Origin of the sequence: Litorimonas sp. WD9-15 (genome assembly GCF_050271975.1) — a bacterium.
Taxonomy (GTDB): domain Bacteria; phylum Pseudomonadota; class Alphaproteobacteria; order Caulobacterales; family Maricaulaceae; genus Litorimonas.
In genome coordinates this window covers 2346984-2404167 of the sequence record NZ_CP189850.1, presented here as the reverse complement: position 1 = coordinate 2404167, position 57184 = coordinate 2346984, and the positions used below count along the sequence as shown (strand labels likewise).

General features: G+C 52.4%; 56 protein-coding genes and 3 tRNA genes (2 of these 59 only partly in view). 36 read left to right on the top strand and 23 right to left on the bottom strand.

The window, feature by feature from the left end; all coding sequences use genetic code 11:
* A protein-coding gene (gene topA / locus ACP9M6_RS11260) for a type I DNA topoisomerase (protein WP_427451150.1) crosses the window boundary here: on the bottom strand, positions 1 to 649 show its 5' portion. The gene continues 1949 nt to the left of window position 1, outside the view; 649 of the gene's 2598 nt are visible here — the first part of the coding sequence; it begins with the start codon at positions 647 to 649; its stop codon lies beyond the left edge, outside the window.
* 172 nt (positions 650 to 821) lie between these two features.
* On the opposite strand from topA, the gene ACP9M6_RS11255 reads away from it, so the two are divergent.
* Together ACP9M6_RS11255 and ACP9M6_RS11250 are read left to right on the top strand one after the other, a co-directional pair.
* Entirely contained in the window at positions 822 to 1019 is a 198-nt protein-coding gene (locus ACP9M6_RS11255; protein ID WP_427451148.1) for a hypothetical protein, read from the top strand.
* 105 nt (positions 1020 to 1124) lie between these two features.
* Positions 1125 to 1517, top strand: a complete 393-nt coding sequence (locus ACP9M6_RS11250) for a DCC1-like thiol-disulfide oxidoreductase family protein (protein WP_427451146.1) — start codon at positions 1125 to 1127, stop codon at positions 1515 to 1517.
* Here the strand turns inward: ACP9M6_RS11250 and dprA are convergent.
* From dprA to ACP9M6_RS11230, 4 genes are all read right to left on the bottom strand, one after another.
* Positions 1514 to 2611 carry a DNA-processing protein DprA gene (dprA, locus tag ACP9M6_RS11245; RefSeq protein ID WP_427451144.1) on the bottom strand — a complete coding sequence of 366 codons (1098 nt, stop codon included), beginning with the start codon at positions 2609 to 2611 and terminating at the stop codon, positions 1514 to 1516. The two genes, ACP9M6_RS11250 and dprA, sit on opposite strands and share 4 nt — an antisense overlap.
* A 3-nt stretch (positions 2612 to 2614) precedes the next feature.
* Positions 2615 to 3214, bottom strand: coding sequence for a glycerol-3-phosphate 1-O-acyltransferase PlsY (gene plsY / locus ACP9M6_RS11240; protein WP_427451142.1), 600 nt, complete (start codon positions 3212 to 3214; stop codon positions 2615 to 2617).
* A 383-nt stretch (positions 3215 to 3597) separates the two neighbouring features.
* The gene (locus tag ACP9M6_RS11235) at positions 3598 to 4554 is read right to left on the bottom strand and encodes a hypothetical protein (RefSeq protein WP_427451141.1); all 957 of its coding nucleotides are present in this window, start codon (positions 4552 to 4554) and stop codon (positions 3598 to 3600) included.
* Positions 4555 to 4881: 327 nt separating this feature from the next.
* Positions 4882 to 4955: transfer RNA gene (locus ACP9M6_RS11230), tRNA-Cys, on the bottom strand.
* 119 nt (positions 4956 to 5074) lie between these two features.
* Between ACP9M6_RS11230 and ACP9M6_RS11225 the strand changes: the two genes are divergently transcribed.
* From ACP9M6_RS11225 to ACP9M6_RS11205, 5 genes are all read left to right on the top strand, one after another.
* Entirely contained in the window at positions 5075 to 5740 is a 666-nt protein-coding gene (locus ACP9M6_RS11225) for a protein-L-isoaspartate O-methyltransferase family protein (protein ID WP_427451139.1), read from the top strand.
* Between the two features lie 110 nt (positions 5741 to 5850).
* Positions 5851 to 7566 (top strand): TolC family outer membrane protein, encoded by a 1716-nt coding sequence (locus tag ACP9M6_RS11220; RefSeq protein WP_427451137.1) that lies wholly within the window; start codon positions 5851 to 5853, stop codon positions 7564 to 7566.
* A gap of 151 nt (positions 7567 to 7717) precedes the next feature.
* Complete coding sequence (locus tag ACP9M6_RS11215; RefSeq protein ID WP_427451136.1) at positions 7718 to 9142, top strand: DUF2497 domain-containing protein; 1425 nt, start codon at positions 7718 to 7720, stop codon at positions 9140 to 9142.
* 99 nt (positions 9143 to 9241) lie between these two features.
* Positions 9242 to 12334 (top strand): valine--tRNA ligase, encoded by a 3093-nt coding sequence (locus ACP9M6_RS11210; RefSeq protein WP_427451134.1) that lies wholly within the window; start codon positions 9242 to 9244, stop codon positions 12332 to 12334.
* Between the two features lie 235 nt (positions 12335 to 12569).
* Entirely contained in the window at positions 12570 to 13283 is a 714-nt protein-coding gene (locus ACP9M6_RS11205; protein ID WP_427451132.1) for a DUF3137 domain-containing protein, read from the top strand.
* On the opposite strand, the gene ACP9M6_RS11200 is transcribed toward ACP9M6_RS11205, so the two are convergent.
* From ACP9M6_RS11200 to ACP9M6_RS11180, 5 genes are all read right to left on the bottom strand, one after another.
* Complete coding sequence (locus tag ACP9M6_RS11200) at positions 13280 to 14080, bottom strand: DUF2145 domain-containing protein (RefSeq protein ID WP_427451131.1); 801 nt, start codon at positions 14078 to 14080, stop codon at positions 13280 to 13282. The two genes, ACP9M6_RS11205 and ACP9M6_RS11200, sit on opposite strands and share 4 nt — an antisense overlap.
* On the bottom strand, positions 14077 to 14889 hold the full coding sequence (gene xth / locus ACP9M6_RS11195) for an exodeoxyribonuclease III (RefSeq protein WP_427451129.1): 813 nt from the start codon (positions 14887 to 14889) through the stop codon (positions 14077 to 14079). Before xth ends, ACP9M6_RS11200 begins: the two co-directional genes overlap by 4 nt.
* Positions 14890 to 14898: 9 nt before the next feature.
* A complete protein-coding gene (locus tag ACP9M6_RS11190; protein WP_427451127.1) occupies positions 14899 to 15789 on the bottom strand; it encodes a hypothetical protein in 891 nt (296 codons plus the stop codon).
* Position 15790: 1 nt separating this feature from the next.
* The gene (locus ACP9M6_RS11185; protein ID WP_427451125.1) at positions 15791 to 17491 is read right to left on the bottom strand and encodes an Hsp70 family protein; all 1701 of its coding nucleotides are present in this window, start codon (positions 17489 to 17491) and stop codon (positions 15791 to 15793) included.
* 65 nt (positions 17492 to 17556) lie between these two features.
* On the bottom strand, positions 17557 to 18090 hold the full coding sequence (locus tag ACP9M6_RS11180; RefSeq protein WP_427451123.1) for a TetR/AcrR family transcriptional regulator: 534 nt from the start codon (positions 18088 to 18090) through the stop codon (positions 17557 to 17559).
* A gap of 99 nt (positions 18091 to 18189) precedes the next feature.
* Here ACP9M6_RS11180 and ACP9M6_RS11175 point away from each other — a divergent pair, with 99 nt between their 5' ends.
* Together ACP9M6_RS11175 and ACP9M6_RS11170 are read left to right on the top strand one after the other, a co-directional pair.
* Positions 18190 to 18810, top strand: a complete 621-nt coding sequence (locus tag ACP9M6_RS11175) for a glutathione S-transferase (RefSeq protein ID WP_427454785.1) — start codon at positions 18190 to 18192, stop codon at positions 18808 to 18810.
* Positions 18811 to 18819: 9 nt separating this feature from the next.
* Positions 18820 to 19476 (top strand): cupin domain-containing protein, encoded by a 657-nt coding sequence (locus tag ACP9M6_RS11170; protein WP_427451122.1) that lies wholly within the window; start codon positions 18820 to 18822, stop codon positions 19474 to 19476.
* A gap of 34 nt (positions 19477 to 19510) precedes the next feature.
* Here the strand turns inward: ACP9M6_RS11170 and ACP9M6_RS11165 are convergent, their stop codons facing one another.
* Positions 19511 to 20059 carry a hypothetical protein gene (locus ACP9M6_RS11165; protein ID WP_427451120.1) on the bottom strand — a complete coding sequence of 183 codons (549 nt, stop codon included), beginning with the start codon at positions 20057 to 20059 and terminating at the stop codon, positions 19511 to 19513.
* Positions 20060 to 20210: 151 nt separating this feature from the next.
* Between ACP9M6_RS11165 and ACP9M6_RS11160 the strand changes: the two genes are divergently transcribed.
* The 3 genes from ACP9M6_RS11160 (at position 20211) to ettA (ending at position 22805) form a co-directional block, all read left to right on the top strand.
* Complete coding sequence (locus tag ACP9M6_RS11160; RefSeq protein WP_427451119.1) at positions 20211 to 20453, top strand: helix-turn-helix transcriptional regulator; 243 nt, start codon at positions 20211 to 20213, stop codon at positions 20451 to 20453.
* Positions 20454 to 20552: 99 nt separating this feature from the next.
* On the top strand, positions 20553 to 21059 hold the full coding sequence (locus ACP9M6_RS11155; protein ID WP_427451117.1) for a hypothetical protein: 507 nt from the start codon (positions 20553 to 20555) through the stop codon (positions 21057 to 21059).
* 87 nt (positions 21060 to 21146) lie between these two features.
* Entirely contained in the window at positions 21147 to 22805 is a 1659-nt protein-coding gene (gene ettA / locus ACP9M6_RS11150; protein ID WP_427451116.1) for an energy-dependent translational throttle protein EttA, read from the top strand.
* Between the two features lie 115 nt (positions 22806 to 22920).
* Here the strand turns inward: ettA and ACP9M6_RS11145 are convergent, their stop codons facing one another.
* Positions 22921 to 23604, bottom strand: coding sequence for a hypothetical protein (locus ACP9M6_RS11145; protein WP_427451114.1), 684 nt, complete (start codon positions 23602 to 23604; stop codon positions 22921 to 22923).
* Positions 23605 to 23779: 175 nt separating this feature from the next.
* On the opposite strand from ACP9M6_RS11145, the gene ACP9M6_RS11140 reads away from it, so the two are divergent.
* The 6 genes from ACP9M6_RS11140 to ACP9M6_RS11115 all read left to right on the top strand — a co-directional run bounded on the left by ACP9M6_RS11140 (position 23780) and on the right by ACP9M6_RS11115 (position 30629).
* Positions 23780 to 25618, top strand: a complete 1839-nt coding sequence (locus tag ACP9M6_RS11140) for a glycoside hydrolase family 9 protein (protein WP_427451112.1) — start codon at positions 23780 to 23782, stop codon at positions 25616 to 25618.
* A 54-nt stretch (positions 25619 to 25672) separates the two neighbouring features.
* Positions 25673 to 26632, top strand: a complete 960-nt coding sequence (locus ACP9M6_RS11135; protein ID WP_427451110.1) for an ArsR/SmtB family transcription factor — start codon at positions 25673 to 25675, stop codon at positions 26630 to 26632.
* A 3-nt stretch (positions 26633 to 26635) separates the two neighbouring features.
* On the top strand, positions 26636 to 27577 hold the full coding sequence (gene metF, locus ACP9M6_RS11130) for a methylenetetrahydrofolate reductase [NAD(P)H] (RefSeq protein ID WP_427451108.1): 942 nt from the start codon (positions 26636 to 26638) through the stop codon (positions 27575 to 27577).
* Positions 27574 to 28053, top strand: a complete 480-nt coding sequence (locus ACP9M6_RS11125; RefSeq protein ID WP_427451107.1) for a YybH family protein — start codon at positions 27574 to 27576, stop codon at positions 28051 to 28053. The genes metF and ACP9M6_RS11125 overlap by 4 nt, the downstream gene beginning before the upstream one ends.
* A complete protein-coding gene (locus ACP9M6_RS11120; protein ID WP_427451105.1) occupies positions 28050 to 28778 on the top strand; it encodes a competence/damage-inducible protein A in 729 nt (242 codons plus the stop codon). The genes ACP9M6_RS11125 and ACP9M6_RS11120 overlap by 4 nt, the downstream gene beginning before the upstream one ends.
* Before the next feature lie 99 nt (positions 28779 to 28877).
* Complete coding sequence (locus ACP9M6_RS11115; RefSeq protein WP_427451103.1) at positions 28878 to 30629, top strand: vWA domain-containing protein; 1752 nt, start codon at positions 28878 to 28880, stop codon at positions 30627 to 30629.
* A 45-nt stretch (positions 30630 to 30674) separates the two neighbouring features.
* Here the strand turns inward: ACP9M6_RS11115 and ACP9M6_RS11110 are convergent.
* Positions 30675 to 30761: transfer RNA gene (locus ACP9M6_RS11110), tRNA-Leu, on the bottom strand.
* Positions 30762 to 31092: 331 nt separating this feature from the next.
* Between ACP9M6_RS11110 and cysD the strand changes: the two genes are divergently transcribed.
* The 9 genes from cysD to ACP9M6_RS11065 all read left to right on the top strand — a co-directional run bounded on the left by cysD (position 31093) and on the right by ACP9M6_RS11065 (position 39033).
* Entirely contained in the window at positions 31093 to 32040 is a 948-nt protein-coding gene (gene cysD / locus ACP9M6_RS11105; protein ID WP_427454784.1) for a sulfate adenylyltransferase subunit CysD, read from the top strand.
* Positions 32040 to 33950 carry a sulfate adenylyltransferase subunit CysN gene (cysN, locus tag ACP9M6_RS11100; protein WP_427451101.1) on the top strand — a complete coding sequence of 637 codons (1911 nt, stop codon included), beginning with the start codon at positions 32040 to 32042 and terminating at the stop codon, positions 33948 to 33950. Before cysD ends, cysN begins: the two co-directional genes overlap by 1 nt.
* A gap of 4 nt (positions 33951 to 33954) precedes the next feature.
* Entirely contained in the window at positions 33955 to 34899 is a 945-nt protein-coding gene (locus ACP9M6_RS11095; protein ID WP_427451100.1) for a DHH family phosphoesterase, read from the top strand.
* A gap of 17 nt (positions 34900 to 34916) precedes the next feature.
* Positions 34917 to 35678, top strand: coding sequence for an alpha/beta hydrolase family protein (locus ACP9M6_RS11090; RefSeq protein ID WP_427451098.1), 762 nt, complete (start codon positions 34917 to 34919; stop codon positions 35676 to 35678).
* 60 nt (positions 35679 to 35738) lie between these two features.
* A complete protein-coding gene (locus tag ACP9M6_RS11085) occupies positions 35739 to 36905 on the top strand; it encodes an acyltransferase family protein (protein ID WP_427451096.1) in 1167 nt (388 codons plus the stop codon).
* Between the two features lie 10 nt (positions 36906 to 36915).
* Complete coding sequence (queF, locus tag ACP9M6_RS11080; RefSeq protein ID WP_427451094.1) at positions 36916 to 37374, top strand: preQ(1) synthase; 459 nt, start codon at positions 36916 to 36918, stop codon at positions 37372 to 37374.
* A 92-nt stretch (positions 37375 to 37466) separates the two neighbouring features.
* The gene (gene cysE / locus ACP9M6_RS11075) at positions 37467 to 38291 is read left to right on the top strand and encodes a serine O-acetyltransferase (protein WP_427451092.1); all 825 of its coding nucleotides are present in this window, start codon (positions 37467 to 37469) and stop codon (positions 38289 to 38291) included.
* Positions 38292 to 38293: 2 nt separating this feature from the next.
* Positions 38294 to 38509, top strand: a complete 216-nt coding sequence (locus ACP9M6_RS11070; RefSeq protein WP_427451090.1) for a DUF3126 family protein — start codon at positions 38294 to 38296, stop codon at positions 38507 to 38509.
* Positions 38509 to 39033: a gamma carbonic anhydrase family protein gene (locus ACP9M6_RS11065; protein WP_427451089.1), complete on the top strand. Its 525-nt coding sequence runs from the start codon at positions 38509 to 38511 to the stop codon at positions 39031 to 39033. Before ACP9M6_RS11070 ends, ACP9M6_RS11065 begins: the two co-directional genes overlap by 1 nt.
* Here the strand turns inward: ACP9M6_RS11065 and ACP9M6_RS11060 are convergent.
* The 3 genes from ACP9M6_RS11060 to ACP9M6_RS11050 all read right to left on the bottom strand — a co-directional run bounded on the left by ACP9M6_RS11060 (position 39030) and on the right by ACP9M6_RS11050 (position 42098).
* Positions 39030 to 39581 carry a hypothetical protein gene (locus tag ACP9M6_RS11060; protein WP_427451087.1) on the bottom strand — a complete coding sequence of 184 codons (552 nt, stop codon included), beginning with the start codon at positions 39579 to 39581 and terminating at the stop codon, positions 39030 to 39032. The two genes, ACP9M6_RS11065 and ACP9M6_RS11060, sit on opposite strands and share 4 nt — an antisense overlap.
* A 49-nt stretch (positions 39582 to 39630) precedes the next feature.
* Entirely contained in the window at positions 39631 to 40980 is a 1350-nt protein-coding gene (locus ACP9M6_RS11055) for a hypothetical protein (RefSeq protein ID WP_427451085.1), read from the bottom strand.
* A gap of 101 nt (positions 40981 to 41081) precedes the next feature.
* The gene (locus tag ACP9M6_RS11050) at positions 41082 to 42098 is read right to left on the bottom strand and encodes a patatin-like phospholipase family protein (RefSeq protein WP_427451083.1); all 1017 of its coding nucleotides are present in this window, start codon (positions 42096 to 42098) and stop codon (positions 41082 to 41084) included.
* Positions 42099 to 42221: 123 nt separating this feature from the next.
* Here ACP9M6_RS11050 and ACP9M6_RS11045 point away from each other — a divergent pair, with 123 nt between their 5' ends.
* The gene (locus tag ACP9M6_RS11045; protein WP_427451081.1) at positions 42222 to 42818 is read left to right on the top strand and encodes a DUF2799 domain-containing protein; all 597 of its coding nucleotides are present in this window, start codon (positions 42222 to 42224) and stop codon (positions 42816 to 42818) included.
* Here the strand turns inward: ACP9M6_RS11045 and ACP9M6_RS11040 are convergent.
* The gene (locus ACP9M6_RS11040) at positions 42815 to 43276 is read right to left on the bottom strand and encodes a hypothetical protein (RefSeq protein WP_427451079.1); all 462 of its coding nucleotides are present in this window, start codon (positions 43274 to 43276) and stop codon (positions 42815 to 42817) included. The two genes, ACP9M6_RS11045 and ACP9M6_RS11040, sit on opposite strands and share 4 nt — an antisense overlap.
* Positions 43269 to 43733, bottom strand: a complete 465-nt coding sequence (locus ACP9M6_RS11035; RefSeq protein ID WP_427451078.1) for a hypothetical protein — start codon at positions 43731 to 43733, stop codon at positions 43269 to 43271. Before ACP9M6_RS11035 ends, ACP9M6_RS11040 begins: the two co-directional genes overlap by 8 nt.
* A gap of 49 nt (positions 43734 to 43782) precedes the next feature.
* On the opposite strand from ACP9M6_RS11035, the gene ACP9M6_RS11030 reads away from it, so the two are divergent.
* From ACP9M6_RS11030 to lon, 5 genes are all read left to right on the top strand, one after another.
* Entirely contained in the window at positions 43783 to 44109 is a 327-nt protein-coding gene (locus ACP9M6_RS11030; RefSeq protein ID WP_427451077.1) for a hypothetical protein, read from the top strand.
* Positions 44110 to 44178: 69 nt separating this feature from the next.
* Positions 44179 to 45207 (top strand): aspartate-semialdehyde dehydrogenase, encoded by a 1029-nt coding sequence (locus tag ACP9M6_RS11025; RefSeq protein ID WP_427451076.1) that lies wholly within the window; start codon positions 44179 to 44181, stop codon positions 45205 to 45207.
* Between the two features lie 943 nt (positions 45208 to 46150).
* Positions 46151 to 46768 (top strand): ATP-dependent Clp protease proteolytic subunit, encoded by a 618-nt coding sequence (locus ACP9M6_RS11020; RefSeq protein ID WP_427451075.1) that lies wholly within the window; start codon positions 46151 to 46153, stop codon positions 46766 to 46768.
* 183 nt (positions 46769 to 46951) lie between these two features.
* Positions 46952 to 48217: an ATP-dependent Clp protease ATP-binding subunit ClpX gene (clpX, locus tag ACP9M6_RS11015; protein ID WP_427451073.1), complete on the top strand. Its 1266-nt coding sequence runs from the start codon at positions 46952 to 46954 to the stop codon at positions 48215 to 48217.
* 139 nt (positions 48218 to 48356) lie between these two features.
* A complete protein-coding gene (gene lon / locus ACP9M6_RS11010) occupies positions 48357 to 50759 on the top strand; it encodes an endopeptidase La (protein WP_427451071.1) in 2403 nt (800 codons plus the stop codon).
* On the opposite strand, the gene ACP9M6_RS11005 is transcribed toward lon, so the two are convergent.
* The 3 genes from ACP9M6_RS11005 to ACP9M6_RS10995 all read right to left on the bottom strand — a co-directional run bounded on the left by ACP9M6_RS11005 (position 50756) and on the right by ACP9M6_RS10995 (position 53559).
* Complete coding sequence (locus ACP9M6_RS11005) at positions 50756 to 51130, bottom strand: hypothetical protein (protein ID WP_427451069.1); 375 nt, start codon at positions 51128 to 51130, stop codon at positions 50756 to 50758. The two genes, lon and ACP9M6_RS11005, sit on opposite strands and share 4 nt — an antisense overlap.
* A gap of 83 nt (positions 51131 to 51213) precedes the next feature.
* Complete coding sequence (locus ACP9M6_RS11000; RefSeq protein ID WP_427451068.1) at positions 51214 to 53337, bottom strand: TonB-dependent receptor; 2124 nt, start codon at positions 53335 to 53337, stop codon at positions 51214 to 51216.
* Positions 53338 to 53376: 39 nt separating this feature from the next.
* A complete protein-coding gene (locus ACP9M6_RS10995; protein WP_427451066.1) occupies positions 53377 to 53559 on the bottom strand; it encodes a hypothetical protein in 183 nt (60 codons plus the stop codon).
* Between ACP9M6_RS10995 and ACP9M6_RS10990 the strand changes: the two genes are divergently transcribed.
* Positions 53558 to 54412 carry a Crp/Fnr family transcriptional regulator gene (locus ACP9M6_RS10990; RefSeq protein WP_427451064.1) on the top strand — a complete coding sequence of 285 codons (855 nt, stop codon included), beginning with the start codon at positions 53558 to 53560 and terminating at the stop codon, positions 54410 to 54412. The two genes, ACP9M6_RS10995 and ACP9M6_RS10990, sit on opposite strands and share 2 nt — an antisense overlap.
* Before the next feature lie 56 nt (positions 54413 to 54468).
* Positions 54469 to 56307, top strand: a complete 1839-nt coding sequence (locus ACP9M6_RS10985; protein ID WP_427451062.1) for an adenylate/guanylate cyclase domain-containing protein — start codon at positions 54469 to 54471, stop codon at positions 56305 to 56307.
* A gap of 2 nt (positions 56308 to 56309) precedes the next feature.
* On the opposite strand, the gene ACP9M6_RS10980 is transcribed toward ACP9M6_RS10985, so the two are convergent.
* Together ACP9M6_RS10980 and ACP9M6_RS10975 are read right to left on the bottom strand one after the other, a co-directional pair.
* Complete coding sequence (locus tag ACP9M6_RS10980) at positions 56310 to 56780, bottom strand: hypothetical protein (protein ID WP_427451061.1); 471 nt, start codon at positions 56778 to 56780, stop codon at positions 56310 to 56312.
* 220 nt (positions 56781 to 57000) lie between these two features.
* A tRNA-Val gene (locus ACP9M6_RS10975) sits at positions 57001 to 57076 on the bottom strand.
* A gap of 83 nt (positions 57077 to 57159) precedes the next feature.
* Here ACP9M6_RS10975 and ACP9M6_RS10970 point away from each other — a divergent pair.
* Positions 57160 to 57184 carry the 5' end (the start) of an MmcQ/YjbR family DNA-binding protein gene (locus ACP9M6_RS10970; RefSeq protein ID WP_427451059.1) on the top strand. Its footprint extends 341 nt past the window's final position, so 25 of the gene's 366 nt are visible here — the first part of the coding sequence; the start codon lies at positions 57160 to 57162; its stop codon lies off the right edge, out of view.

Below are 57184 nucleotides of genomic sequence, written 5' to 3'. Positions count from 1 at the left end.
TGTCACCGTTCAGTGTGACGAGCCGTGCGGGGAAGTTCCCGCCCTTCGCTGTCATCAAGCCCTGCACAGTCCAATATTCGCGCGGGTCGAACCGCTCAATCTCGGTCTCGCGTTCCGTGATGAGCTTCAGCGCAACGGACTGCACCCGTCCGGCAGACCGTGCGCCCGGCAATTTGCGCCAAAGCACGGGTGAGAGCGTAAAGCCCACGAGATAATCCAGCGCCCGACGTGCGAGATAGGCATCGACGAGTTCCTGATCCAACTGACGCGGGTTCGCGATAGCATTGGTGACGGAAGTTTTCGTGATAGCGTTGAACACGACGCGTTCGACAGGCTTGCCTTTAAACGCTTTCTTCTTGGACAGCACTTCCAGCAAATGCCACGAAATCGCTTCACCTTCCCTATCCGGGTCGGTCGCGAGGATGAGTTTGTCGGCATTGCCGAGCGCAACTTCAATATCCTTGATGCGCTTCTTGGACTGCGTATCGACGGACCAGCTCATCGCGAAATCGTTTTCGGGGTCCACGGATCCATTTTTGGACGGCAGGTCGCGGACATGGCCGAAACTGGCGAGGACTTTGTAATCCTTGCCGAGATATTTTTCGATGGTCTTGGCCTTGGCGGGCGACTCGACGATGACGAGATTCATAACAGTCTTCTTGATTTAGGAGCGTCGCGGCATTTGGGGGAGGGACAATATAATGTCAACCGACGCGAAAATGGGAGATGTCGTGACCCCCTACATTCGTACAGTTCTCGCTTGCATAGATGCAATCCTCATTTATACAACTTTTGAACGTGATTAAGTTGAGGGGAAGACCATGGTCGGACAGGACAATACTCAGACAACCCATGCCGCAGAGCCGGCGGCCGCTGCGGGTAAGACCAGCAAGGAAGTGGCCGAATATGTGCTGAACCTGCTCTCGGGTCTCGCCACAATGTCGGACATGGCCGGACATACGCAATTGGCCAGCGATATTGAAGACGTTCTGTCCGGTCACAGTGTCGAGGATTACTGATATCTGATATGCATCTATGTGGCTGCCCGTTAAGTCTGCTGTGTGTATGTATTCCGTCAAGACGTTACGCGGGGTATCTGCGTCACAAATGACGACACGGAAAATATGTCAAACAAAACGCCCATCCAGATCGTTTATGACGGAGAATGCCCGTTCTGTACCCGCTATGCGAAGATGCTTCGTCTCAGGGAATCCTATGATGTCGACCTGATAGACGCGCGCGGCGATCATCCGATTATTGCCGAGATAACGGCGCGGAAACTCGACTTGGACGAAGGCATGGTCGTGAAATTGGACGGACAGTATTTCTATGGCGGTGACGCGGTGAACCGTCTGGCGATCCTGACGGATGAACGTGGGGCGTTTCGCACATTGGGGAAATGGGTGTTTGAGAGTCCGACGAGGAGCAAGTTCCTCTATCCGTTTTTGCGATTTGGTCGGAATACGACGCTGAAGCTTATGGGCTCCAAAAAGATTAATAATATCGCTGAGGATTAACCCAGCGCGACGCGACCATCCGGCTCCACAACAATCTCGCCGTTCAAGTCCATTTCCAAGAGCACGGCATTGACGATGGGTGTCGGCAATCCTGACGCCCTGACAATATCATCTCGCGGCGTCGGTGTGGGTGAGAGCAGGGCGCGAATGACCGGACCGGCTTTGCGAATATCGGCTGCGGCGGCTTGCACATCAAAGCGCGGCGCATCGAATCCGTTGCGCGGCTCCTCCATCTCCAATGTTCTTAGTCCACTAAGAATATTGAGCACATCCTCCGCGCTCTCAATCAAATGCGCGCCCTGCCGGATGAGGCGGTTACAGCCCTTTGTGCGCGGGTCTAGCGGGGAGCCGGGGGCCGCCATGACTTCGCGGTTTTGTTCCAGCGCATAGCGCGCCGTGATGAGTGTGCCCGACCGTTCCGCCGCTTCAATCACCACGACCCCGCGTGAGAGGCCGGAGATAATTCTGTTGCGACGCGGGAAATCGCGGGCTGTCGCGCGGTAGCCGAGCGGACTTTCACTGACGATCGCGCCGTTTTCGCGAATGGCGTGGTAGAGGTCCGTATTGTCGCGGGGATAGATGTGGTCGACGCCCCCACCCAGAACGGCGGCGGTCCCCGTTTCAATCGACGCGGCATGTGCCGCCGCATCAATACCGCGCGCGAGGCCGGAAACGACCGTCTGTCCCGCGCGGCCTAACTCCCCCGCCAGTGTACCTGCAAAGCGTTGTCCAATCGCGGAGGCATTTCGAGACCCGATGATAGCAACGCAAGGTTTGTTGAGGAGGGATGCATCGCCCAAGACAGAAATTACGGGCGGCGGCGGGTCGAGCGCGCGTAAATATCGCGGAAAATCCGGCTCCACGGCGCAAATCAGGCGCACGCCCATTTGATCGGAATACATCATTTCCCGCTCAACCTGCTCATTTGTCGGCACGGAAAGTGGTTTCTTACGGATGAGTGAGGGCAGGGCGTCAATCGCTGTCGCCGCATCGCCATAGCGGTTGATGAGGTCCCGAAACGCGACGGGGCCGACATTGCGAGTCCGGATCAGGCGCAGCCAGTCACGGCGTTCGGTAAAGGAAAGCTCAGGCACGACTTAACTTTGCTCTTTTGTCTTCTTCTGGCCAATCTTGCTTTCCTCACCGCGGATGAGACGTCCCATATTTTCGCGGTGCCGCCAGAGAATAACGACCGCCATAAAACTGGACATGATTGCGGCCGCATTTGGCACGAGGAACCAAGCAGCCGCACTTGCAATCACACAGGCCAGTAAAGCACCGAGTGAGGAGAGACGCGTGATGACAGCCGTGCCCAACCAGACAATCGCGGCGACAATGGCTACGGGCCAAGCCAGCGCAAAGAGACCGCCGAAGAATGTCGCAACACCCTTACCGCCTTTGAACTTCAACCAGACGGGATAGCAGTGTCCAACTAACGCTGCCGCCGCCGCGATATAGCCCAGCGGTGCACCCATATAATGCTGAACCAGCCATCCTGTCAGTCCGGCCTTCGCCGCGTCCAGCAAGAGCGTAATCGCCGCAATATCTTTACGCCCCGTCCGCAAAACATTCGTCGCACCGATATTTCCGGACCCAATCTTACGAATATCGCCCTGACCGGATGCCATAGCGAGGAGGAGGCCGAAGGGGATAGAACCTGCGAGATAGCCGATGACAATTGCGATGAGAGTTTCCATGGGAGTGAAGTGCTATCCGACGGGAAGGGAGTCAACTTTTGTGTTCAAGGTGAGCTTAGGCTTATTTTCCAGGTTCCCATTGTATAGTAAAAGCAGATCTAAGCTGAGTGTCTTAAAACACCCAAAATACGCCGCTGGTAAGGTTTGCTGCTACCCTTGATTCTCTCAGAATTGACTATTCAATACACCTCCAACGCGCTGACGCCAGACACAGAGCGCTGTGGCAATTACCTGCGGGGAAGTAATTCGTCGAGTTATGGATGCAGAACATTGACATTCTCCAATCGGGATATCTACGAAGGCATTCTTCAGCATAGGAAGCCAAAATAATCCACCTCCGCTCCCTAACGAAACGCATCCGTGATCAACTAGGAATATAGGATTTAAGGTGTTGGGCATGGATCGGTAATTTGTATGAAGCTTCCCTGCGTCTTACGGCAAGTCATGGCTATCTCATAGCGCGTTAAAAAACGCTCAAATTGTAACAATTGCAACTCCGTATGGGACTGAATGTCGTCAATATCGGTAATCGTCCCGTCATCTGGCAAAGCCAATTGAGCCTGCATATAAGGCTTGGCCCGCTCTACGCTGGCGGCGGCCTTTTCAAAGATCGGCATACTCGCCAGGTCTCCTCGATACTTTTGGGCATCATTGCCCGCTGAGATCAGTTGCGTGGCGGCTTTTTTGTATAGCTCTCCAAGCGCAGATGTCAGACGCGCATTTTGCTCGGTACAGACTTTTTTAAGGGCCTTAATCCTATCCGCGACGGCTGTGATCTCCTTAGGTTTCATACCATCTGCGGAATCTTCTAGGAAATCGGCCTCATTTGCTGCGCGCTCTTGCTGATCTTGGGCATAGGGACAGCTTGTCATATCCGGCGCGATTAAAGCTGACATGTCCTCGCCAGAGGCGGCCAATTTAACAAAAGCCGGCGCGATAACATCCTCTAAATATCCGGTCACCCTGAAATGGGTATAAAGAGGTTTTGTGCTGCCATCCGGTTGTTTAATCAGTGTTTCCTTTGATTTATCATAGTTGAGATCGTTCAAGGACACGGCCCTCATGACATATTGCAAGATGTCTTTTTTCTGTTTTGGGGTTTGCGCAGCGGCATAGACCCGCAAGAGTAATCCTGCCGCCAGCCCCTGCGCATTGTAACGGTCAGGGCAATACACGCTCGCATCGCGCCCGACTGCAAAGACTTGGTTTGGATCGAGCTGCTGGCCCGCATCAATTTGTAAGGTCATGTTATAGGCGATTTGCTCGACGGTGACCGGACAATTATCGGTGACTTGCGCAGGCGCTCTAACAGGCGAAATAGCCACCGCCATGATGGCCAAGCCCGACAGAATAGAGATTTTACGAAACATGTTAGCCCCTAAATTTTAACCGTTTCACCTTCCTCGACATAGTTCCAAGGCATCAGATTGTCGAGGTCTGAGTGTTTGAAGTCTTGAATATTGGCCAAAGTATGTGTCCGCCAGTTTTGTGAGTTAACTGCGCAAAGTTGAGCGGCTTAAAATCGCTTAAATAAGGACGCTGATCAAATATCAGCTTTTTTAAAACCCCATATAAGAAAACCGCGAATTATTCGGGTGCTTATGCCCAACCTCACGTGGCATCGCACGGCCTTTGGGGCTCGCGATCAATTATGTCATTAAGAAAATTGGAGGTACCACCCGGAATCGAACCGGGGTACACGGATTTGCAATCCGGTGCGTCACCACTCCGCCATGGTACCTCGCGTGGTGGGAGGCCAGCCTATAATCAAACCGCCCGTCGTCCGCAATAGCTGATTGCGGCCTTTGACGGTGGGGGCTATAGCGCTGTCAAATATTGACCCAAGCGAGTCCCTTTAACATGACTGATGCCGTTCTTCCCAGAAACCCGATGCGGGACGCCATGATTGAATCTCAGATTCGCGTGGCCGATGTGACAGATCTGGATATCTTGCGCGCGTTTCGCCAGACGCCGCGGGAGCTGTTTGTGCCGACCTCCAAAAAAGCGCTCGCCTATGCTGACCGCAATATTGAAACGGATGAGGGGCGTATCATGTTGGCCCCGCGTGATCTGGCGAAATTGGTACAGGCTGCGGATATTGAGGCCACAGATGTCGTTCTCGATATCGCCTGCGGGCGTGGATATTCGACGGCCATCCTGGCACAGCTGGCCGATACAGTTGTTGGCCTAGAATCCACGGATGAAGCGGTTGACCGCGCGACAGAGCTTCTTGTGGATATTGATATTTCTAATGCCGCCATTGTTAAAGGTGATTTGAAATCCGGTGCCACCGAACATGGGCCTTTCAACGTTATTTTCGTAAATGGCGCCCTGCCAGTTGTTCATCAACCGTGGTTCTCGCAACTCGCGGATGGGGGACGATTGGTTTGTATCATACAGAACGGGCCAGTTGGTCATGCAACAGTTTTCCGCAAGTCAGGTGAAGCCGTTGGCGAGCGCGTTGTGTTCGACTCCAACGCCTCTTTCCTGCCAGGTTTTGAGCCTAAGCCCGCCTTTACGTTTTGATTTGACCCCTTCAGGACTGCATAGGTGTATTGCTGCAGTCATTAGGTACAATTTAACCGTGATACGATTATAGAGGCTTTAAATCCCGTCTGTGTGTCGAAAGCTCTCTCGTGTCCTTAAAAATCTGTCTTTCTACTCTTCTTATCAGCACTTGCGCTTTGGTTGCTATCCCTGAGACGGCCTCTGCCGAAGATCTGCAATCCGCATTGGTCTCGGTATATAATAAAAACCCGCGACTTCTGGCCGAACGGGCACGCCTGCGCGAGGTCGATGAAAATTATATTCAGGCCCGCGCGCAGGGGCGTTTTACGATTTCTGGAAGTGGCTCTTATTCTAAGGCCTGGATCGAAACTCCGGCGCAGGACAGTTTTTTCGGTCCGCCAGCGGAGGGGACAAATACTGAATATGGCGCGCCAAAACAGGGGGCCGTTCAGGTCGTTCAACCGCTTTATCAAGGCGGGCGGGTTAAAGCCCTGAAGCGTCAGGCGAAACTGGGTATTTTATCCGCCCGCGAAGGTTTGCGGGCACAGGAAAATAATATTTTTACCGCTGCCGCCAATGCCTATGTGGATGTTTTGCGGGACGAAGAGGCCGCCCGTATCCGTCGAAACAATGTCCGCGTTTTGTCCCGCCAGTTACAGGCCGCCACGGATCGTTTCGATGTGGGTGAGGGAACGCGGACCGATATTGCGCAATCCGAATCACGACTCGCGCTGTCCGAAGCAGGCCTTGCGCAGGCCGATGCACAACTCGCCGCATCACGTGCCTCTTATTTTCGGATTGTCGGACGTTTGCCGCGTGATTTGTCTCAACCTCCAGAGTTTATTATACCGCCTACCTTGCAGGACGCCATAACAGCCGCCCGCGATAATAACCCGCAGCTGATGGCCGCTTATTACAATGAAGCGTCGTCCCGGGCAGCGATTGACGTCGCCAAAGCAGCGGGTCGTCCAGTGGTCTCTTTGAATGGTAGCTTATCACGCAGCCGTGATCAGCTTTTAGGATTTAATGAGTCGGATAATGCAGCCCTTACAGCGAATATAACGATTCCGATTTATTCCGGCGGGCAGAACCAGTCTCGCGTCAGACAGGCCAAACACGCCAAGACACGGCTGGCATTTGAGACGCGTGATACGGAACTCGCGGTGGATCAAACTATCACGCAAATTTGGGCGCAATTGGAAGCCGCGCGTATCGTTCTTGACACGTCAGAGCGTCAACAGCGCGCTGCCGAAGTTGCTTTTGAGGGTGTGACACTAGAACAAACGGTCGGGACGCGGACACAACTGGATGTTTTGGATGCGGAGCAGGAAGTGCTGAATGCGCGGCTTTCTGTTGTGAATGCACAGCGTGAACTGAATTCCGCGACTTACAGCCTGCTTTCCACAATTGGCGTATTCGATGCTGAGGGCATTCGCTTGGACGTTGACCGTTATCAGCCGGAACAGAATTTAGATGCCATTTCCTATGACGGTTTGGCCGAAGCGGCTGATGCTTATGTGCCGGAATTCGTTCAAAAGATCGGACGCCAGGTCCCGAATATTGTGAATGATGCGGTTGGTGTGCCGGTGACTTTGATTGGAAAATCGGACCTCGGTGAATCTCTGGATAATTTGGGTGATAGGCTTGGCGGTATTGGTACGGATGCCAAGGAAGCGCTGGATTATATCAGTAATCAGGATCCCGAATATGACCCGCGCCTGCGCACGGATAATCCTGAGATCATCATTGAACCGATTAAGCCGGCATCGGCACCGCCTTACGATCCGCTCTTAGACGGGGATGCGGACGGCGTCGTGGATCCTGAGTTTAAAGTTAAAGACTGATTTTTAAACTTTTCAAAATTCTCCACTGAATTAAGTCGAGGCCCGTCTGGACAAGTCAGACGTGTTGTCTTAACCATTTAGAGATAAATGAGGTTGTCGGGGGACTGCCTTGACGGGCAAATCAGCCTAAAATGCAGGAATATGAGGGTTTATGTCTGAACAGACGCCAAGTTCACCGGATAATCTTCAGGATAACGGCGTGTCTTCGGGTGAGCCGAGCATGGAAGATATTCTGGCCTCTATTCGGAAAATTATATCTGAGGACGAACCCGTTGCCATGGAGTCGCCGGAAGATGTATTTGTGGACCTGAAATCCGATGCGGAAATTGAGACCGTGGAGGTGGATTTTGAAGATCTGAATACAGTCGATGATCCGCTTGCCGTGGCCGAGACTGTTGACGCAGAACAAACGCTTGTTGATTTAGATGTAGAAGCGGTTCTCTCAGATATGAATCTTGCCGACGCGTCAGAGGATGTGAAACCTGACGAAAACATCCTCGATATGCTTGGTATGGAAATTCCGCTGGAAGCCGATGCACCGGAGGCGGAGATCGAAACTTACACAGCCCGGTCCGAAGACTTAGCGCCACCTATGTCAGATAAGTCTGATACGGATGAGATGGATGCCTTACTCGACGGTATCCTCCTCGCGCCGGATGAAGATCTGGGCGATGTTGAAGAGACAGCGCCACAGGCCGCAACTGTTGACAATGATCCAGATCTTGAATTGGTCAAAACGCTGATGGCGGATCTATCCGATGATCAAGGGCTCGGTCTCGAGACAGATGATGACCTCGATTCGCTTCTCGCTATTCCGGAAATCGAAGCTGAAGCTGTGCAAGAGCCTGTAGAGTCAGATGAACCTGAGGTCGCAGAGGAAATTGAAGAAGATATTCTCAGCGATATTCTGAATATGACGCTGGATGACGAGATAAAGTCCCATCCCGAAGATCTGGACATTGCCACTGATCTCGTGACGCCCGACACTGTTGCGGCGGATGAATTGGCTAATCTTGAAGCCAATGATATTGCTGAGCAAATTGAAACAGCCGAGACGGCGGACGAGCTTCCATCTCTTGCTGATATTGCCGCGGCGGCCCAAGCCGATGCGGTTGAAGCTGAAACAGCTGCCGTATCTGCGCCTAACCCCTTGGCTGCGACCGCTGGTCTGGCGGCCGCAGGGGCAGGTCTTGCAGCTTTGGGTGCAACGTCGTTGGGCAATGAGCCCGTTTCCGAAGATGCCGCTGACCCTCAAGATATTACGCCAACCCTTTCGACTCAAACTGAAACACCAGAACCCGTGCCGCCCTCAAAGGAGCCTTCCATGCCCGTTCAAGCCGTAAATACTGATACTATCCTCGACGACGTAACTGAATCCGCCGCCGCTGGCGCTTTCGCGGAACTCAATTCCGTCGTCGAAGAAAAGGCCGTCTTTAACGAGCGCGGCCCGCGCATCGGCGACCTCGTACAGGAAGCCCTTCGCCCTATGCTCAAAGATTGGCTCGACGCTAATCTGAAAGGCATTGTCGAGCGCGCGGTGGCCAAAGAGGTCAAACGCATCTCGTCGGGGAAGTAGGGGAAAGCCACCCCTTCAATTTTCTGCTGAGGTGGGCTAAGCCCGCCGAAATACTACCCGTTCCTATTACAGGGGCGGGTTTTGCTTTGGAATTATATCATGCTCGACAAGAACTTCGATCCTCAATCGGCGGAACAACGTCTCTATGAGATGTGGGAGAGCAACGGCTATTTCAAACCGCGTGCCGCCAAGCCGGGTGACACAAAAGATGATAATTACTCCATCGTGATTCCGCCGCCCAATGTGACGGGCAGCCTGCATATGGGTCATGCGCTCAACAACACGATCATGGATATCCTGATCCGCTATAACCGGATGAAGGGGAAGGCGACGCTCTGGCAGCCGGGCATGGACCATGCCGGAATCGCGACGCAGATGGTGGTCGAGCGCAAATTGGCCGCTGAAGGGAATCGCGCCCGCAAGGATATGAGCCGTGAGGAGTTTCTGAACCATGTCTGGTCGTGGAAAGAGGAATCCGGTGGCATGATCGAGAAACAACTCCGCCGTCTTGGCTCCTCCTGTGACTGGTCCCGCTCCAAATTCACGCTGGGCGAGCGCGAGGGCGGGCAGATGGCCGATGCCGTGACCAAGGCCTTTGTCGAGATGTATGAGGCAGGCCTGATCTATCGCGACAAACGGCTCGTGAATTGGGACCCGCATTTCCAGACCGCGATTTCCGATCTGGAAGTCGAGAATATCGAGAAGGACGGCCATTTTTGGCACTTCAAATATCCACTCGCGGGCGGGGAAACCTATACCTATGTCGAGAAGGATGAGGACGGGAATATCACGCTGTCGGAAGAACGCGACTATATTTCCATCGCGACGACGCGTCCCGAAACCATGCTGGGTGACGGCGCGGTGGCGGTCCATCCCGATGATGAACGCTATGCCCCGATTGTCGGGAAAATGGTGCGTTTGCCACTCGCCGACCGCCTGATCCCGATCATCACGGATGAATATCCGGATATGGATTTTGGCTCTGGCGCGGTGAAGATCACGGGCGCGCATGACTTTAATGATTATGAAGTCGCGAAAAGGAATGACATCCCGATGTATTCCCTGATGGGACCGCGCGGTGAGATGATCGAGTCAGAGATCATGCCCGCGAAATATGTAGGCATGGACCGATTCAAGGCACGTAAGGAAGTCGTCGCGGATATTGACGCCGAAGGGCTACTCATTCGCGTGGAAGACAAGAAAATCATGCAGCCCTATGGCGATCGCTCCGGTGTCGTGATTGAACCGATGCTGACGGATCAGTGGTTTGTCGATGCGGAGAAACTGGCGGGTGAGGCGATGGGGGCGATATCTCGTTCTTCTCCTAATGTCATCCCGCACAAGGGCGATAGCCCGCAGATGCGGGACCTATCGGAACGCGAAAACGCTGACGAAGGCACGCAGATGTCAGGCCCCGCATCTCCACTGAGTTCCGTGCGGGGTGACAGCGGAGAGGAGGGAACAAAAACCCGCTTCATCCCCGAAAACTGGACAAAAACCTATGACCACTGGATGGAGAATATCCAGCCCTGGTGCATCTCGCGGCAATTGTGGTGGGGTCACCAAGTACCTGCTTGGTATGGACCAAAAAGAGTTGAAGGCGATGATACAGGAGGAAAAATTCTTCCTGACGAAAGGCATTTTATATGTGCTGAAAATGCGAATGAAGCTGAGCTAAAATTCAATGACTACTATCATGGGATGAATACATATTTCGTTGACAGCGAAAGCGAATTTATCTCTGCGATGGATAATCTTAATTCTGATTTTAAAGGTTATCCTATTTATCGAGACCCCGACGTCCTTGACACCTGGTTCTCCTCCGGTCTCTGGCCCTTCTCCACGCTCGGTTGGCCGGAGAACACGGAGGAACTCTCCCGCTTCTACCCGACCTCCACCCTCGTAACCGCCTTCGATATCATCTTCTTCTGGGTCGCGCGGATGATGATGCAGGGCTTGCATTTCATGGATGAGGTGCCGTTTGAGGATGTCTATATCCATGCGCTGGTTTTGGATGAGAACGGCAAGAAAATGTCCAAATCCATTGGCAACACGCTCGACCCGCTCGATCTCATCGATGGCGTGTCGATTGATGAACTCGTCGAGAAACGCACACGTGGCCTGAAAAATCCGGAGAAAGCGCCGCAAGTCGCCAAGGCGACGAAGAAAGCCTATCCCGACGGATTTGAAGCCTTTGGCGCGGATGCGCTGCGCTTCTCCCTCGCGAGTCAGGCCGGGCAGGGGCGCAATATTCGCTTGTCGGTCGACCGTATCGCGGGCTACCGGAATTTCGGAACAAAGCTCTGGTCTGCCGCGAATTTCGGTCAGATGAATGGCTGTGTTCCAACGGATTTCGCGCCAGAAAGTGCAACTCTGAACCTCAATCAATGGATCATTTCCGAGACGGCGAAAACGGCGGCGGAGATTTCCCGTTGCATCGACTCCTATCGTTTCAACGACGCGGCGGATGCTGCCTATAAATTCACATGGGACACATTCTGTAGCTGGTATCTGGAGCTGTCCAAACCGCTGCTCTCCGGCGAAGACGGGGCTGAGAAAGACGAGACAAAAGCGACCTTTGCCTGGGTGCTCGACCAAATCCTGAAACTCCTCCACCCGTTCATGCCGTTCATCACAGAAGAGTTGTGGGGCAAGATTGGAGGCACGCGCGAAACACATTTGATCGTGGCCGATTGGCCGACCTATGGCGACGACCTCGTGGATGCGGATGCCGTCGCTGAACTCACATGGCTGCAAACGCTCATCACAAATATCCGCTCGGTCCGCGCCGATATGAACATCCCGCCTAGCAAAAAGGCGCCGCTCCTCATGTGTGCCAAGGCGCTCGACCCTCGTCTCGCGACCTACGCCCCGCAACTGTCGCCCATGGCGCGGGTGGAGCGTGTCGAACTCGCCGACACAGCACCGGAAGCGTCGCTGCAAACCGTCGTGGACGGCGTGCAATTCGCCATCCCGCTGGCGGGCCTGATCGATATGGAGGCCGAACGCAAACGCCTCTCCAAGGAGATCGAGAAAGCCCAAAGCGAGATCGAGAAAATCGACCGCAAGCTCGGCAATGAAGCCTTTGTCGCGAAAGCGCCGGAAAAGGTTGTGAACCTGCAAAAGGAACGCCGCGCGGGTTACGTCGCCGAGGTTGAAACCTTGCAAGCCGCGCTTGACGGGTTGGCGTAGATTGCATCAATTCAACGAACATCATGCGGAGCTAAAAGGCTTCAGCGAATATTTCAATCGCAACATTCTGCCTGCCTTGGAAGAGGGCGAAACTATACGTCTGGCCGCCGTTAAAAAGACATTTTGGGTATGTATACTGATAGCCATAGTAGTTGTATTGGTGACGTGCCTCACATGGTATGCGGAAGAGAACTTCATATATTCTTTTACATTATTTGGTTTTGGAATGGCCGCCATGGCCGGAATTGCAAACCGGATTTTGTCTAGCATTAAAGCTGATACAAAGATTAATATCGTCGGTGGTATTTGCAGGTATTTAGGATGGTCGTTTTCGCAAACGATGGGGTTTTCCAGACCGCATGCAGGATTCGATGATTTAGGTTTGCTGCCAAGATATCATCGTGGAGATTACGAGGATAAAATTGAGGGCCGCGCCCACGGCGCGAACTTTGCCTCCTATGAAGCTCATTTAGAGAAGCGCCATGGGCGAGAAAATGGTAAAGAGACTTGGACGACAGCCTTCAGAGGCCAGCTTCTTGTCATCGTTTTTGATCAAAAGTTTATGGGCCGCACGGTGGTCCTGCGCGACAAGGGATTGTTCAATCGCAAGAAAAAAGGCGATATGAAACGTGTCGGCCTCGTCGATCCGGTCTTTGAGAAAATCTTTGAAGCTTACAGCACGGATCAGGTCGAGGCGCGATACCTCCTCACGCCGACATTCATGCAGCGATTGGTGGATTTGGAAACATCTGTCGATGGTAAGAAAATCCGGTTTGGCTTTACGGGCGGGCAACTCCTCATCGCGGTGGAAACGGTCAATCGCTATGAGGCGGGGTCGATGTTCAAGCCGTTGATAGAGACCGCGCGGACGCAGAAAATTCTGGATGAAATCGGCGCGATTTACGATGTGATTGACGGCGTGATGAAACCGGCGGAACGGCGGGTCTAGTTTTCAAACGCCAGAACGTAACTCTCATCCAGCCGCTCTGTTGTCTCGAATAATTGCGTCAGCGTCCCGAATGTTGTCGTGAGCACTTTCTCTCCATGGTCATCCAAAATCAGGCGCTCATCAATCATCGGGCCGTAATGACGGCGGAGGGGCGAAACTTTTAATTCCGTCGGTGTGATGGTTGTCATCAATTTCTCCAGCAGAACCTGCCGATCTGTCGTTTCCCAAATCGCGGCGGCAATCGCGTAGAGCATCAATTCGTTACAATTCTGCCAGCGTAGATCGAACGGGTTGGAAATCAGGGAATAGTCCGGCTGATGCACGGCGTCATATTCCGGACTTTCCAGAAATGCATAGAGCAGGTCCTGCGTCGCCGTATCGGGAATAAGAATGCCTGCATCGCGTTCCTGTAAGAGCCGCAGGAAATCCGCGGGCGTATCGGTGACGAGGGTGGAGCGCAGGCGGTTCTCCTCGCCGTGATAGAGATTATAGACATCGTATCCGCCAGCCGCATTGCGCCGGAAAAAGGCGCTATGGGTGAACATGACGCCTTCGGGCAGTTTCTCGCGGGCTTGGCCTGAGCGGGAAATGACCGCGAGTTTCACGTTTTTTTGGTCTAGTTCATCCAGAATTTGCTGCCCGTAATCCTCCAGCGTTTCGCGCGGGAAGAGCGGGTCTCCGGAATCTGTTGACGCAACGTAGCCGAGATAGACCGTCCGGATATGCCAGCCATAACCGAAGACTGCGATAAGAAGCAGGACGAGTGCCCCAATCGCAATTTTCCAGCCTAAACTCAAAAGTCGAATGTCCCGATGACGGGCACATGATCTGATGGCTTCTCGCCCTCCCGCACGTGTTTGTCGATTTGAATGCCCGTCGCGCGGTCAATGGCTTGCGGGGAGCAGAGCAGGTGGTCGATGCGAATGCCAAGATTATTCTGCCACGCGCCGCCCTGATAGTCCCAGAATGTGTATTGCCCGTCGCGTCCATCAAACTGATCGAACATATCATAGAGCCCGATATTGCGGAGCGCTTGAAAGGCATCCAGCGTTTCCTGCCGGAACAGCGCATCGCCCCACCACCCCTTTGGGTCATGGGTGTCGCCGGGGCGAGGGATGACATTGTAATCCCCTGCAAGGATGAGGCGTTCTTCTAGCGGCAGCAGCGTTTCCGCATGGGCCTTGAGCCGTTTCATCCAGTCGAGTTTATAAGTATATTTCGGGCTCTCCATCGGATTTTCACCGACCGGATTACCGTTGGGAAGATAGATGGACGCAACTCGCACAGCGCCGCGCTTTGTGCTGACGACGGCTTCGAGGTAGCGCGCCTGATCTTCCTCCGCGCCTTCCAACAGATCCTGTCCCGGCAGGCCTCTGCGGATATCTTCCAGCGGGAGTTTGGAGAGGATCGCCACGCCATTATAGGATTTTTGGCCGTGGGTGATGATATTATAACCGAGCGATTCGATTTCCATGCGGGGAAAGCCCTCGTCGACAGTTTTGATTTCCTGCAGACAGGCAATGTCAGGCTGCGCGGATTCTAGCCACGCTGTGACCGCGTGCATCCGTGCTTTGATCGAATTCACATTCCATGTGGCGATTTTCATGTTTCGGTCTCAGGCTGCGTTGGCAATGAATTGTACGAATTTGGCGAATACGAAGGCGATGAGCAAGAAGCCCCAAAGCCATTGAAGACTCATACCACCTGACTCTGATGACGTGTCCATCGGCTGTTGTACAGGCTGATTCAACCGCAATCCCATCCGGCGTTCCAGCCATTCAATGCGGTAGGCTTGGTGGTTGTTGAACTTGCCGACCTGATCCCAGCTCATCGTTTTAAACAGAGAGGCGGTGATCGGCGCGGAGAAGAGTTTCGGCATTTTCTGCGGCTCGTCGAAATGCGGATTATTCTCGTCATAAAAGCCGTGAATTTCCAATATGCGGTGCAGCAACAGATTTTCGAAATCGACATAATCATCAATGTCGAGCGCCCGCGCCTTTTGGAAGAGTTGATTCCAATTCCCCCGGTCATTGCGTTTTGCCGGTGTATTCAGGATGTCGAGAATATCCTGGTTTAACGGCGGTGGAGGAGGCTCGGCTCGCGATTGGACAGGGGCGTCGAGGCTCGGCGTTGCGCCGATGGCATAGCTCGTCGGGCTCTCAATTTCCGCGTCTGGTGCAGGGGCGTCGAGGGATTGTGTCCGACCCGTTGCATAAGCGGACGGGCCCTCTTCCTGTGTATCATCGTCAACCATATCAGCGAATGTGACGCTGGGTATGGCTTCCGCTTGGACAGCCTCTTCCTCGGCCACATAGGCAGCTTCCTGCGCGGCGTAGGCCAGCATATTCAAGGCTTGGTCATGCGCATCACGCAAGCGCATGAAGCCTTCCGGGTCTTCTTCCGGACGCGTCAGTTTCAGCTGTTTGGAATAGGCTTTCTTGATCTCCCGCCGGTCTTTTGGCGGCGCGTCCAAGCCGAGGACTTCGTAATAGGATTGTCGCGCCACCTTAGAACACATCCATGGCGTCGAGATCGTCGAGGAATTTGATGACGCTCTCGCGGGCGAGTTTAATATCGGTGTCGTTTTGTTTGGCGAGGACGGCCTCGAACTGCACAAGATTATGTTCAATCGCGTTGCGGATATCGCCGAGATGGTTTTCATAGGCCGCTTTCAGGCGGTTTATGATCGCGGCATTTTCCGCGACATCTTTCGGATGAATTTTCAGCTTGTCGAGTTCCTTGAGGCGTTTTGCGATGTCGGCCTGTGACAGGCTGCCGGGATTGCCCTCGAGGATGAGTTGCTCCGTCTTGCCCGTCGAAATGACGGTGACGAGGACTTCCAGTACGCCGGACACATCATAGGTAAAGCGGATATCGAAATCCTGATGTTTGTCTTTTTCCTTGGGGAACCAGACTTTCAAATCGCCCAGCGGGACATTGTCTTCGACGCGCGGGCTTTCGCCCTGATAGACGGAAATGCTGACATGATCCTGCCCCGGACGGATGGTGGAATTGCGGACGACGCGGGAGGCGGGGATGACCGTATTGCGTTCAATAATAGGCTGGAAATAACCGCTCTCATACTGGTTCGGCCCGACTTCGCGGGCAATATCTGTACCGAGGGTAAAGGGGCAGACATCGGTCATAACGATATCTTCCAACGCCTCATGCCGTGCGAGAAGGCCTGCCTGCACACCCGTGCCGAGGGCGATGACTTCATCGGGGTCAAGGCTATGTTCCGGGAATTTCTTGAGCAAGCGCGTCACCATCGCGCGGATGACCGGCATACGCGTCGCGCCGCCAACGAGGATGATCCGCTCAATATCCGAACTCCGCAGCCCCGCATCGGAAATCGCGCGTTGCAAGGGCATCCGCATCCGTGACTGGAGTTTTTCCGTCAGTTTTTCGAATTTTTCACGGGTGAGTGTGAGTTCCACTTCTTTCGTGCCGTCCAGATACTTGACCGTGATGTCAGGCTTTTCCGACAGGCCGAGCTTGGCCTTATTCGCGAGATCCCGCAGACGTCCCAGTTCTTTCGGCTTCACCTTATCCCGCGTCTTGCCAAGCTGTTCGAGGAAGTTGTCCTCGACCGCTGTTGTGAAATCCTCGCCGCCCAGAAACGCGTCGCCGGCGCTGGAGCGGACTTCCATCACGCCGTCAAAAATTTCCAAGATGGACACGTCAAAAGTCCCGCCACCGAGGTCTATGACGAGAAACGTATTCTCATCATCTTTGGTGTTCAGACCATAGGCGAGGGCGGCGGCTGTCGGTTCGTTGATGAGGCGCTCGACTTTCAATCCCGCCATCTTCCCCGCCGCATAAGTCGCCTTGCGTTGGATGTCGTTGAAATAGGCGGGAACGGAGATAATCGCGCTCTCGACGGGCACACCCAATTCCGCTTCCGCATCGGCTTTCAACGCCCGGAGGACGAGGGCGGAGAGTTCCTCCGCCTTATAATCTTTCTTGCCAACTTTATGCGTTTTCGCCGTCCCCATGGCGCGTTTGAACCGCGCGACCGTTTTGTCAGGATGCGTGACGAGGCGGTATTTCGCGGCGTCACCCACGATAATGTCGCCCGTATCATTCACCCCCACCACGGACGGCGTCAGGAATGCTCCCACACCGTTTTTGATCAGCTGCGGCCCGTCATCCGTGAACACGGAAATCAGGGAATTTGTGGTGCCGAGGTCAATGCCGACAAGTGCCATAGGGGGTCCATGAGTCTATTATTAGATGTTAGTCCCGCCTGTAATGAGGGCCGTCAACGGGAGGGTCAATCCCGCAATACGAATTCCGCAGCGGCTTCAAAAACACTCTCATCTTTCACGCTATCTGCGACGACGAGGCCACCTTCGAGCATGGCGACGGCTGATTTCGCGCGAGACGATGCCGTACGGTACCCTGCATCAGTATAGGCTTTGCTCATCCAGTTGATATTGCGTGTGAAAAAGGCGGCAACGGCTGCATTAACCGGCGCGGGCAAGCCACGAGCTTCCGCGCCAAAGACAACGCAGAGGCAGAGGAGTTTCTGCCGGACCAGAGCATCGCGGTGCAAGTCCACGAAAACGCCGATCCGCTCTTTCGCGGTCATGTTGTCCGTGATGCGATTGGTCAGAGCCTCGTGGAAGTCGTCGGAATAGCGTTGGACAAGGGCGAGGCCGAGATCCTCCTTCTTCGGGAAATGGTAGTGCAGGCTCGCGCTCTTTATGCCGATATCGCCTGCAATATCACGAAATGACACGGCATTATACCCCGCGCCGCGCATCCTGCGTTCGGCTGCATCCAATATATGTTCGCGCTGGTTCATGGGGAACATGTGCACAGAAAAAGGTCAAATAACAAGGCTTGCCTATCAGGAGATAGAGAGTTAAGACTATCTATCACTAGGTAGATAATGGAGTTTATGATGAAGATTTATGATGTAGAGGGTTTCCCTAACCCCGCCCGTGTGAGGATCGCATTGGCGGAGAAGGGAGCGATGGATCAGGTTGAGTTTTTCACTGTGGATGTGATGGGCGGTGAACACAGGACAGAGGCTTTTAAGGCGAGAAACCCTGATGCAACGGTGCCATATGCGGAATTACCGTGTGGCACTTCTATATCACAATGTACGGCGATTACGGAATATATTGACGGTCATTTTGATGGCCCGTCTCTGATAGGCGATACCCCGACACAACGCGCAAAAACTCAGATGATGAACCTCCGCGCGGAAAGCGGATTGGTCGATGCGGTTGGAGCCTACTTCCATCATGCAACTCCCGGCCTTGGACCTGATTTAGAGACGAATCAGAATGCCGATTGGGGCGAGATGCAGAAACTTCGCGCCGTGAGCACGATGCGATACTTGGACTCTGTTCTGGCCGAAGCGGAATATCTCGCAGGTGATCAGTTCAGCGTGGCCGATATTACCGCTTTTGCAGGTTTAGGCTTTGCCGACTTCGCGAAAGTTGAGATTCCATCCGATCTTTCAAACCTTAAAGCTTGGCGCGAAAAAGTCTCGGCAAGGCCAAGTGTTTCAGGTTAAGGTCTAACCATGAATCTCAATGATGATTTTAGTCAGCGCGTCGTCATCGACACGAATACCCTGGCATGGGAGCCGTCTCCTATGGCGGGAGTTGAGCGGCGTAAATTGGACCGTATCGGCGATGAAGTGGCCCGCGCTACGACCATCGTCAGATACGCGCCGGAATCATATTTCAGTCCGCACACACATAGCGGGGGCGAAGAAATCCTCGTCCTTAGCGGTGTCTTCTCGGATGAACACGGTGATTATCCCGCGGGGAGCTATTTCCGTAACCCGATTGGTACGTCGCATAAGCCGCATTCGAAAGAGGGCTGTGAGATTTTTGTGAAACTGCATCAGTTTGACGAAAGAGACACGGAACAGTTTTCCATCGACACAAAAAAAGCGCAATTCATGCCGGGGCAAGTGCCCGGTCTTAGCGTATTTCCGCTACACAGTTTTGAGGGCGAGAGCTGTGCGCTGGTCCGTTGGGCCCCCGGCACGCATTTCGCACCGCACCGCCATTGGGGCGGGGAAGAAATCCTTGTTCTGGAAGGTACTTTCCAAGACGAGATGGGCGATTATCCGAAAGGAACATGGATGCGCAGCCCGCATTTGTCCCAGCATAATCCGTTCAGCGAAGAGGGGTGTCTCATTTACGTGAAGACCGGACATCTGCCGGATTAAACAAAAAGGCCCCAATCGGGGCCTTTTTTTTATTTTAGTGATGTTTCTTAAGTTTCTTGAACTTGCGAAACGAATTCCCACGGTGTGAGTTAAACCCGCCTCTATGAATCGAAGAGCGGCTGCCAAAGCGATCATGTGAGTACCGGTCAAAAGACCGCCCACGATAGGTACTGTGGCGATTTCGCCGATAGTTATAATCATAGTCGTAATAATCCGAACCGCGTCTGAAATCGGACCGTCTGTCGAAACGCCTATCGTTGAAACGCCTATCGTTGAAACGTCTGTCATCAAAACGACGGTCACGACCATCATCTGCGATTGCGACACCGGCTGCGCCGCCGACGAGCGCGCCAAGTATTGCGCCTTCGGTCCCATTGCCCGATCCGGCAATTTCTGATCCGACGACACCGCCAAGCAGGGCGCCGATGGCCCCGCCGACAAGGGCGTCATTATCGCCGCGTGTGTCATGCTGATGCGCGTGGCGGTCATTTTTGTGGTCGGCAAAGGCAGGCGTTGAAACGGCTCCAGCCAGCGCAATCGCGGTCAGGGTCGAAACGGATATAATCTTCATCATGTTGAACATTGTGTTCTCCTTATTGATGGGATCTATATAAACCGAATGGTCAATTATGCCAATCACGTGTTTTCACAGCCATGTGAGCGGAAGTCTGGATTTATTGAGGAATGAAAATAAAGTTGTTGAGAATATCAAAATGTTGTGTATATGCAATAATATGATTTATAACCGTATTAAAACGTTGCGCATTGAGAAGGGTTTGTCTCGCAAAGATCTGGCAGAGGCCGTCGGCGTTAATTTCCAGACCATCGGCTATCTGGAGCGGGGGGACTATAACGCGTCATTGGAATTGGCTTTTAAATTGGCTGAATTTTTCAGCGTCCCAATCGATATGGCGTTCAGCCCGCGACCCTTCAAATCCATGGCCGAGCAACTGGCTGAAATTAGAGCAGCGGAATAGGACGTATAATGGCTTCGGTATTACAGATGATTGGCGAGATATGGCTCGCGGTACTGGATGTGCTCTTGGCACTCCTCTTGGGAACGTAAGGAGAGAGACATGATGAAATGGTATGCTGATTTATTCCAATTTAGGGAGGGGAGTATGAAGCGGGCGTCTTTGAACCGAGTAAAATGGTTTGCGATACTCTCTCTGCCAGCCATTCCCGTGGGAATATTGGCGAGCTATGACATCATTCCAAAAGTCGTTTCGACACCCATCTTGTTGATCAGCTTTATCTCCGTTCTTTGCTTCGCCTTTACGCCACTCGCAAATCGCTTTTATGGTCGAGATAAATATCTGGATGAATGGGAGATTAGATTAAAGCATGAGTCGATGGCCTTCGCTTTTCAAACGCTGCTTTATATCGGGTTTACTTTGGTTCTAGGAGCAATGCTTTTCGGCAAATACCTTGATGTGGATTTGTCAATTAACAGCCTTTATGAGGCAATGACTGGTTTGTTCGTATTCCTTCTTCTGGGAATGTATATTCAAATCTTCTACGCGCTGTGTAAAATCCGCCCGATCGATGAATTTGAGGACGAGGATTTAGTGGGCGAGCATTAGAGGCAGCCTACCGCCCAAACCTCTTGCAATTCAGGTCCTATCACCACATATCGCGCGCAAATTCATACTTGATATAAAGAGCGCGATATGGCCCGCCAATTCTGCTACCACATGCAAGGTCTGACGAAGAAATTCGGCAATAAGACCATCCTTGATAACGTCCATCTGTCCTTCTACCCTGATGCCAAGATTGGCCTGATCGGGGTGAACGGGGCCGGTAAATCGACCCTGATGAAAGTCATGGCGGGCGTGGATACAGAGGTCACAGGCGAACACTGGGCCGCTGAAGGCGTCAAAGTTGGTTATCTGCCGCAGGAACCAAAGTTGGATCAGGACAAGACCGTCTGGGAAAACGTGATTGTGGGCTGTGAGGACAAGCAGATTTTCGACGAATATAACGCGGTCGCCATGAAAATGGCCGAGGAATATACGGACGAATTGATGGAAGAGATGACGGCCCTGCAAGAGCAGGTCGATGCCCGCGATGCTTGGGATATCGACTCCAAGATTGAAATGGCGATGCAGGCTCTACGCTGCCCGCCGAAAGATGATCCGGTCACATCTCTCTCCGGCGGGGAGGCGCGTCGTGTCGCGCTTTGTCAGTTGTTGCTGTCCAAACCCGACCTGCTATTGCTTGATGAGCCGACCAACCATTTGGATGCCGAAACTGTCGCTTGGCTTGAGAATTATCTCGTCAGTTATAAAGGCGCGATTATTCTGATTACCCATGATCGCTACTTCCTTGACAATATCACGAATTGGACGCTCGAAGTGGATCGCGGTAAAACCTACCCACATGAGGGGAATTACTCCTCTTGGTTGGCTGCAAAAGCCAAACGCATGGATCAGGAAGGGCGCGAGAGCGATTCCAAGACCAAGGCATTGAAGCGTGAATTGGAATGGATCCGGTCCAATCCAAAAGCGCGTCAGACAAAATCCAAAGCGCGGATCAGCGCCTATGAAGATCTCAAAAATGCTGCAGATAATGAAGTCGTCTCCCATGCCGAAATCCGCATCCCGATGGGTGAGCGTCTCGGCAATATTGTGGTCGAAGCGAATAATGTCTCTAAGGGCTTTGGCGATAAACTCCTCATTAAAGACCTGTCGTTCAAGCTGCCACGCGGTGGTATTGTTGGCGTGATCGGTCCGAACGGGGCGGGTAAAACCACACTGTTCAAAATGATCACGGGTGAAGAGCAACCGGATGAAGGCACGTTCAAGGTCGGCGAAACCGTCGAACTCGGATATGTTGATCAGAACCGCGCCGCCCTCGACCCCAGCAAGAATATCTGGGAAGCCATTTCTGATGGTTTGGACATCATTGTGATGGGTAAAAGGGAAGTTCCATCAAGGGCTTATGTTGGGTCGTTCAACTTCAAGGGCACAGATCAGCAGAAGAATGTCGGACAACTCTCCGGTGGGGAACGCAACCGCGTCAACCTCGCGAAGATGTTGACGAAACCCGCCAACCTGCTTCTCCTCGATGAGCCAACCAACGATTTGGACCGTGAAACGCTGTCATCGCTCGAAATCGCGCTGGAGAAATTCCCGGGCTGTGCCGTGGTCATCTCCCATGATCGCTTCTTCCTCGACCGCGTCGCCACACATATCCTCGCCTATGAAGGGGACAGCCATGTCGAATGGTTCGAAGGGAACTTCGCGGACTATATCGAAGATAAGAAACGTCGTCTGGGTCCGGATGCGGATATGCCGAAGAAACTGAAATTCGTGAAATTTGCGCGGTGATTTAACGAGAAAGCGTCTTGGAAATCGATCCAGAGAATCGATTTCAGCTTTGTCGATAAATCACACCATCTCGATGTAAAATCAGCCCGCTTCTTAGCGAGTTTCAAAACTAAAATTACTCGTAAGCGTATAAATGATCAATTTTAAGAGCATTTATAAGCAGCAAGTTTCTGTCTTCAACGGCGTAAATATTTTGCTCAAACGCATCAAGAGTAATCGTCTCGTCACCCTCTAAGCGTCTTATCACAATCGGATTCACAGGGGCTTCTAGATACTGATAAAGATCTAAGGCTCTCAAAGTTTCTGTGAATGCAAAATACTCGTCTTCTCGGCTGAAATCATATGCGTCAGCGTAGATTATATCATACGGGTCGGCATAATACCCAAATTTGCCTTCATATATCGGCATGACGACGCTTTTATAGGTTCCTTTATGCCATGGTCTATTTTTGTTTTTAGTTAGTGGAAGGATTAAATAATGTTTGTGGTGTTCAATTGACCGAAAAGGATTTTCGCACCATTCACCTATTGTCTCACCGACTAAAAATTGTGGGTCGCCATTTTTACTTGAATTTACATTACGGAAAGTTGCCTTTGCATATCCGCAGGCGTTGGATACAATAATGTCGTCTTCTCCGGTATGAGATTGCTTCTTGGTAACGGGCCAATTGCTTCGATATGGTTCACCGAAGAGCAATTCGACCTTAGTGATCTCTCCAATAAACAAACTAGGTGTGCTGTTTGTCGGAATTGTCGTGCACGCACCAAAAAACAATATAGCTAGAAGAGATGATCGCATAACTTATGCTTAGCTTTTACCGATTTGGTTGCAAATCAATTTCTTCTTCTCAGAGGAGCATTGAGAATTTGGAAAATTCAACCGTGATTTCGAATTGTTGCAACTTGACACTTCCAACTCCGTCAGGCTCCATGAATATATGAAGCGATTTTTCCTCACAGTCTTAACGTTAGCAATGTCGACCTCCGCCCATGCCCAACGACCTGGTGTGCCGTATATTATTGTCGATCAATTCGGCTATCTCCCGAACCTTGAAAAAGTCGCTGTCATCAAAGACCCGCAAATTGGGTTTGATGAACGCCGAGCGCATGTTCCCGGCAAACGCTATGTAGTCATAAATAAACAGTCCGGACAAACAGTTTTTACGGGCTCACCGACTCAATGGAAAAACGGGCAGGTGGACGAGAATTCCGGTGACCGCGTCTGGCATTTCGATTTTTCTGCCGTCACGGCGTCAGGCCAATATGTTGTGCGCGATCTGGATCGGGGCGTGGAAAGCTATGGTTTCGAGATCGCACCGGATGTTTATACGCCCGTTCTGAAAGCCGCCTTCAAGACGATGTACCTGCAACGTGCGGGGTTCGAGAAGACGGCGCGATATGCCGGACCTTGGGCGGATAAGGCCAGCCATCTCGGCAAGGGGCAGGACCCGCAGGCACGGCTGTTCAACCGGATGAAGGACCGCTCGACCGAACGCGATCTGCGGGGCGGGTGGTATGACGCCGGCGATTACAATAAATATACGAGTTGGACCGCGAATTATGTGACATGGCTTCTCGGTGCTTACCTAGAGAACCCAACCGTCTGGACGGATGATTTCGGTATTCCGGAATCCGGCAACGGCACGCCCGATATTCTGGACGAGGTGAAATGGGGGCTCGATTGGCTGGAACGGATGCAGAATGAGGACGGCGCGATGCTGTCCGTGATGAGTTTGGCCGAAGGGTCTCCGCCGTCAAAATCCAAAGGCCCGTCCCGTTACGGTCCGCCCAATAGTTCCGCGACTGTCACCTCTGCTGGGGCGTTCGCCATAGCGGCGCGTGTTTATGGCGGGGAGGACGGGAAACGCTATGCGGCCCGCGCGGATAAGGCGTGGCAGTGGTTCGAAGCAAACCCGAACGTGAAGTTCTACAATAATGATCCGCGATCAAATTCCGAGGGTCTCGCCGCCGGACAACAGGAGGTCGAGGCCGACCGTCTAGCCAAGAAAATCCTGATCTCCGCTATCCAGATGAAGGCGATGCGCGGGGACGGCTATTTCGATAAAGTTATTCAGGAGGTCTATGACGAAATCGACCCAATGCAATCTAACACACCGGACGGGTTCGAGGGCATGATGGCCTATGACCTACTGTTCCACGCGCGACAGGCCAACACGCCGCCAAAATTCGCAGCCCGTATCAAGCGTGATTATGAGGCGAAAATCCTGAATGCCTATAATGGCTGGCCCAAAATCAGGTCGAATGAGGATGCTTATCGGTCCTATGTCGACGGCTATTGGTGGGGCAGCAATTCCACGAAATCCCGTCGCGGTATGGTTTACACGCAAGCGATTGCGGCGGACCTCGGCTCGCAATCCAAGACGGATTATCTCAACGCGGCGTCGGGCTATCTCCATTATATTCACGGCGTGAACCCGCTGAACAAGGTCTATCTGTCCAATATGGGTGGGTACGGTGCGGAAAATTCCGTCACAGAGTTCTACCATGCGTGGTTCAAGGACGGAACGAAATGGGACAAAGTTGGTGTGTCTAAAATCGGACCCGCACCGGGCTTCTTGGTCGGAGGGCCGAATGACAGCTATTCCCGCGATGATTGCTGCGACACTGTTTGCGGTGGATATGGCGCGAAGATGTGCAAAATTCCGGCGAAAATCCCGCCCAGCGGACAACCGCCCACCAAGTCCTATGCGGATTTCAACGAGGGCTGGCCGATCAATAGTTGGGAGGTGACGGAAAACTCCAACAGCTACCAGATTGCCTATCTTCGCCTGCTATCGAAATTCGCCAGATAGTCATATAAAGATTTTCTTATATACTCTTTATGCGTTCTGTTTTAGACGCATCGCATGAAGCGGATTGCGACAGCTCTGAAAACTCTCGGTCATCCCGATCGGTTACGGCTCTTGGCCCTGTTGAGCCAGGGCGAGTTGACGGTCAGCGAGCTCGTCAAAATCCTCGATCTCTCCCAACCGCGCGTCACGCAATATATAAAGTCCCTCGAAGAGGCGGGGATAATTGAACGGATGCGCGAGGGGAGCTGGGTCTTCTCCCGCCTGCGCCAGGACAATGCAGGTGTCTCTGCCGTCGTCGCGACGGCCTTGGCAACGCTGCCCTATAATGATGCAGACCTCGCTGCAGACCGCGCGCGCCTCTCGGATGTGCGCGCGGAACGGTCCCGCCAAGCCGAAGCCTTCTTCGCCTCGGTTGCGAATGACCGTGAGCAATTGGGTCATGAATATCTTCCGCAAGCGGATATTGAGGCCGCTATGTTGGCACTCCTGCCGGAAGCCGTCCTCGGTTTCATGGTCGATCTCGGCACGGGAACGGGCAGGATGCTAGAAGTCTTCGCGCCACATATTGACCGCGGGGCAGGGGTGGATGCCAGCGCGGATATGCTCCGCGTGGCGCGCCACACGCTCGCGGAAACGGCGTTTGACCATTTATCCGTCCAACAGGCCGATTTGACGCAAACGAAGCTATCGGCGGGCAGTGCCGATCTCGTAACCCTGCATCAGGTCCTGCACTTCCTCGACGATCCCATCCTCGCCATTCGAGAGGCCGCGCGTCTGCTCGCGCCGGAGGGTCATCTTTTACTCACGGACTTCGAACATCATACGCTGGAAAATTACCGTGAGGATTATGCCCATCGCCGCCTCGGCTTTGAAGAGACGGAGATCGCGCGTTATCTGTCCGAGACGGGTCTAGACCTGCAATCCGTCTCCGCTGTTCCGTCCGGGAAAGCCGACACACCCACCGTCAAAATCTGGCACGCGCGAAAGCCTGCCGCAAAACTTGCAACTGGATAAGCCATGAAAGCTCCGCTTCCTCACCGTGACCCCAACGCACCTGTCGGCGCGATTGCGCGCGCGGCCGCTGAACAGCCCGACCTGAAAGTCAGTTTCGAATTCTTCCCGCCAAAGAACCAGAAGATGGAAGACAAACTCTGGAGCTCGATAGAAAAACTCGCGCCGCTACAGCCCAATTTTGTTTCCGTGACCTACGGGGCGGGCGGCTCGACGCGAGAGCGCACGCACCGCACCGTTGCACGGATGGTGGAAGAAACTGACTTCGCCCCCGCCGCGCATTTGACCTGCGTCGATGCCACGCGGAATGAAATTGATATGGTTGCCCGTGAATATTGGGACGCTGGCGTCCGCCATATTGTGGCCTTGCGCGGGGACCCGTCTGACGGGATTGGTGAGGCCTATACCCCGCATCCCAATGGCTATGCTTACGCGAATGATTTGATTGAAGGTCTTAAAAAGATTGAGGATTTTGAAGTCAGTGTCTCCGCCTATCCCGAACGGCATCCCGAAAGTTCCGACTGGCGCACGGAAATAGATAATCTGAAACGCAAGGTCGATGCGGGCGCGACGCGGGCCATTACGCAATTCTTTTTCTCGCCCGATATCTTCTGGCGGTTTCAGGACCGCGTCCTCGATGCAGGCATAGATATTCCGATTGTCCCCGGCCTTATGCTGCAACCCAATTTTAAGGGACTGGCCCGCATGTCGAAAATGTGCGGCGTCGCTGTGCCCGATTGGTATGCGGATTTATTCGATGGATTAGATGATGATGCGGTGCAGCGCGATATGCTGACCGCAACATTAGCTGCGGAACTGACGGCGGAACTCCGCGATCGGGGCGTTGATCATTTCCACCTCTACACACTCAACCGGGCGGAAATCGCCAGCGCCGTGAGCCGTATTCTGGGCCTACACCGCCGCAAATCCAATGGAGCCGTCGCATGATGAAGTCCCCGAGGAACCTACTCATTTTCGCCGTGCTGGGCGGCATTGTTGGAACAGGGGTCGGGTGGACTCTCCACGGCCTGATATCGAAAGCGTCAACTGCGTTTGATCCCGTAGATATTGTGACCGTCATGGATGACCAAGAACAGGCTTGGAATTCCGGCGATATTGAGACTTTTATGGCGGGCTATCACCGCAGCGAGGCTCTGCGTTTCGCCTCTGGCGGAAAAATCAATATGGGCTGGCAGGCGACCTTGGACGGCTATCTGTCGCGTTATCCCGACCGCGCCACGATGGGTGAATTAGCCTTCACTGATTTGGAGGTTCAGGTGCTAGGCGAGGATAATGCGCTCGTATTTGGTCGTTGGGCACTGGAGCGTAAAGATGATCGCCCCAACGGATTATTCACGCTGCATTTCCAGCGGATTGACGGGGACTGGGTGATTGTCTCCGATCATACGAGTTCAGCGAAATGAGTGATGTCAGAGCGGGCGTTTTGCTTATCGGTGACGAACTCCTCTCCGGTAGAACGCAAGATACGAATTTAGGTGTGATTGCGAAATTTCTTGAAACCTTAGGTGTTCAGGTCGGCGAAGCCCGTATTCTTCCCGATAATGCCGAAGTCATTAGAGACACAGTCCGCGCCTTTTCAGATCGTTTTGATTACGTCTTTACAACGGGTGGCATTGGTCCGACGCATGACGATATTACGGCAGATTGTATTGCTGCGGCTTTTGAGCTGGATATTTCTGAGAGAGCGGATGCGATTGAAGCTTTGCGGGAGCGGTATAGCTTGGACGAATTGAATCCCGCCCGCCGCCGTATGGCGCGTATTCCCGACGGGGCGTCACTTATCGCGAATCCTGTCAGTCAAGCGCCAGGGTTTCAGACGCGTAATGTCTTCACTCTGGCCGGTGTGCCGCAAATTATGCGCGGTATGTTGGCAGATATCACGCACCGGATTGAGGGCGGCGCAAAAGTTCATCAGATTACGGTCAGTGCAGGTGGTATAGGGGAGGGCGATGCCGCTGCACGTCTGGCCGAAATTGAAGCCGCGCATCCCGGCGTGTCCATTGGTAGTTATCCTTGGTTCAATGATGATCTTCGCGGCGTCAATTTCGTTGCCAGATCACAAGATGAGGGCATGCTGGCTGCTGTTGAGGAAGAGCTTCAGCGATTAGTGATCTCTCTAGAGGTCTGATTGTCTCCATTTTCCGGCCCTAATTTGGTCGGATTATGGAATGCATATGGAAATATTACGGCGATTTAGAGTCGTCATACCATAGCTGGGGAACGCCTCATGAGAAAATTTTTGATAAGTGCCGCTATTTTAGGACTGGCGGCCTGTGAGACTGTGGGGGAGCCCGCCACTGGACCTGTTGATGCGGAGATTGTCGTGACATCTGGCACGCGGGCGGTAAAGCCAGCGCCGCCTGCACCGGTTGCCTCTTACCAAGCGTGGGATGGGTCTCTTGTTTTCAGCCCAAGCCAAGTTGCGGCGGAGCCGGTTTTCCAGAATAGTTTCGCAATTGGGAATGGGCAGATTGTCGACATCATTGAGAGCCCAGAGGGCAATTCGACATATGTCATTCGGGATGAAGCCGGGCAGGTTATTCGTGAGTTTCCAAGCCGCGATGAGTTTGAGGCATTTACATCCAACCCATATAAACATGTCGCGGATTCGCCCGTGTCGACATTTTCATCTGATGTTGACACGGCCAGCTATTCTGTAGCGCGGAGTTTCCTAAAGCGGGGCCAGCGCCCGCCGAAGGACGCGATACGGATTGAGGAAATTCTAAATTATTTCGATTATGATTATGACAAGCCGCGCTCTCAGCGTGAGCCATTTAAACCCAGTGTCGCAATTGTGCCGTCGCCGTGGAATGCGGAGACCAAATTAATTCACATTGGCGTACAGGGTTATGCACCGCCAAAATCTAAACGCCCGCCTATGAACCTCGTCTTTCTCGTCGATATTTCCGGCTCGATGGACGCGGAGAATAAACTGGCCTTGCTAAAGCGCTCCTTTGAACCGCTTTTGGAGGAGTTAGAGTCCGAAGACCGGGTCTCAATCGTGACTTACGGTCCGCGCATGGAAACGATTTTGGTGCCGACACCCGGTAACCGACGCGCAGCTATTCGGGCTGCGCTGGCGCCTCTCGTTGCGAAAGGCGGGACGAATGGAGAGGCCGGACTGCAGCAGGCCTACCGTGTGGCTGAACAGAGTTTCATGGAGGACGGTGTGAACCGCGTCATTTTGGCTACGGACGGAGATTTCAATATTGGCATTTCTGACCCTGCTGACTTGAAACAATTCGTAGAGGAGAAGCGCGAAACGGGTGTTTATCTCTCGGTCTTGGGCTTTGGGCAGGGCGACCTAAAAGATAATCGTATGCAGGCTTTGGCGCAGAACGGAAATGGGACGGCCTATTATATCGACACGCTGCAGGAGGCGCGGAAAGTCTTCGTGACTGATTTTGCCAAAAACCTCATCCCAATTGCGGATGACCTGAAACTGCAAGTCGAATTTAATCCGACGCTCGTCTCTGAATACCGCTTGTTAGGGTATGAAACCCGCGCGCTGCGTCGGCAGGACTTTAACAATGATAAAGTCGATGCCGGAGATATTGGTTCTGGTCATTCTGTGACAGCGATTTACGAGATTTTACCCGTTGGTGCCGTGAGTAGATTTGTTGACCCGTTACGCTATGGGCAGGCGGAGGTTGAAACCTCTGAGGACTTATTTTCCAACGAATATGGTTTCTTGAAACTGCGATATAAGAAACCGGGTGAGGCGACGTCTACACTCATCTCAAAAGCCATTCGATCCGATGATGAATATGCGTCACTGCGCCGTGCGCCGGACGCGACGCAATTGGCTGCCGCTGTTGGTGGATATGCTTTGGGCTTGCGCGATGATGGGTTTGCGGAAGATTTGGATTTGGCGGAACTATCGGACATCGCTAAGCGGGCGAAGGGACGGGATCGTTATGGATACCGCGCTGAGTTTTTGGAGTTGATAGAAACGGCTTCGAAATTGAACGAAAGATAGAGCGTTGGTTGAGACCGCAACGTCAGTTTAGCTGAACTCTAATGTTGGTGCGGGCGGCGGGAATCGAACCCGCACTCCGTTGCCAGAACAAGATTTTAAGTCTTGCGTGTCTACCAATTCCACCACGCCCGCAGTGGACCCTGCACATAGCAAAACCGTTTGATGACGCAAGCCTTTCGTGAACCCCCTTCTACATGACCCCCACATCTATGGGATGTTTCCCACTTTGCCTTGACTCTGTTTGAGTGATTTTATATCAGGCTGCCTGTGGGACAAATCCCACGATGGATATGAGGCGCTTATTATGAGCATGATCGAAGATTTTTTGAAGCGCGTTGACGCGCTCGCCGACACGACGGGACAATCTGTCTCGACCCTGTCGCGCAAACTATTCAATGACGGCAAGGGTATTGCTCGCTTACGTGAAGGGGGTCAGATGACCATCAAAACGCTGGACGCCGCGATGGAAAAATTGCTTGGTCTCGAAGACGAGTCTGATCCAGAAAACGCCCTGCGGATGACCCATTTGGATCGTCTGGAAGCGGAAAGCATCCACATCATGCGTGAAGTTGCATCGCAGTGCGAAAACCCCGTCATGCTTTACTCCGTGGGTAAAGATAGCTCTGTCATGTTGCACTTGGCCGAAAAAGCTTTCTACCCGTCACCTCCACCATTCCCGCTCATGCATGTGGATACGCGCTGGAAGTTCAAGGAAATGTACGAATTCCGTGATCGCCGCGCGAAAGAAGTTGGCATGGAACTCCTCGTTCATATCAATCCGGATGGTGTCGAGCAGGACATGAACCCCTTCACATATGGCTCTGCCGTCCACACCGATGTGATGAAGACGCAAGGTCTGAAACAGGCCCTCGACAAATACGGTTTCGATGCTGCTTTCGGTGGCGCACGTCGTGATGAAGAGAAGTCACGCGCGAAAGAGCGTATCTTCTCTTTCCGATCCGAGAATCACCGTTGGGACGCTAAGAACCAGCGACCAGAGCTTTGGAACATCTACAATACGCGCGTTCAAAAAGGCGAAAGCATGCGGGTCTTCCCGATCTCGAATTGGACCGAGCTGGATATATGGCAATATATTGAGCGTGAGAAAATTCAAATTCCTGATCTCTACCTTTCCAAAAAACGCCCTGTCGTGAAAAAAGACGGCGTGTACTTCATGGTCGATGATGAGCGTATGCCCATCGCAGAAGGTGAAGTTGTCGAAGAGAAGATGGTTCGTTTCCGGACACTGGGATGTTACCCGCTCACGGGTGCAGTCGAGTCTGAGGCTGACACACTTCCAGAGGTTATTCAGGAAATGCTCCTGACCACAACATCGGAACGCCAAGGCCGCGTGATTGATTCGGATGCGGGTGCATCCATGGAACAGAAGAAAGAGGAGGGGTACTTCTAATGGCGCATCTTGACGACCTCATCGCGACTGACATCCATGCCTATTTGCGGGCACAGGAAAATAAGTCCTATCTTCGCTTCATTACCTGCGGTTCCGTGGATGATGGGAAATCGACTCTCATCGGGCGATTGCTCTATGATTCAAAGCTGATCTATGAAGACCAGCTCGCAAGTATCGAGAAAGACAGTAAAAAATCCGGCACCCAGGGAGATAAAATCGACCTCGCATTGCTCGTTGACGGCCTCGCGGCGGAACGCGAACAGGGCATTACGATTGACGTGGCCTACCGTTTCTTCTCCACAGATAAACGTAAATTTATTGTCGCGGATACACCAGGTCACGTTCAATACACAAGAAACATGGCGACAGGGGCTTCGACAGCTGACGTTGCCGTTCTGCTAATCGATGCGCGTTACGGTGTGCAGGAACAAACCCGTCGTCACGCGTTCATCGCGTCGACTGTCGGTATTAAACATGTCGTTGTGGCCGTGAACAAGATGGACATCGTCGATTTTGATCAGTCCGTTTATAACAAGATCGATGTCGAGTTCCGTGAATTTGCCAAAGATCTCGGCTTTTCCGATATTACCTGCATCCCGATGTCCGCGCTTGACGGCGACAATGTCATCAACCGGTCCGAGAAATCCGAATGGTATAATGGCCCGACATTGCTCGGCCATTTGGAAACGGTTGATGTCGACAGCGTGTCAATGGATGCGCCGTTCCGTCTACCCGTACAATGGGTGAACCGTCCGAACCTCGATTTCCGCGGTTTCTCCGGTACTATCGCGTCCGGCACTGTTTCCGTCGGTGACGAAATTATCGTCGTCCCATCAGGTAAACGTTCCACCGTCAAAGAGATCGTCACGATGGACGGTAATCGCGAGATTGCGCGTGAAGATATGGCGATCACGTTGACCCTCAACACGGAAATTGACATCTCTCGCGGTGACATCATCTGTAAAACAGATGCGCCCGCCGAACAGTCTGATCAGTTCCAAGCCCGTATCATCTGGATGAGCGAAAACCGTCTCTTCCCGGGACGTCAATATTTGATCAAGACAGCGAATAAGACGGTTCCGGCCAGCATTAGTAAGCTGAAACACCGCATTGATATTAATGACTTTTCCGAAGTCGCGGCCAATACGCTGGAACTAAATGAAATCGGTGTTGCGACAATCTCGACAACAGCGCCTATCGCGTTTGATGCCTATACGAACAATCGCAATACGGGTGCGTTCATTATCATCGACAAGCAGACCAACGCCACAATGGGCGCGGGTATGCTCGACTTCTCGCTTCGTCGGGCGAAGAATGTCGTCTGGCAAGATCTGGATGTGAACAAGGCCGCTCGTGCTGCGCAGAAGGCGCAAAAACCTGCGTTGCTTTGGTTCACGGGTCTGTCCGGTTCGGGCAAATCCACAATTGCGAACTTGGTCGATAAACGCCTGATGGATATGGGTCGTCATAGCTATACGTTGGATGGTGATAATGTCCGTCACGGCCTCAACCGCGATCTCAATTTTTCCAAAGCGGACCGGATTGAGAATATCCGCCGGATCGGTGAAGTCTGTAAGCTGATGACGGATGCCGGCCTCATCACGATGGCCAGCTTCATCTCCCCTTACCGGGCAGAGCGTCAGATGGCGCGTGATCTATTGGAAGAAGGCGAGTTCATTGAAATCCACGTGAATACGCCGCTGGAGGTCGCCGAAAAACGTGATGTCAAAGGTCTCTATGCTCGCGCTCGCGCGGGTGAGATTAAGAACTTCACGGGTATCGACTCTGAATATCAAGCGCCTGAAAACGCTGAAATCGTTATCGATACGACAGCCATGACGGCAGAAGAAGCCGCTGACCACATTGTCGGTTACATGACCGAGCGCGGCTTCTTTAACATCGGCGAATAAACCGATGGATTATGATGTCTTTAATGGGGATGCCGACGGCATCCTCAGTCTCGTTCAAATGCGATTGGCTGACCCGCGTGAAGATGCGGTGTTGGTCACGGGTCGGAAGCGTGATGTGAAATTACTCTCACGTGTTCCAGCAGGTGAGGGAGATCGCGTCACAGTACTCGATATCGCGATGCGCTCGAATACGGACGACCTCAACCGTATCCTCGCGGATGGGGCAGAGGTCGTTTATTTTGACCATCATAATCCGGGCGATATTCCCGATCATCCCAATCTGGACGCGACAATCAACACGGCGGGTGAAATCTGCACGGCTGTTCTCGTTGATCAACGGCTGAAGGGCGCTTATCGCGGTTGGGCTGTTGCTGCCGCCTATGGCGATAATTTTCCAGCGATGGCGGAGCGTCTAGCCAATGGGACGGACCTCCCGCTCTCCATCCTTCGTGAACTGGGCGAAATGGTGAATTATAACGGTTATGGCGGATCGGAAGCTGATCTTCATTACCATCCGGCTGACCTCTACAACTCCATGGCTGGGTTTGAGACACCCATGGCGTTCCTCGCGGCGAAACCAGATGTGATTGAGACTCTGACAGAGGGCTATCACAATGATTTCGATCTTGCCGATCAGTCAAAAGTTGTCTTCGCAAGTGACGATTGTGAAGCCCGCGTTCTTCCGGATGCAGCCGGGTCGCGACGTGTTTCGGGTATGTTTGGCAATCAACTGGCGCAAGACAATCCTAACCGTGCTCACGCAATCCTAACAGAACAGGAAGGTGGCTTCCTCGTCTCTATCCGTGCGCCGATTTCAAAACGGGCTGGGGCGGACACTTTGGCGCTCCAATTCGAAACTGGGGGAGGTCGGGCTGCCGCCGCTGGGATCAATCACTTACCTGAAAGTGATCTCGACCGTTTCATCGAAGCCTTCCGTACATCGTTTTAGTCTGTTAGGTCAGTTGCATGGCCACGGAAAAAATTACATTTAAAGGCGCCTTTGGCGACACGCTCTCGGCCAAAATTGACTATCCCGATGACGGGAAGGTCAAAAGTTGGGTCCTGTTCGCGCATGGTTTTTCCATTGGCAAAGATCTCAAGCCGATCCGCACAATTTCAAAAAGCCTCGTCGAAGACGGATTTGGTATGTTGCGGTTCGATTTTACGGGGCTGGGTGAGAGCGAAGGCAATTTTTCCGACACGAATTTCAGCTCAAATTGCGAAGACTTGCGCAAAGCCGCAGGCTATCTTCGTGAGCATAAGGGTCCACCTTGCGTGCTCATCGGCCATAGTTTCGGTGGAACGGCGGCCCTGAAAGTTGCAGATGAAATACCGGAGGTGAAAGCCGTCGCAACAATCGGCAGTCCCTGCGACACGACCCACATCGTCCATCAATTTGCGGATCAGATTGAGGAAATTGAAGAAGAGGGTGAGGCGAAAGTCCTCCTTGGCGGGCGACCCTTCATCATTAAAGAGCAATTCCTGGAAGATATTGAAAATCACGATATTGCTATGGAAATCAGTTCTCTGGAGCGAGGTCTTCTCATCTTCCATTCGCCGCAGGACAGGGTTGTCGGCATTGAAAACGCATCGCATATTTACGGCCACGCCCGCCACCCAAAGAGCTTTGTCAGCCTTGACGGCGCAGACCATCTTCTGCTCAAAAATCCGGCAGATGCAGAATATGTTGCCCATGTTCTCGCGGCGTGGGCTCACCGCTATATCTGATCTCGATTTTGTGAGATCGAATTAACCCGATATTGGCGTAAATTTTGTAGGGTCCCGCGCATGAGCGGTCCTGCCGAAATAAAGCCACAGTCCGGACAACCGGAATATTACGCCGCGCTGGACGGCTTCCGTGGGCTGCTGGCCGTGTTTGTCGCGGTTTATCACACAATCTGGTTGAGCCATCCGCAGCGTTGGGCGTTTTTTGAAAATGGCCCCGTGATTATCGACCTCTTCTTCGCCCTCTCAGGGTTCCTGATGTGGCGTCTCTATTCTAAAAAGTTGCAGGGTCCTGCCGGTGCTTTACAATTTATGAAGCGGCGGTTTGCGCGACTCTATCCATTGCATGTTTTTATGCTGGCAGTTTTCGTCGGGTTTGCGATTTTACGTCTCGTCGCGCATAAAATCGGCATTGCGGAGACGACACCCGGAGAAATTCTGCCATTTGAGACAGGCAGTATTGAGAACTGGGGGTCGCTGTTGCAGCACCTTACCCTGACCCATGCGTTCGGGTTTGAGGAGGCGCTCACTTTTAATCCCCCCAGCTGGACGATTGGTGCAGAGTTCTGGACCTACCTTGTTTTCGTCGGCGTGGTTTTATGGTGTCGGCCGAGCAAGTTCTGGCATTTCGTTATCATGGCGCTTCTGGTTTCCCTAATTTATTTCGCGCTTTCGCGTGTTCGGCCCAATTTGAATATCACTTATGATCTGGGATTCTGGCGCTGTCTGGCGGGCTTCTTTTCGGGCGTGTTGGCGGCAGCCAGTTTTGCGTATTTGCGGCCCTATCTTAGGAAATTATCAGTGAAAGGTTTCACGGCCCTGGAGATTACGATGGTCCTGCTGGGTACGGCTTTTGTGATTTATTGCGGGGGGAAGCTTCAGTTCTTGGTCGGACCAATTATTTTTAGTTTCATCCTTCTCTTCGCCTTTGATGGCGGCTTGATATCTCGTTTTATGTCTCGGCCGATTTTCCTCTATCTCGCGAAGATTTCCTATTCCGTTTACATGACGCATGTCATTATCGCCTTCGCATTCGGGATAGTTTTGAAACGCGGGTTGGGAGAGTTGCCAACGGGTTGGGCGGGAGATTTTTGGCTGGGTATATATCTCTGCGTTGTTTTGGTTGTTTCTCACCTGACATGGCGATTTGTCGAAAAACCCGGCGGTCGGTGGCTTCGGGCCCTTCAGTTACCGCAGAAGCGGGTTGCGAAGACGGAGCCTTCGGTTTAATCGCCGCGCCATGTCAGACCGTTACGATAAGCTCGACCAACTCGGCCAAATGAAAGGCCTGCCGCAAAGCCCGGATGAGGCTGTGCTGGAACGCGTGAAAAACCCGTGTAATGAGCCTTATATGGTGCGTCTTGTTGCGCCGGAATTCACATCAATCTGCCCCGTCACAGGACAACCGGATTTCGCTCACCTGGTCGTGGATTATTGCCCCGATGAATGGATTGTCGAGAGCAAGGCGTTTAAACTTTTCTTGGGTAGCTTTCGCAATCACGGGGATTTTCACGAAGCCTGCACGACGGGTATTGGCCAACGTTTGGTCAAGGAAATTTCACCAACATGGCTTCGTATTGGCGGCTATTGGTATCCACGTGGCGGTATTCCGATTGATGTATTCTATCAATTCGGCAAAGCTCCGGAAGGTCTTTGGATACCGGATCAGGGCGTGCCGCCCTATCGCGGGCGCGGGTAATCATAATTTTGTAAGACGACTGTTCAGGGTTTTTGCTTGGGTTCGGGCGCTCTGCCCCCTACATTGTAAATCTAACGACCGAAAGCCTGCTCATGCCCAGCTTGATTTTTAGCAATATGGACGATTGCACAGACACGAAAGACGTCTGTGTCTGGACGGCCTTGCAACAGGAAGCGACGGCCTATGCTGCGCGCGAAGTTGCGATGTCTTCCTTGCTGCACGCGACCATCTTGGATCAAGATAATCTCGGAGGTGCGTTGATCAATCACCTTTCAGAAAAACTCGCCACATCTGATTTTTCTGCACTGAAAATGCGAAATGTTCTCAGCGAGGCCTTGGATACGGATGCAGGCCTCATTGCTTGCGTCGCGCGGGACTTGGAAGCGGTGAAAGATCGTGACCCGGCCTGTCACAGCCATCTGCAATGTTTTCTTTATTTCAAAGGTTTCATGGCCATCCAAACACACCGCTTTGCGCATGCCCTGCTCAATGAAGGTCGTGATCTCGTCGCGTTCCATCTACAAAATCGTAGTTCGGAATTGTTCGGTGTTGACATCAACCCAGCGGCGAAAATTGGCTGCGGCGTTATGCTCGACCATGCGACGGGTTTCGTCATGGGTGAGACGGCGACTGTCGGCGATGACTGTTCGATTCTGCAGGGTGTCACGCTCGGCGGGACCGGCAAGGCCGAGGAAGACCGCCACCCGAAAATCGGTGACCGCGTGCTCATCGGTGCAAATGCGTCTGTTCTCGGAAATATCAGGATTGGTGATGGCGCGAAAATCGCGGCGGGCTCCGTCGTGCTTAAACCCGTGGATGATAATTGCACAGTGGCGGGTGTCCCCGCCAAACCCGTTGGCGGCCCTTGCTGTGGCAACCCCGCCAGTTCAATGGACCAGACTTTAGAGGATAATTAGACATGACAGCTCAACAGATTTCACAGGTGCAAGCCTATTTGCGTAAACGGTTTTCGACGGAAAACCTCACAATCAAGCCTCGTAAAGTCCAAGATAGCGTCGAGGTCTATCTGGATGACGAGATTCTCGGTCTTCTTTACATCGATGATGAGGATAAGGACGATATCTCCTACGACCTGAATATCTCGATCCTGCAAGTGGATTTGGACGAAGCTTAATGGCTGTCTATTCCCTCGACGATAAAACACCCGACTTGCACGAAAGCGCATGGGTCGCTGAGAACGCGGCAGTTGTCGGGAATGTGGTTATGGCGGAGGGCAGTTCCGTCTGGTTCGGCGCGACCGTGCGCGGCGATAATGAGACGATCACGATCGGCTTGCGGTCCAATATTCAGGACGGCGCCGTCTGCCATTCGGACCCCGGTTCACCGCTGACGATTGGCGAGGACGTGACAGTCGGACATCTCGCAATGATTCACGGATGCACGATTGGCAATGGGAGTCTGGTCGGGATTGGCGCGACGATTTTGAACGGTGCGACCATCGGGAATAATTGCCTGATCGGCGCGCATGCGCTCATCACAGAAGGCAAAGTTATTCCTGATAATTCCGTCGTGATGGGATCACCCGGAAAAGTCGTGAAAACTTTGACGGATGAGCAAGCCGCGCATGTGATGATGGGCTCGCAAGTCTATGTCGCGAATTCCAAACGGTTCCGCGAAGGTTTGAAACGCGTCGACTAATCCCGCTTTATGTTCCAAAGAGCGGCGATCTGTCCGTCCATATCGGGCGAGAGATTGAACCATGCCGTTTCGTTGGCAAAACTATCCAAGACGAAGAGACGGTCATTCGAGCCGAGCGGCTGGCTCAGCACATTTCGCACGTCCTCTGCTGTTGCTTCTGCACCGAGGAGCCAGACCGCATCGCCGATGCGCTGAACGTGTCCAAGCCCTTGTAGCGTTTGGATGAGGTCCATCCCTCGACCTGACCGGACCTCGGCCATAATCATGAAAACAGTCGGGGCGGGCTTTGGCTTTGGTTCCGGGTTCAGTTCTGCAGGTGCAGCTGAGGGAACTTGCGACAACCAATTCATCAAGGCTGGATCGGCGGAAACCGGTCGAAACCCCGAACTCGCGGTTTGACTGATAAGAGATTGCGGATTGACCCGGCCTTCGCACATAAATGACCAGAGCATTTGATCATCAAAAGGCCCGTAAGGTTGATCATCGACTTGCACAAACCATTGGCGGGCGGAAGAATTTGGCTGCGGCTGTCTTGTGTCGGTCTGCATGCGCTCTCTTAGCGCTGATTCGACTATTTCCCCTAGTGCTTGTCGTCGCCTAGCTGGACCGTCGTGCAGGTCGTGAATGGTCGAGTGACGCGCCCGCGACCAAGCCACCAATACAGAGTGCTGCAATTAGGCTGCAGATGAAGACGATGCCGAGGTCCAAATTTGCCCGTCCGGGCGCGAGTAAAACGATACCTTGGATACCGACGAGGGCGGCCCCGATTATCACATTGAATAATTTCAAGCGTCGAAGCCCATTTGTAATCCAGGCCAAACCTGCGGCCATGATCGCTGCGCCAATGATTAAACCGAATCCAGGTGCAGCCCCGAGGCCGGGAATGGCTGCAAAAACGTCCCGTACTAAATCAGGTCTGATGGAAACAATCGGTAGGATGAGTGTTGCGGCGCTGAGAATAAATATTCCGGACAGCGTGATACGGGAATTCTTATATCGCTGGAGCGAGGCGATGAACAACGCGAGTGTCGTGACACCTAAACCGGCCCACCAAATCTGCGTTGGCATCCACCCTGGAATAGCTTGGCCCATGTCAGGGTTTAGCCAGATAGATTGGAGGAAGAGTGCGGCGCCTAAAGCTGCGATGACGCCGAGCCAACTCTGCCAAGCCGCGCCGAAGCGATTTTCATCCTTGAGTGATTTTCCAATGCGATGATGCGCAACACCGATGGCAAAGCCCAATCCTGCCAAGGCTGTGACCGGGATATTGGCGGTCACGCCCAGCCACGCAATCCAACCATATGACGCCAATAAGCTGACGGCGAGGCAGGCCGTATTTTGTAATTTCGATGAGAGTATGATTTGTCCGACTAGCAATATGGGTAAGAGCATTGTCCAGCCGAAGGAGTTGGATTCTCCCAATCCAAACATCATATTTAGGGCCGGAATAAACGCGAAAAGCCAAAGCGTTGTGGCAAAGACGCTGGTCAGTAGAGCGGGCGCAGATTTATACATGACCGCGATTGCCAAGCTCAGACACGCTACAATCATGGCCATGTCAATTGTGTTGAGAGATATGCCAGCAAGAGCCGCTGTCCCGAAAAGTGCGAGGAAACCCGCCCCAATCACGGTGAGTAATGTGAACTCCCGGCTTCGCCAAGCCTCCACGCGCTTGCAAAATCCGGCCCAGACTAATCCAATAAAGCTCATCAAACCTGCTGCTGATCTCAGAGTATCTGTTGGAGCTTCCCAGAAGAACAGGCCTGTAAGAGCGAGCACGGTAAGAAGTGGGTAGAGTGGTGCGAATTTTCCCGGTTTTATCGATTTTGTCTTTTGACGCTGAAACGGGTTCGGTGCAGCCGCACGCGCCCTCGGTTCCATCACCCAAGCGGGGGAATTGTCATTGGCCCCCATATATTGAGGCGCATTTTGATGCGGATTCGGCATAAAATAACGATTGTCATGAAACTGCCATAATCGCGATTGCGTACACCCCTGAGGGGTAGAGTGGGCCCGCAACAGACTCAACTGGCGAGAATCAAACGCCTTTAGGTTTTACTCGGCCTATCGTTCTGCTCAACAGCTGTGGCAGACGGCATTTGCGACAAGACGTCCATGACAGACCGGATAAGCGGGATTTCGTGCTGCATTGCGGCGTAGCCACGCTCGATTAATTCGTCCGCTTTCGTGAATTCCAACATGCCGATATGGCCGATACGCGGCGCAACGAAGACATCCGGCGGGTCACCTGCGAGGCGTGAGCGTGAGATCCGGTCCATGACGATGTTCAACGTACCCATCATGACGGAGCCGATTTTCGGCGACTTGCCGGGTTTCACTTCGCCGACCATGGATTTCAGAAGTAGGCGGTCCGGCCGTAATTTGTTCAGACTTTGCGAGGCGAGCTCGAACGGATCGGCATGATCCATCTCCCCGTCGACTTCATCCATATCGATCTCATGGCTGGAGCCCATTGGCCCGAAGGCGTCCCCGTTTAGACTGATCGCGATGACCATGTGAGCGCCTAATGCTCTGCAAGCGGAAACGGGAACGGGATTGACGAGCGCACCGTCAATCATGAACCGCCCGTCAACTTTCACCGGCTCGAACGCACCGGGCAGGGCGTAGGAGGCGCGTATGGCGGGCACGACGGGGCCGCGTTGCAGCCAAACCTCGTAACCTGTTCGCAGGTCACAGGCGACGGCGGCGAATTTTCGGTCCAAATCCTCAATATTCACATCCCCCATATAATGGTTCAGCACACGGGCCAGCCTTTCCCCGCGCATAAATCCGGACCCGCCCCAGCGGACATCCATGTAACCCATCATTTTGCGACGGTTGAGCGATCGCGCCCATTTCTCCAGAACATCTAGTTTCCCCGCGAGATAAGCTGCGCCAACAATCGCGCCGATGGAGGTGCCCGCGATAATATCCGGGCGAATACCTGCTTCTATCAAAGCTCGCATTGCGCCGATATGCGCCCAACCCCGCGCCACGCCGCCTCCAAGCGCAAGGCCGAGGGGGGCGCGCTGGCCAGTTCCAAGTTTTCCGGGTTCAATTCTCATGGTTTTGTCTTGGACAATCGCGTGACCTTTCGCAAGCCCGACAGATTATGAGCCGAGAATGAACGTAATTTTCAGGCGTGGCTCAGCCTGCAAATGTAGGGTAGGCAAAAATTGGAGGGCAATATGACACGTAAATCGATCTTACTGGCAGTCGCAGCAAGCTTGGCGATGACCGCGATATCCGGCTGTGCTACGGTCTCAGAGGAAACCTGTATCGCGGGAAGCTGGGAAGCGCTGGGCTACAAGGACGGGCGCAACGGAAAGTCGCGCGGGCATTTTGCGGACATCGCCGAAACCTGCGCGAAATACGGAATTGCGGCGAATGCGAGCGAATATCGCCTCGGATATGATCAGGGGCTGCCGCTCTATTGCTCTTATGATAAAGGGTTTTCGACGGGCGATAATGGCAATTCCCCGAAGGAAGAATGTCTGGCGATTGGAGCGGATGATTATGTTGACGGTCATCGGGATGGCTATGCGAGCTATATTATTCGGTCCGAATATGAGAGCCTGATTGAGGAATATGACGACATTCTGAAAGCCTTTGATAATGTGAGTGAGCGCCTCCTCGATGAAACGCTTCCAGCTGATGAGGCCAAGCGTTTGCGGAAGAAACGGAAGCGCCTGTCGCGGGAATTGGACGACGCGCGGATTGATGTGCGCGCTTTTGAACGGGTGGAGGGGTGGCCGAAGCGCCAGCTTCAAACCTCGCCCTATTAGCTAATGGCGGCTTCGCAATTCGGGGGCTCACCCTCGCGTACGGCACGGGCTGTCCAGAAATCCGTATTCAGTTCGTCCGCTCTGAGGCGGAGGCGATCAGAGTAGAAATAGAAGCAGTTCTTGACCTGATAGACCCGGAAACAGCCGCCGGACATCCGCTCAGACGGGTACATAAAGCAAAGCGTATTTTTGCGAACAAACCATCGCCCGGGTTGAACATCGCCGTCTTCCTCATATGTCAGCGTCCCGTCAGGCCTGTGTTTTTCAATATAAAAAGATTGCGCTTTCCCGTTTCGACCAAAATTATAAGCGCCGTCCATCGTGACATCGGAGAACACGGTTTTGATCTGCTCTCCGTCCAGTTGATTGGCAAAGGGACGGATATCCGTATCCTGCGATTGCGCGGTGGCGAGGGCCGGCATGAGTAGGACGAGCGAGAGGAGGGCGGCCCTAAACAAGGCTCGGCTCGCAACTCGGTGTTTCTCCCGCAATGACGGAACGTGCGGTGAATCCATATTTCGACCGCCCCTGAACACTGACCTGATAGTGATAGTAGCAATTGCCTCGCGCATAAATATTGAAACAGGCTTGGAGAAGTCGCGGGTCATCATAATCATAGCAGATGATATTGCCGGAAATTGACCATTGTCCCGTATCCGTTTTATTCTGTTGCACGTGGACCACGCCGCCATCGGCTTTAGTTGTTTCCTGAAATGCAAATGTCGTGATGTCGCGGCTGAGGAATGTGTACGTTCCGCGATGGGTCTGACCGCTAAACACATCTATCAATTCCGCCTCGGCTAGCGGGTCTTCGACGGAGACATCCGGCATATAGTCGTCGGGTCCAAATCCATAAGCCGGCAAGGCGAAGACCAGTCCGGCGAGTAGAAACAATTTTGTGATGTTTGACCTCATGAATGTGCTTTAACATGGAAATCCGTTTTTTCCATGTTAGGATTTCTCCATGACCGAGACGCCAGACGATCATAAACCTTACATCCCGCGGGAGCGTCGTGTTTCTCGCTATCAACGAATCCAAGACCGCCGCGCGGCAAAGCAACGCGCGGATTCTCGCTTTTATAATGGCATGTTCGCCATGATGGGCCTGCTCGCACTGTTCGCCGTGTTCATAGGCGCCGTGATGATTAACGGCGCGCCGGATATGGGCGAGGGGATGCAGAGTTGGACGGTGCCGTGGCTCTTTGGCTGGACCAAATTGGAAGTTGCGGGTGTTGGCTTTGTTGCCCTGATCGCGTTCTCCGTCTGGCTGCGAATGCGCAAGCGTTCCTAGTGCTTGCGAACGGCCCATTAACGGCGTAAAGGCCGCACGCTTTTCCAGAATAGAGATCAGGAGATTATCATGGGCTATCGTTTTGCCGTCGTCGGCGCCACTGGCAATGTGGGGACTGAAATGCTCACGATTCTGGCCGAGAGCGATATTGAAATTGATGCGGTTCACGCGTTGGCCTCCCGCAAATCCGTGGGTCGAGAGCTGAGCTTTGGTGACAAGGACATCAAATGCGAAGACCTCGATACATTTGACTTCACAACAGTCGACATCGCATTGATGAGCGCGGGCGGTGACGTCTCCAAAGTCTGGTCGCTAAAGATTGCGGAGGCGGGCTGTATCGTCATTGATAATTCCTCTGCTTGGCGGATGGACCCTGACGTTCCATTGATCGTCCCGGAAGTGAATGCCGATCAGGTTATGGATTTTAAAAAAGGCATCATCGCCAATCCGAACTGCTCCACCATTCAAATGGTCGTCGCGCTGAAGCCCTTGCACGATCGTGCCAAGATCAAACGTGTCGTTGTCTCGACCTATCAATCCGTCTCCGGCGGTGGGAAGAAGGCGATGGATGAGCTTTGGCTGCAGACTAAGGGCATTTATTCCAACGATGAATTCCCGCCTGTGAACTTCACAAAACAAATCGCCTTTAACGTGATCCCGCAAATTGACGTCTTCATGGACGGTGGTGACACGAAGGAAGAATGGAAGATGAAGGCCGAGACGAAGAAAATCCTCGACCCGAAGATCAAGGTCTCCGCCACCTGTGTCCGTGTGCCCGTTTTCGTCGGTCATTCCGAGAGCTTGAATATTGAGTTTGAAAACGAAATTTCCGCCGACGAAGCTCGCGCACTCCTGCGCGAAAGCCCTGGCATCATGGTCGTCGATAAACCGGAAGAGGAAGTCTACGTCACGCCCATCGAATGTGTCGGCGATTACGCGACTTATATCTCCCGCATCCGCGAAGACAGCACGCAGGACAATACGCTGAACCTGTGGTGTGTGTCCGACAACCTACGAAAGGGCGCGGCCCTGAACACGGTGCAGATCGCGGAATTGCTGGCGAACCGGAAATTGCCACGTAATCCGAAGTCTAACTAGGTCCTCCTTTCTTGAGTGATGTCATCCTCCGGCTCGACCGGGGGATCAATTCGCATTCGGGTGGCGGATGATACTTGGAAATCCGTTTGAAACGATAGTCATGCGCATGGATCGTCCGATCAGGTCGGACGATGACAAATTTTAGGTTAGGGGTGTGGGCTTAAACCAAGCGAAGGCTGCGACTGCCCATCTTGGGGTCAGCGAGACACTCTAATAATAAGCGGGACAGCCCGCAGGGTCGATACTCGCGACGGAATACCGAAGATAATAACTCTGTTTTACGCGGGTGTGACCCTGCGGCGGTGGTTTGTATCACGACGGCCCGTATTATGCCCCCGAAGTCAGTGCCTGACCCAGCTCATCGTGTTGTCAATACGATGCACCAAGCCCGACCTGCCGGTCGGCTCTCGAACAGTGATAGGTCCGGCACAGGCTTGGGGCTTAAATCCAAGCTGCTCAACCCCACCGTCTTTCAGACCGATCAGAAAGCGCTAATCTGTCCCGTGTCTGAAAGAACAGCTTGAATATGACACAGGTTCAATAAGTGAGGATCATTCTCTTTATAAAAGAGGATTGGCCGCCAAAATTTGCGTCAAATAACAATTGTCATCCCGCACGAAGCCAAGCGCAGATGCGGGACCTACCGTCTGCAAACCTAACCTAAAGCCCTGAAAACGTTAGGCCCCGCATCTGCGCCCTATGGGCTGGTGCGGGGTGACATTGGTTTATGATTCAAGAAGAGCAAAAAATTACGAAAACGAGGATACATCTGTTCATAAACGTGGATTGCCTCCACTCGCTTCCTTTTGCCGCCACCCAACCACATACCATTTCCAACACGCAACTTGAAACATTCGCCTGCAATCTCAATATAGCGTCAATGTTTTCCGGCGCAGTGTATTCTCACTGATTCGCCGCTCACCCTCCGCTTAAGGACCCGCACATGATGCACGACCCCCAAGATACTCTTATGAACCTCGTTCCGATGGTCGTCGAACAGACGTCCCGTGGTGAACGCGCCTTTGATATTTTCTCCCGCCTTTTGAAAGATCGTATCATCTTTCTGACGGGCGTTGTCGAAGATGGCATGGCGTCGCTGATTACCTCACAGCTTTTGTTCCTTGAATCCGAGAATCCGAAGAAAGAAATCAGCATGTATATCAACTCCCCCGGCGGCGTTGTGACGGCTGGCATGGCGATTTACGATACGATGCAATATATCAAATGCCCGGTTTCCACCGTTTGTATCGGTCAAGCCTGTTCCATGGGCTCACTCCTGCTGGCCGCAGGCGAAGCCGACATGCGCGTCGCCCTGCCAAATGCACGCGTCATGGTGCATCAGCCATCTGGCGGTTTCCGCGGTCAGGCGTCCGATATTGAGCGTCACGCCAAGGATATCCTCGCGATGAAAAAGCGCCTTAATGAAATCTATGTCAAACATACGGGCAATAAATACGCGACGATTGAGAAGACACTTGACCGTGACCATTTCATGAGCGCCGAAGAAGCCAAAGATTTCGGCATTGTCGACCATGTTTACAGCAAGCGCGGTGAAGCCTAAGCTTAACTGTAAGTCAGGCTTTTCACATAAAAGAAAACGTGTGTAAGCCTGACCTTAAGAATTTTATGCGAGAGTCGGGTTTCGACTCCCGCATAAGACGGGGACAAAACGGCATCCGACTTGCAATGACCATTTTCGGTCCTGCATTCGGCCCGAAGGGAACGAAGGTTAAAAGATAAGACTATGAGCAAGACGACAGGTGGCGACAGCAAAAATACGCTCTACTGCTCTTTCTGCGGTAAGTCCCAGCACGAAGTTCGCAAACTCATCGCGGGTCCGACCGTGTTCATCTGCGATGAATGCGTCGAACTCTGCATGGATATTATTAAGGAAGAGGGCAAAGGCTCTCTTGCGAAGACTCAAGAAGGTGTGCCGACACCACAGGAAATTACGCAGACCCTCGACGATTACGTTATCGGTCAGGCTTATGCGAAACGTGTCTTGTCCGTCGCCGTCCACAACCATTACAAGCGTCTGAACCACGCGACGTCTAATCCCGATGTGGAATTGGCAAAGTCCAATATCCTACTCGTCGGGCCGACGGGTTGCGGTAAAACGCTTCTCGCGCAGACACTGGCTCGTATTCTGGACGTCCCATTCACAATGGCGGATGCGACGACATTGACAGAGGCGGGATATGTCGGTGAGGATGTTGAGAACATCATTCTGAAATTGCTCCAAGCGTCTGATTATAATGTCGAACGGGCGCAGCGCGGAATTGTCTATATTGATGAGGTCGATAAGATTTCTCGCAAGTCCGATAATCCGTCCATCACACGCGATGTGTCGGGTGAGGGCGTGCAGCAAGCGCTTCTGAAAATTATGGAGGGTACGGTTGCGTCTGTGCCGCCTCAGGGTGGCCGGAAACATCCACAACAGGAATTTCTCCAAGTCGATACCACGAACATTCTCTTTGTTGTCGGTGGTGCCTTTGCCGGATTGGATAAGGTGATTTCCAGTCGCGATGATAAAGCCTCCATTGGTTTTGGCGGCGACGTTAAAGAAATTGATGAGCGCGGTGTGGGTGACATCCTACAAGGTGTTGAACCTGCGGATTTGACGCGTTTTGGCCTGATCCCTGAATTTGTTGGTCGTTTGCCGGTCATCGCAACGTTGACTGATTTGGATGCGGATGCACTCGTGACAATCCTGACCCAGCCGCGCAACGCGCTGGTGAAGCAATATCAGACGCTGTTTGATATGGAGAATGTGAAGCTGACCTTCACGGATGATGCGCTGAAAGCTATCGCGAAGAAGGCGCTCGCGCGTAAAACTGGTGCGCGGGGACTTCGATCTATTATGGAAGGCATCCTGCTGGATTCTATGTTTGACCTGCCAACTTATGAAGGTGTGGAAGAAGTTGTGATCAATGAGGAAGTTGTTGAGGGGAATGCGGAGCCGTTACTGGTTCACGCGAAAACTTCAAAGCCGGCCGATAAATCCGCTTAAGCTGCACAAAATCTGAACAAAATGACGCGGGGGCCTCTTGGTCCCCGTTTTTGTTCGTATTCACATCACATTCGGGGTTGTTGTAACCTTCGCGACTTCCCACATCTGGAGTGAACACAGATTTAAGGTATTGTTTTAAATGACTGATCAGACCCGCCTTCCTATTTTGCCGCTGCGCGACATTGTTGTGTTCCCGCATATGGTCGTCCCGCTCTTTGTCGGGCGTGAAAAGTCTATTGCGGCGCTGGAAGAGGTTATGCGGGCGGAGAAGCGTATTCTTCTGTTGACGCAACGCGATTCCGCCACGGATGACCCGACGGTTGAGGATTTGCATGAGCGCGGCTGTGTCGCAAAGATCCTGCAACTCCTGAAACTCCCCGATGGAACGGTTCGTGTGCTCGTCGAAGGGCAGGACCGCGCGTCTGTTTCTGATGTGAAATCTGACGTGTTCATGGACGCCGTTGTGACCGTTAATCCTAGCGAGTCTGCGGATAAAGACCATGTTACCGCGATGGCGAAACAGGTCCGCGAGGGTTTTGCCTCTTATGGCAAGTTGAACAAAAAAGTCGCGGATGAGGTCATTACCTCTGTGACCGAAACAACCGACCCGTCCAAACTCTCCGATATTGTCGCCGTACATTTGGGTGCAGATATTGAGCGGAAGCAGGCCTTGCTCGACTCCACGGAAATCGGCGACCGACTCGCGCAGATTCTAGAACTGCTCGACGGCGAAGCGTCTGTACTGAAAGTCGAAAAGAAAATCCGTGGACGCGTCAAACGCCAGATGGAAAAGACACAGCGCGAATATTATCTGAATGAGCAGATGAAGGCGATCAACAAAGAGTTGGGGAATGACACACCCGATGAGATGGCTGAAATCCGCGAGACGGTTGAGAAGACGAAGCTGACAAAACAGGCGCGCGAGAAAGTCGATAAAGAACTCTCCCGTCTCCAGAAAATGTCACCCATGAGCGCCGAGGCGAATGTCTCGCGCAACTATATCGATTGGATGCTGTCTGTCCCGTGGGGCAAGAAAAAGCGCGTTCAGCGTGATCTCGCCAAGGCGCAGGAAATTCTCGACGCGGATCATTACGGTCTCGACAAGGTCAAAGACCGCATCATTGAATTCCTGGCCGTGCAAACGCGCACGAAGAAGGTAAAGGGGCCGATCCTCTGTCTTGTTGGGCCGCCTGGTGTGGGTAAAACATCACTCGGTAAATCCGTCGCCCGTGCAACGGGGCGTGAGTTCGTGCGTGTCTCCTTGGGCGGTGTGCGGGATGAATCTGAGATTCGTGGTCATCGCCGGACCTATATCGGCTCCATGCCGGGCCGTATCATCCAGTCGATGAAAAAAGCGAAATATAACAACCCACTCTTCCTGTTTGATGAGATCGACAAGATGGGACAAGACCATCGCGGCGACCCGTCAGCGGCGCTCCTCGAAGTGCTTGACCCTGAACAGAATGATACGTTCAATGATCACTATCTGGACGTGGATTACGATCTGTCCGATGTCATGTTCATAACAACGGCCAACAGCCTGAATATGGCGCAACCGCTCCTCGACCGGATGGAGATCATTCGCATTCCGGGATATACGGAAGACGAAAAAGTCGAGATCGCTAAGCGGCATCTTATTCCTGAGCAGACGAAAGGACATGGTCTGAAAGATTACGAGTTTTCGCTGTCTGAAGAGGCGCTGCGCGACGTCATCCGCTATTATACCCGCGAGGCTGGTGTGCGCGGATTGAAACGCGAGATCGCGTCATTGGCGCGGAAAGTGCTCAAGCGGATTGTGTCTAAAGAAACAGATAAGATTGACGTGACGGCGGATATGCTGGACGATCTGCTCGGCGTGAAGAAATTCCGCTTTGGCAAGACAGATGCGGACGATCAGGTCGGCGTTGTGACGGGGTTGGCTTGGACCTCTGTCGGCGGTGACCTCCTTACGATTGAGGCGCTCTCCATGCCGGGCAAAGGTAAAGTCACGGTCACGGGCAACCTGAAAGACGTTATGAAAGAGTCGATTTCTGCGGCGAATTCATACGTTCAGGCCAAGGCTCCGGAACTCGGCATTTCCCCGCGTAAATTCCGTTCCAACGATATCCATGTCCATGTTCCGGACGGCGCCACGCCAAAAGACGGCCCCAGTGCGGGTATCGCCATGGTGACGGCTATGGTCTCTGTACTCACTCAAATTCCTGTGCGGAATGACATCGCCATGACGGGTGAGGTGACTCTACGCGGGCGAGTAATGCCGATTGGCGGATTGAAGGAGAAACTCCTCGCGGCACTGCGCGGCGGTGTGAAAACAGTCCTCATCCCAATCGACAATAAAAAAGACCTCGCTGATATTCCGGATAATGTGAAAAACGCGCTCGAAATCATTCCAGTGACCCATGTCAGTGAAGTCCTCGAACATGCGCTCACGGCTAAGATTAAGCCAGTTAAATGGACCTCATCTGATGAGGCCCAATTAGCCGGCCTCATCATGGGAACGTCAGGCGTGCAAATGCCGGAGGGTGGGTCAGCGGCACATTAGGGCCACTGCCTCGCGAGTGAGAAGAGGCAGAGCAGTGATGTGGCAATACATGTGGCCATCGCGTAGCCGTAAACGAATTTACGCCGCGCCCGCATCATATCCTTGCGTGAGAAAGCGATAATGGTGCCAATGATCTGTTTCAATAAGGCATAGAGAATAAAGGCGGCGATGAGGCCGCCAATCGTCGCTGGAACCACTTTTGCCCATATTGATTCAGGTCCGACCAATTGGACAAATGCCATGACCGGAATGGCGAACATGATGACGACCCAGATGAGGATAAAGCCAACAATCCCGCCCAGATCACTGACCGCCATAAGCGGTAGGATTGACCAAAGCAGAATGAAAATAATGAACCTCTTAACCGTCACGTAAGCCCCCAATTCAATTAGGAAGAAGGGTAGGGGACTTATCTTAACAATATCTCATGTGTTTCGGGGCGGATTTGAAAAACTTAGAACCGCCCGCTCACGGTAAATTTCGCATTTAACGGTGCCCCGACGGTCGCCTGATGTGTGGCGTGGGCATTTGGAAAATAGAGTTCATCCGTCAGGTTCTCAACATTGACCTGAAGGCGGAGTGCGTCTGAGACGTCGTAATAGGCCGCCGCGTCGAAACGGGTATAGCTCGGCAGAATGGCCGTATTTCCATTATTGATGAAGCTTTCATCCTGATAGGTCAGGCCAGCTCCGAGGCCGAATTGTTCTGTGACCTGGTAATTGCTCCAGAGTGAGAATGTGTTCTCAGGCAATTCGCGCGGACGTAGATCACCGCCGGCCTGTTCGCCGTCCAGATAACTATAGCCAGCTGTGACGAACCAATCCTCTGTCAGTTGACCCTGAAGCTGCACTTCAAATCCGTTCACACTCGTTTCGACGATATCGAAACTTTCTCCGTCTTCGGCCAGACTTGGGGATTCCTGCTCAATATCGAAGATGGCGGCTGTGAAGCTGAGGCCGCGAATGAAATCCCATTTCAGGCCGGCTTCCAAGTTTGTGAAGACGTTCGGATCAAGCTGATTATTGTCACCATTAATATTGGCAAATTGCTCACCACTGCGGGGCTGGAAGCTCTCGCTATAGCTACCGTAAAGTGAGATATTTTCCTGCGGTTTGAAGACGAGGCCGAGGCGGGGTGAGAACTCTTCATCCTTTCGCGTCCGTGTTTCATTGGCAGGAACATTGAAGACATCAATATCAAAGCTATCAAATCGGGCGCCAACGATAATATCGAGCATATCTGAAATCGCGATCTCGTCTTGGATATAGGCCGAGAAGACTTCAACGCCGACGCGTGTGTCATCATTCAGGTCAGCCGTGAAATCATTCGTCGTTGTTACGCCTGATGCATTTACGCCAACGCCGTTTCGTAAATTAAGGGGGCGCGCGATGTTGAATATCTCATTGTCATCTTCTGTAGTGTCAAAAAACGAATTGAAACGGTTTTGGTCGGATGACGTGTCGATATATTCCGCACCGGTCACAATTGTGTGGTGGAAATTGCCCGTATCGAATTCGCCAATCAAGTTGCTGGAGAGGATGAAGTTCTGGCGCTCTGTCGTGTCAATATAGCCGTCTAAGGTCACGACATTCGGGTCCGTTTCAGGGCTGTAGCCAGAGGCGTAGAAGTTTGAATAGACTTTGTCATAGTCCCCGTAAAATGCGCTGAAATTACCTTTCAAGCTTTCACTGAATTGATGCTGAACAGAGGCCCGGAACAAATGAGCTTCAAGGTCCAGGAAATTCTCCTGATCATCTCCGAATGTAATGTCTTCAAACGCTTCAACGGGGCGGCCGGGATTGTTGAGGCTATTATCCAGATTCCCATTCGCCGTCGGGATACCACGATCAATGAAACGCGAATGGTCCGCATATTCATAGGACAGGTCCAGCACCGTATCGGGCGTAAGTTCGACTCGTGCTGTCGGATTAAAGCCGTAACGATCCCCATCAAAGAAATCGCGGTGATTGCTGAGATTTTCATAGAGTGCATTCACGCGAATGGCGGCTGTATCACTGACGTCAAAATTCGTGTCGATCTGTCCGGCAATAGCACCGAATGTGTCGATGCTGGCTTGATATCCGGTGAAGCTCTCGCCGAGGACGCCTTTTTTTGTGACACGGTTTAGCACGCCACCTGTGCCGCCCCGACCGAAGAGTAATGCGTTCGGTCCGCGCAGGACTTCGACCTGTTCCAGATTATAGAGCGGGCGGTAATATTGAACATCATCCCGGACACCATCGATGAAGAAGTCTGCCGTAGAGCGGACCCCACGAAAGACGATCGCATCACGGTGACCTTCACCTTGTGATGTATTCACGCCCGGCGTGTAATCTATGATCTGGCCGATGGAGTTAAAGCCGCGAACCGCGATTTCGTCTGCCGTAATGATGGAGAGGCTCTGCGGGACGTCGATAATCGGTGTCGGCGTTTTCAGGGCGTTCACGCGGTCAGATTGAAGATATTGCGCCGTTGCAATTACGATGTCCTCAGGCGGCAGGTCTTCGGCTTGGGCCATAAAAGGGGTGGAGAGCGCCAGTATGAGTGTCGCGATGCTGGTCGAGTTGGTGTGTTTCATTTTATTTGTCTTTTAATTATTTGTCTTTTTAGCTGATCTTCAGCGGTGGTGTTTCAGGGTTGTGCGGTCATTACTGATCGTAGCGGGGTCAATTGGTTTGAGGGAGGATTCACGCGCCATGACGAGTGCATCCTGCACAGCATCAATAAATTCAGCCCGATCCGTTCGACAATCTGTCGTCATCAGCCGGGTGAGTATTGAAGCCTGCGTTTGTAAAATCATGTATGCTCTCTTGCGAATTATTCTCAATTACAAACTTTCACTAAGAAGATTGAGAATGATGTGCAAGTATAAAGTTGAGAATAATTCGCAAAAAGGCAGATCGTCCCTGAGCGCGCTCGCGCTGATCAGAGATTTTCATATTCTGCGATTGTTTGCCAAGCCGTGGCCAGCATGTCATGTGATGCAATCTATGTTATTGGATATACTCAAAAACCATTGGCTCTTCAGTGCTTTAACGGATGAAAAACTATCCGCCTGTGTCGCTGCTGTCCACATGCAAACTTATGAGGCAGGGCAATATGTATTTCATCAAATGGATGATCCGCAAAAGCTCTACATTATAATCCGGGGGGAGGTGTCCATTGAGACGCACAGCCTCGCCGGTAAAGTCATAAAGATCAAACACCTCATTGACGGTGATATTTTTGGCGAATTTGCACTGATTGATGATGGTCCGCGGAGTGCCAATGCTGTCGTAATGAAACCGACAGAGGTGGCCGCGCTCAATCGTTCCGTTTTTCAAAATATCATGAAGTCTGATATTGAATTCAGCCAACGCCTGTTGCGTGTTTTGGTCAACCGGCTCCGGCATTCCAATCATCAGGTTGAAAGCCTTGTCTCTCAATCCCTGTCACAGAGAACGGCGCGATTACTGTGCTTGCTTCAGGCGCAGAAGGGAGACGTGATTAAAGTGACGCAAAAACAGTTGAGCGACCGCCTCTTTGCATCACGGGAGAAAGTGAATGAGAAGCTCCAAGTCTTTGAGGCGCGGGGAGCCATTCTGAAAACTCGTGGCCGCGTTGAAATTGTTAATCTGGACACTCTTAAAAAACTAAGCGACATAGACGGCTAGTCGTCTCATTCAGTCGAGGCGGGCGATACTTATGTGCAGGGGGCACATCAAACGCGATGGACAGCACGGGTAATCAAAAAACGCATCAGGATGATCGACGACTCACGACAATCATTGTCGCGGATATTTGCGATTACGCCTCTTTATCAGAAATTGATGAAGTCTCGACAATTAACCTCGCGGATACGACCTTTGAAATTTTCGCAAATATTGTTGAGCAATATAAGGGGCGTGTTTTTAAGAGAATAGCAGATGGGTTTCTGGCGGAACTCCCCAGTGCGCGGTCAGGTATTCAGGCTGCAATTGATTTTAAAACCTCATTTTCCGCCCATCAAAAAACCTTGGGACACGCCAATGATTTGGCCGTTAGAATTGGTATTCATATTGGCGATGTGATTGACAGGCCCGACGGAGATATTCTCGGTCATGGCGTAAATATTGCCGCGCGCTTGCAGGAAAATGCGCGACGAAATGGTATCTTGGCGTCCGCTCAAACGATCAACATGTTGGGCCAAGATACAAGTTTTAGAAAGATCCGTCGTCGCAACTTAACCCTCAAGAACATTAGCGAATCCATCCTTGCGTTTGATATTGATTCCGAAACGCCAAAGACATTTCAGCGTTTATATCACATGCGAAGGATGATTCAGGGCCGGACAGCTTTGGTGAGTGTGGTCGGACTTGCTGTCGCGGCGGCTCTGACCTCAGGCATCATGATAGCGAATGATCAATCGCTGTCGCGGAAAGTAGAAACCGTTCAAAATAGGATCTTTTACGATCAAAAACGAAGCGCCTACGAAAACGAGATCGGCGCATCCTATCTCTATCAAGTCTTGAAGGATATTGCTGCCTCCAACCAAAGCTCTGACAAAGCGGTTTTTGCAATGATTGAGGCTGGTAATGTCGAGGATGCCATATCTGCGCTGGAGGAGGAATTAGCGACGCTGGACAAAACTAACCCCGATCACCTGAATATACTCAACCAGATTGGGGCGCTTTCATTCAAGATGAATCCGCAGCGATCCGTTGAGGTCTATGAGAGAATTGTCGCATTGTCTCCGAAAGATGTATTCGCACAGCGAAATCTGGGGAAATCCTATGACACAGTCGGGCGTGTTTGTGATGCAAGGGCACGATATAAGATGGCTCTGCAAAATGTTCCACCTGGAACGGAACAATATATGCGTCTGGAAATGGATTTGGCCTTTAATCACTATCTCAAACGCGAAATTGGGTCGGCTCTAAATATTCTAGAGTTCTATGAAACGGACATGCAAGGTCGGGACAGGGATGCGCTCTGGTCCCAATATCATACGGAACTTGGAATTGTATTGGAGGGGAATGCAGAGCTACTTAAATCTAAAGCGGTTCTGTCCTCAATCATTGACGGGCAAAAGCAGATTGAAGACCTAGCCAATCTTTCCCGTAGTCGAAATGTTCTGGGACTTATTGCTCTACGCGAGGCGCAGGACGATCCTAAATTAGCGAAATATCATCTCCCTTCGGCGAGAGACCATTTTAAAGAACAACGACGCATTGATGTGGAGTTGGAACGCAATCACTCTATACCTGAGGCGGACTATTACTTGGGGCAGGTATTCCTTGCATTGGAGGACTGGGATGCGGCTAAGATGTCGTTTCGTGAAGGCTTGGACGTTGCCAATCGGGAAGGTATTGTAAACATCCAGTTTCTCAACACACTCGGATTGGCGATGGCGGAAAAAGCCGAAGGAAATGATATGCAGGCCTGCGACTATGTCTCGTCTGCGCAAGGTATTTACAATGAGAAAATTGACTCTGGTATTGGTCCAAAAACCAGAGCCAAGATTACGGATTTGAACTGTGGCTTCGTTTATAAACCACAGTCCCCTCGATCATCGACCTGTCCCGATTAGATCTAGTTTTGTCGAGGTTGAGTGCAGGCAAGTCTGGCCAAGGGCGCTTCTCCGTCCGGTCCTTGGGTGAAGAGTGCATTGGCGATTTTTGAAAGGGACTCATTTTCTAAGTAATACCCATCTAATCTCTCACCAATGCCCCCCAATATTGTTTTGTTCTCGAAAGAAGGCACGAAGCTTTGACCTGAGCCATGAAAGTCATCATCGATAATTGTCATACCAAAACATGTATGCGTTCGTTTATATTTTTTACTCTGCGCAGAATATTCCGGACTTTGCATGTGCCTGCGGGCTCTGAGCATGAAAATCATAAAGAGAGCGTTTTTAAACCCTTCGATATCTTTCACTCCGTCACCAAAATCTGCATTTTCGAACTCCGTACCCTTTAGGCTAAATTCATCGGTGGTAAGCAGGTTATGGTCGTCTGCAGTTTTAGCGAGCGCTAAAAACAAATTGTCTGAAAAGTCTGCCATGGTGGTCTCCTTAGGTCTGGGTCGCAGTATGCGTGTGTCTAATTGACAAATTAGGCTTAGCAAAAATTCAGACTCCAAGTCTGTTACTTAGGTCACTTGTTGAAGCAGTTCTCCAAACCGCGCTCTTGAGTTAAGAAAACCAGAAGGATTCATTCGGCAGTTGTGTTAAAACGAGAACAACACCCGCGGACAGAATGAAAGCATGTGATGGATCAAGAAATGGTGGGCGGTAACGGGTTCGAACCGCTGACCCTCTCGGTGTAAACGAGATGCTCTACCAGCTGAGCTAACCGCCCGTCGCATTTGCGAACTGATGAGGCTTATACGGCTTTTCTACCGCGTTGCAATTCGTCTATGCCTTCAAAAGGAGAGAAAATACATGGACGCTCTTATCTCTCAATATG

Coding starts and splice junctions, on each gene's coding strand:
- ACP9M6_RS11205 (WP_427451132.1), top strand. CDS start 12,570: ATGGCCGGAATTGCAAACCGGATTTTGTCTAGCATTAAAGCTGATACA.
- ACP9M6_RS11085 (WP_427451096.1), top strand. CDS start 35,739: ATGAGCGGTCCTGCCGAAATAAAGCCACAGTCCGGACAACCGGAATAT.
- plsY (WP_427451142.1), bottom strand. CDS start 3,214: ATGGAAACTCTCATCGCAATTGTCATCGGCTATCTCGCAGGTTCTATC.
- ACP9M6_RS11135 (WP_427451110.1), top strand. CDS start 25,673: ATGAAGCGGATTGCGACAGCTCTGAAAACTCTCGGTCATCCCGATCGG.
- ACP9M6_RS11180 (WP_427451123.1), bottom strand. CDS start 18,090: ATGAACCAGCGCGAACATATATTGGATGCAGCCGAACGCAGGATGCGC.
- ACP9M6_RS11255 (WP_427451148.1), top strand. CDS start 822: ATGGTCGGACAGGACAATACTCAGACAACCCATGCCGCAGAGCCGGCG.
- ACP9M6_RS11020 (WP_427451075.1), top strand. CDS start 46,151: ATGATGCACGACCCCCAAGATACTCTTATGAACCTCGTTCCGATGGTC.
- ACP9M6_RS11000 (WP_427451068.1), bottom strand. CDS start 53,337: ATGAAACACACCAACTCGACCAGCATCGCGACACTCATACTGGCGCTC.
- ACP9M6_RS11045 (WP_427451081.1), top strand. CDS start 42,222: ATGACACGTAAATCGATCTTACTGGCAGTCGCAGCAAGCTTGGCGATG.
- ACP9M6_RS11125 (WP_427451107.1), top strand. CDS start 27,574: ATGATGAAGTCCCCGAGGAACCTACTCATTTTCGCCGTGCTGGGCGGC.
- ACP9M6_RS10995 (WP_427451066.1), bottom strand. CDS start 53,559: ATGATTTTACAAACGCAGGCTTCAATACTCACCCGGCTGATGACGACA.
- metF (WP_427451108.1), top strand. CDS start 26,636: ATGAAAGCTCCGCTTCCTCACCGTGACCCCAACGCACCTGTCGGCGCG.
- ACP9M6_RS11225 (WP_427451139.1), top strand. CDS start 5,075: ATGACTGATGCCGTTCTTCCCAGAAACCCGATGCGGGACGCCATGATT.
- ACP9M6_RS11050 (WP_427451083.1), bottom strand. CDS start 42,098: ATGAGAATTGAACCCGGAAAACTTGGAACTGGCCAGCGCGCCCCCCTC.
- ACP9M6_RS11140 (WP_427451112.1), top strand. CDS start 23,780: ATGTCGACCTCCGCCCATGCCCAACGACCTGGTGTGCCGTATATTATT.
- ettA (WP_427451116.1), top strand. CDS start 21,147: ATGGCCCGCCAATTCTGCTACCACATGCAAGGTCTGACGAAGAAATTC.
- ACP9M6_RS11165 (WP_427451120.1), bottom strand. CDS start 20,059: ATGTTCAACATGATGAAGATTATATCCGTTTCGACCCTGACCGCGATT.
- ACP9M6_RS11145 (WP_427451114.1), bottom strand. CDS start 23,604: ATGCGATCATCTCTTCTAGCTATATTGTTTTTTGGTGCGTGCACGACA.
- ACP9M6_RS11070 (WP_427451090.1), top strand. CDS start 38,294: ATGACAGCTCAACAGATTTCACAGGTGCAAGCCTATTTGCGTAAACGG.
- ACP9M6_RS11175 (WP_427454785.1), top strand. CDS start 18,190: ATGAAGATTTATGATGTAGAGGGTTTCCCTAACCCCGCCCGTGTGAGG.
- ACP9M6_RS10980 (WP_427451061.1), bottom strand. CDS start 56,780: ATGGCAGACTTTTCAGACAATTTGTTTTTAGCGCTCGCTAAAACTGCA.
- cysD (WP_427454784.1), top strand. CDS start 31,093: ATGGAAAAATTGCTTGGTCTCGAAGACGAGTCTGATCCAGAAAACGCC.
- cysN (WP_427451101.1), top strand. CDS start 32,040: ATGGCGCATCTTGACGACCTCATCGCGACTGACATCCATGCCTATTTG.
- cysE (WP_427451092.1), top strand. CDS start 37,467: ATGCCCAGCTTGATTTTTAGCAATATGGACGATTGCACAGACACGAAA.
- ACP9M6_RS11185 (WP_427451125.1), bottom strand. CDS start 17,491: ATGGCACTTGTCGGCATTGACCTCGGCACCACAAATTCCCTGATTTCC.
- ACP9M6_RS11060 (WP_427451087.1), bottom strand. CDS start 39,581: ATGCAGACCGACACAAGACAGCCGCAGCCAAATTCTTCCGCCCGCCAA.
- clpX (WP_427451073.1), top strand. CDS start 46,952: ATGAGCAAGACGACAGGTGGCGACAGCAAAAATACGCTCTACTGCTCT.
- lon (WP_427451071.1), top strand. CDS start 48,357: ATGACTGATCAGACCCGCCTTCCTATTTTGCCGCTGCGCGACATTGTT.
- ACP9M6_RS11170 (WP_427451122.1), top strand. CDS start 18,820: ATGAATCTCAATGATGATTTTAGTCAGCGCGTCGTCATCGACACGAAT.
- ACP9M6_RS11115 (WP_427451103.1), top strand. CDS start 28,878: ATGAGAAAATTTTTGATAAGTGCCGCTATTTTAGGACTGGCGGCCTGT.
- ACP9M6_RS11120 (WP_427451105.1), top strand. CDS start 28,050: ATGAGTGATGTCAGAGCGGGCGTTTTGCTTATCGGTGACGAACTCCTC.
- ACP9M6_RS11065 (WP_427451089.1), top strand. CDS start 38,509: ATGGCTGTCTATTCCCTCGACGATAAAACACCCGACTTGCACGAAAGC.
- ACP9M6_RS11030 (WP_427451077.1), top strand. CDS start 43,783: ATGACCGAGACGCCAGACGATCATAAACCTTACATCCCGCGGGAGCGT.
- ACP9M6_RS11035 (WP_427451078.1), bottom strand. CDS start 43,733: ATGAGGTCAAACATCACAAAATTGTTTCTACTCGCCGGACTGGTCTTC.
- ACP9M6_RS11250 (WP_427451146.1), top strand. CDS start 1,125: ATGTCAAACAAAACGCCCATCCAGATCGTTTATGACGGAGAATGCCCG.
- ACP9M6_RS10990 (WP_427451064.1), top strand. CDS start 53,558: ATGTATGCTCTCTTGCGAATTATTCTCAATTACAAACTTTCACTAAGA.
- ACP9M6_RS11055 (WP_427451085.1), bottom strand. CDS start 40,980: ATGCCGAATCCGCATCAAAATGCGCCTCAATATATGGGGGCCAATGAC.
- ACP9M6_RS11215 (WP_427451136.1), top strand. CDS start 7,718: ATGTCTGAACAGACGCCAAGTTCACCGGATAATCTTCAGGATAACGGC.
- ACP9M6_RS11155 (WP_427451117.1), top strand. CDS start 20,553: ATGATGAAATGGTATGCTGATTTATTCCAATTTAGGGAGGGGAGTATG.
- queF (WP_427451094.1), top strand. CDS start 36,916: ATGTCAGACCGTTACGATAAGCTCGACCAACTCGGCCAAATGAAAGGC.
- ACP9M6_RS11210 (WP_427451134.1), top strand. CDS start 9,242: ATGCTCGACAAGAACTTCGATCCTCAATCGGCGGAACAACGTCTCTAT.
- ACP9M6_RS11025 (WP_427451076.1), top strand. CDS start 44,179: ATGGGCTATCGTTTTGCCGTCGTCGGCGCCACTGGCAATGTGGGGACT.
- ACP9M6_RS10985 (WP_427451062.1), top strand. CDS start 54,469: ATGGACAGCACGGGTAATCAAAAAACGCATCAGGATGATCGACGACTC.
- ACP9M6_RS11095 (WP_427451100.1), top strand. CDS start 33,955: ATGGATTATGATGTCTTTAATGGGGATGCCGACGGCATCCTCAGTCTC.
- xth (WP_427451129.1), bottom strand. CDS start 14,889: ATGAAAATCGCCACATGGAATGTGAATTCGATCAAAGCACGGATGCAC.
- ACP9M6_RS11090 (WP_427451098.1), top strand. CDS start 34,917: ATGGCCACGGAAAAAATTACATTTAAAGGCGCCTTTGGCGACACGCTC.
- ACP9M6_RS11160 (WP_427451119.1), top strand. CDS start 20,211: ATGATTTATAACCGTATTAAAACGTTGCGCATTGAGAAGGGTTTGTCT.